65 protein-coding genes, 2 tRNA genes, 1 other RNA gene and 2 other annotated features (2 of these 70 only partly in view) are annotated in these 55982 nt (G+C 52.2%); of the genes, 54 read left to right on the top strand and 14 right to left on the bottom strand.

The annotated features are described in order from the left end of the window. The 11 genes from pdxT to BA6348_RS02700 form a co-directional block, all read left to right on the top strand. Positions 1-180 carry the final stretch of a pyridoxal 5'-phosphate synthase glutaminase subunit PdxT gene (gene pdxT / locus BA6348_RS02750; RefSeq protein WP_005833556.1) on the top strand. Its footprint begins 396 nt before the window's first position, so the window shows 180 of its 576 coding nt (coding positions 397-576); the start codon falls outside the window, past its left edge; its stop codon occupies positions 178-180. A gap of 136 nt (positions 181-316) precedes the next feature. Further along, positions 317-538, top strand: a binding site (T-box leader). Positions 539-590: 52 nt separating this feature from the next. Further along, positions 591-1871, top strand: coding sequence for a serine--tRNA ligase (serS, locus tag BA6348_RS02745; protein ID WP_005833557.1), 1281 nt, complete (start codon positions 591-593; stop codon positions 1869-1871). A 484-nt stretch (positions 1872-2355) separates the two neighbouring features. Continuing rightward, positions 2356-3963 (top strand): malate synthase A, encoded by a 1608-nt coding sequence (gene aceB, locus BA6348_RS02740; protein ID WP_005833558.1) that lies wholly within the window; start codon positions 2356-2358, stop codon positions 3961-3963. Between the two features lie 36 nt (positions 3964-3999). After that, the gene (aceA, locus tag BA6348_RS02735) at positions 4000-5289 is read left to right on the top strand and encodes an isocitrate lyase (RefSeq protein WP_005833559.1); all 1290 of its coding nucleotides are present in this window, start codon (positions 4000-4002) and stop codon (positions 5287-5289) included. A 260-nt stretch (positions 5290-5549) separates the two neighbouring features. Beyond that, on the top strand, positions 5550-6647 hold the full coding sequence (locus BA6348_RS02730; protein ID WP_005833560.1) for an ABC transporter substrate-binding protein: 1098 nt from the start codon (positions 5550-5552) through the stop codon (positions 6645-6647). Then, positions 6637-7470 carry an alkaline phosphatase family protein gene (locus BA6348_RS02725; protein WP_007776211.1) on the top strand — a complete coding sequence of 278 codons (834 nt, stop codon included), beginning with the start codon at positions 6637-6639 and terminating at the stop codon, positions 7468-7470. The genes BA6348_RS02730 and BA6348_RS02725 overlap by 11 nt, the downstream gene beginning before the upstream one ends. A gap of 36 nt (positions 7471-7506) precedes the next feature. Next, the gene (locus BA6348_RS02720; RefSeq protein ID WP_007776217.1) at positions 7507-8352 is read left to right on the top strand and encodes an ABC transporter permease; all 846 of its coding nucleotides are present in this window, start codon (positions 7507-7509) and stop codon (positions 8350-8352) included. Continuing rightward, positions 8349-9137 carry an ABC transporter permease gene (locus BA6348_RS02715; RefSeq protein WP_122952836.1) on the top strand — a complete coding sequence of 263 codons (789 nt, stop codon included), beginning with the start codon at positions 8349-8351 and terminating at the stop codon, positions 9135-9137. The genes BA6348_RS02720 and BA6348_RS02715 overlap by 4 nt, the downstream gene beginning before the upstream one ends. Beyond that, on the top strand, positions 9137-10156 hold the full coding sequence (locus BA6348_RS02710; protein WP_007776224.1) for an ABC transporter ATP-binding protein: 1020 nt from the start codon (positions 9137-9139) through the stop codon (positions 10154-10156). The genes BA6348_RS02715 and BA6348_RS02710 overlap by 1 nt, the downstream gene beginning before the upstream one ends. Then, a complete protein-coding gene (locus BA6348_RS02705; RefSeq protein WP_005833566.1) occupies positions 10140-10940 on the top strand; it encodes a DeoR/GlpR family DNA-binding transcription regulator in 801 nt (266 codons plus the stop codon). The genes BA6348_RS02710 and BA6348_RS02705 overlap by 17 nt, the downstream gene beginning before the upstream one ends. After that, positions 10934-11932 (top strand): histidinol phosphate phosphatase domain-containing protein, encoded by a 999-nt coding sequence (locus BA6348_RS02700; protein ID WP_122952835.1) that lies wholly within the window; start codon positions 10934-10936, stop codon positions 11930-11932. The genes BA6348_RS02705 and BA6348_RS02700 overlap by 7 nt, the downstream gene beginning before the upstream one ends. Here BA6348_RS02700 and BA6348_RS02695 read toward each other — a convergent pair. Beyond that, a complete protein-coding gene (locus BA6348_RS02695; protein ID WP_129552159.1) occupies positions 11913-12359 on the bottom strand; it encodes a hypothetical protein in 447 nt (148 codons plus the stop codon). The two genes, BA6348_RS02700 and BA6348_RS02695, sit on opposite strands and share 20 nt — an antisense overlap. An 11-nt stretch (positions 12360-12370) precedes the next feature. On the opposite strand from BA6348_RS02695, the gene BA6348_RS02690 reads away from it, so the two are divergent. From BA6348_RS02690 to BA6348_RS02675, 4 genes are all read left to right on the top strand, one after another. Next, positions 12371-12447, top strand: a tRNA-Arg gene (locus BA6348_RS02690). Between the two features lie 629 nt (positions 12448-13076). Continuing rightward, positions 13077-13874 (top strand): hypothetical protein, encoded by a 798-nt coding sequence (locus BA6348_RS02685; protein ID WP_005830601.1) that lies wholly within the window; start codon positions 13077-13079, stop codon positions 13872-13874. A gap of 139 nt (positions 13875-14013) precedes the next feature. After that, positions 14014-14547, top strand: a complete 534-nt coding sequence (locus BA6348_RS02680) for a hypothetical protein (RefSeq protein WP_005830599.1) — start codon at positions 14014-14016, stop codon at positions 14545-14547. A 472-nt stretch (positions 14548-15019) separates the two neighbouring features. Further along, the gene (locus BA6348_RS02675; RefSeq protein WP_007776252.1) at positions 15020-15679 is read left to right on the top strand and encodes a hypothetical protein; all 660 of its coding nucleotides are present in this window, start codon (positions 15020-15022) and stop codon (positions 15677-15679) included. 98 nt (positions 15680-15777) lie between these two features. Here BA6348_RS02675 and BA6348_RS02670 read toward each other — a convergent pair whose 3' ends face one another. Beyond that, on the bottom strand, positions 15778-16191 hold the full coding sequence (locus BA6348_RS02670; protein ID WP_005830591.1) for a DoxX family protein: 414 nt from the start codon (positions 16189-16191) through the stop codon (positions 15778-15780). Positions 16192-16391: 200 nt separating this feature from the next. Between BA6348_RS02670 and BA6348_RS02665 the strand changes: the two genes are divergently transcribed. Next, the gene (locus tag BA6348_RS02665; protein ID WP_122952834.1) at positions 16392-16742 is read left to right on the top strand and encodes a winged helix-turn-helix transcriptional regulator; all 351 of its coding nucleotides are present in this window, start codon (positions 16392-16394) and stop codon (positions 16740-16742) included. A 179-nt stretch (positions 16743-16921) separates the two neighbouring features. On the opposite strand, the gene BA6348_RS02660 is transcribed toward BA6348_RS02665, so the two are convergent. Beyond that, a complete protein-coding gene (locus BA6348_RS02660) occupies positions 16922-17284 on the bottom strand; it encodes a helix-turn-helix domain-containing protein (protein ID WP_005830587.1) in 363 nt (120 codons plus the stop codon). A gap of 167 nt (positions 17285-17451) precedes the next feature. Here BA6348_RS02660 and BA6348_RS02655 point away from each other — a divergent pair, with 167 nt between their 5' ends. Continuing rightward, positions 17452-17670 carry a helix-turn-helix domain-containing protein gene (locus BA6348_RS02655; protein ID WP_005830585.1) on the top strand — a complete coding sequence of 73 codons (219 nt, stop codon included), beginning with the start codon at positions 17452-17454 and terminating at the stop codon, positions 17668-17670. 31 nt (positions 17671-17701) lie between these two features. After that, entirely contained in the window at positions 17702-17905 is a 204-nt protein-coding gene (locus tag BA6348_RS02650) for a hypothetical protein (RefSeq protein WP_005830582.1), read from the top strand. Positions 17906-18046: 141 nt separating this feature from the next. Here the strand turns inward: BA6348_RS02650 and nagE are convergent, their stop codons facing one another. The 6 genes from nagE to BA6348_RS02620 all read right to left on the bottom strand — a co-directional run bounded on the left by nagE (position 18047) and on the right by BA6348_RS02620 (position 24028). Then, positions 18047-19486 (bottom strand): N-acetylglucosamine-specific PTS transporter subunit IIBC, encoded by a 1440-nt coding sequence (gene nagE / locus BA6348_RS02645; protein WP_026556980.1) that lies wholly within the window; start codon positions 19484-19486, stop codon positions 18047-18049. Positions 19487-19639: 153 nt separating this feature from the next. Next, positions 19640-21358 (bottom strand): phosphoenolpyruvate--protein phosphotransferase, encoded by a 1719-nt coding sequence (ptsP, locus tag BA6348_RS02640; protein WP_122952833.1) that lies wholly within the window; start codon positions 21356-21358, stop codon positions 19640-19642. 24 nt (positions 21359-21382) lie between these two features. After that, positions 21383-21649: an HPr family phosphocarrier protein gene (locus BA6348_RS02635; RefSeq protein ID WP_122952832.1), complete on the bottom strand. Its 267-nt coding sequence runs from the start codon at positions 21647-21649 to the stop codon at positions 21383-21385. A 28-nt stretch (positions 21650-21677) separates the two neighbouring features. Continuing rightward, the gene (locus tag BA6348_RS02630) at positions 21678-22175 is read right to left on the bottom strand and encodes a PTS sugar transporter subunit IIA (RefSeq protein WP_122952831.1); all 498 of its coding nucleotides are present in this window, start codon (positions 22173-22175) and stop codon (positions 21678-21680) included. A gap of 147 nt (positions 22176-22322) precedes the next feature. Continuing rightward, positions 22323-23183, bottom strand: coding sequence for a glucose PTS transporter transcription antiterminator GlcT (glcT, locus tag BA6348_RS02625; RefSeq protein ID WP_005830572.1), 861 nt, complete (start codon positions 23181-23183; stop codon positions 22323-22325). Between the two features lie 341 nt (positions 23184-23524). Next, positions 23525-24028 (bottom strand): ribonuclease H-like YkuK family protein, encoded by a 504-nt coding sequence (locus tag BA6348_RS02620; RefSeq protein ID WP_206699257.1) that lies wholly within the window; start codon positions 24026-24028, stop codon positions 23525-23527. A gap of 297 nt (positions 24029-24325) precedes the next feature. On the opposite strand from BA6348_RS02620, the gene tadA reads away from it, so the two are divergent. Then, positions 24326-24805: a tRNA adenosine(34) deaminase TadA gene (tadA, locus tag BA6348_RS02615; RefSeq protein ID WP_005830567.1), complete on the top strand. Its 480-nt coding sequence runs from the start codon at positions 24326-24328 to the stop codon at positions 24803-24805. 63 nt (positions 24806-24868) lie between these two features. On the opposite strand, the gene BA6348_RS02610 is transcribed toward tadA, so the two are convergent. Then, complete coding sequence (locus BA6348_RS02610) at positions 24869-25588, bottom strand: pseudouridine synthase (protein ID WP_005830564.1); 720 nt, start codon at positions 25586-25588, stop codon at positions 24869-24871. A 160-nt stretch (positions 25589-25748) separates the two neighbouring features. On the opposite strand from BA6348_RS02610, the gene BA6348_RS02605 reads away from it, so the two are divergent. The 10 genes from BA6348_RS02605 (at position 25749) to BA6348_RS02550 (ending at position 32295) form a co-directional block, all read left to right on the top strand. Then, positions 25749-25837 (top strand) — tRNA-Ser (locus BA6348_RS02605). Next, complete coding sequence (locus BA6348_RS02600; RefSeq protein WP_005830562.1) at positions 25809-26216, top strand: hypothetical protein; 408 nt, start codon at positions 25809-25811, stop codon at positions 26214-26216. Before BA6348_RS02605 ends, BA6348_RS02600 begins: the two co-directional genes overlap by 29 nt. Positions 26217-26884: 668 nt before the next feature. Then, positions 26885-27472 (top strand): sulfurtransferase TusA family protein, encoded by a 588-nt coding sequence (locus tag BA6348_RS02585; RefSeq protein WP_005830558.1) that lies wholly within the window; start codon positions 26885-26887, stop codon positions 27470-27472. 13 nt (positions 27473-27485) lie between these two features. Further along, positions 27486-28646, top strand: a complete 1161-nt coding sequence (locus BA6348_RS02580; protein ID WP_122952830.1) for an MBL fold metallo-hydrolase — start codon at positions 27486-27488, stop codon at positions 28644-28646. Between the two features lie 14 nt (positions 28647-28660). Continuing rightward, a complete protein-coding gene (locus BA6348_RS02575; protein ID WP_005830554.1) occupies positions 28661-28885 on the top strand; it encodes a sulfurtransferase TusA family protein in 225 nt (74 codons plus the stop codon). Positions 28886-29209: 324 nt separating this feature from the next. Further along, the gene (locus BA6348_RS02570) at positions 29210-29998 is read left to right on the top strand and encodes a sulfite exporter TauE/SafE family protein (RefSeq protein ID WP_005830550.1); all 789 of its coding nucleotides are present in this window, start codon (positions 29210-29212) and stop codon (positions 29996-29998) included. An 88-nt stretch (positions 29999-30086) separates the two neighbouring features. After that, entirely contained in the window at positions 30087-30578 is a 492-nt protein-coding gene (locus BA6348_RS02565; RefSeq protein WP_005830548.1) for a DsrE/DsrF/DrsH-like family protein, read from the top strand. Positions 30579-30688: 110 nt separating this feature from the next. After that, positions 30689-30955: a metal-sensitive transcriptional regulator gene (locus tag BA6348_RS02560; protein ID WP_005830547.1), complete on the top strand. Its 267-nt coding sequence runs from the start codon at positions 30689-30691 to the stop codon at positions 30953-30955. Positions 30956-30976: 21 nt separating this feature from the next. Beyond that, complete coding sequence (locus tag BA6348_RS02555; RefSeq protein ID WP_005830545.1) at positions 30977-31366, top strand: rhodanese-like domain-containing protein; 390 nt, start codon at positions 30977-30979, stop codon at positions 31364-31366. Positions 31367-31659: 293 nt separating this feature from the next. Further along, positions 31660-32295, top strand: a complete 636-nt coding sequence (locus BA6348_RS02550; RefSeq protein ID WP_005830543.1) for an NAD(P)-dependent oxidoreductase — start codon at positions 31660-31662, stop codon at positions 32293-32295. A gap of 83 nt (positions 32296-32378) precedes the next feature. Here BA6348_RS02550 and BA6348_RS02545 read toward each other — a convergent pair whose 3' ends face one another. Then, positions 32379-32687 carry a DUF4870 domain-containing protein gene (locus tag BA6348_RS02545; RefSeq protein ID WP_005830541.1) on the bottom strand — a complete coding sequence of 103 codons (309 nt, stop codon included), beginning with the start codon at positions 32685-32687 and terminating at the stop codon, positions 32379-32381. A 239-nt stretch (positions 32688-32926) separates the two neighbouring features. Between BA6348_RS02545 and BA6348_RS02540 the strand changes: the two genes are divergently transcribed. After that, positions 32927-33514, top strand: a complete 588-nt coding sequence (locus BA6348_RS02540; protein ID WP_007776301.1) for a class I SAM-dependent methyltransferase — start codon at positions 32927-32929, stop codon at positions 33512-33514. 22 nt (positions 33515-33536) lie between these two features. Then, entirely contained in the window at positions 33537-34193 is a 657-nt protein-coding gene (locus tag BA6348_RS02535) for a DedA family protein (RefSeq protein WP_122952829.1), read from the top strand. 51 nt (positions 34194-34244) lie between these two features. Here BA6348_RS02535 and BA6348_RS02530 read toward each other — a convergent pair whose 3' ends face one another. Next, complete coding sequence (locus tag BA6348_RS02530) at positions 34245-35141, bottom strand: EamA family transporter (protein WP_007776309.1); 897 nt, start codon at positions 35139-35141, stop codon at positions 34245-34247. 222 nt (positions 35142-35363) lie between these two features. On the opposite strand from BA6348_RS02530, the gene BA6348_RS02525 reads away from it, so the two are divergent. The 10 genes from BA6348_RS02525 to BA6348_RS02480 all read left to right on the top strand — a co-directional run bounded on the left by BA6348_RS02525 (position 35364) and on the right by BA6348_RS02480 (position 44056). Continuing rightward, entirely contained in the window at positions 35364-37136 is a 1773-nt protein-coding gene (locus BA6348_RS02525; protein ID WP_025848821.1) for an HD domain-containing phosphohydrolase, read from the top strand. Between the two features lie 55 nt (positions 37137-37191). Beyond that, an RNA gene (ffs, locus tag BA6348_RS02520) (signal recognition particle sRNA large type) lies at positions 37192-37456 on the top strand. A 230-nt stretch (positions 37457-37686) separates the two neighbouring features. After that, on the top strand, positions 37687-39117 hold the full coding sequence (locus BA6348_RS02515; protein WP_122952828.1) for a PAS domain-containing sensor histidine kinase: 1431 nt from the start codon (positions 37687-37689) through the stop codon (positions 39115-39117). A gap of 129 nt (positions 39118-39246) precedes the next feature. Continuing rightward, positions 39247-40956 (top strand): DNA polymerase III subunit gamma/tau, encoded by a 1710-nt coding sequence (dnaX, locus tag BA6348_RS02510; RefSeq protein ID WP_122952827.1) that lies wholly within the window; start codon positions 39247-39249, stop codon positions 40954-40956. 48 nt (positions 40957-41004) lie between these two features. Next, entirely contained in the window at positions 41005-41316 is a 312-nt protein-coding gene (locus BA6348_RS02505) for a YbaB/EbfC family nucleoid-associated protein (RefSeq protein ID WP_005830527.1), read from the top strand. 28 nt (positions 41317-41344) lie between these two features. Continuing rightward, complete coding sequence (gene recR, locus BA6348_RS02500; protein ID WP_005830525.1) at positions 41345-41941, top strand: recombination mediator RecR; 597 nt, start codon at positions 41345-41347, stop codon at positions 41939-41941. A 64-nt stretch (positions 41942-42005) separates the two neighbouring features. Next, entirely contained in the window at positions 42006-42494 is a 489-nt protein-coding gene (locus BA6348_RS02495; RefSeq protein WP_003843412.1) for an SRPBCC family protein, read from the top strand. 59 nt (positions 42495-42553) lie between these two features. Next, entirely contained in the window at positions 42554-43528 is a 975-nt protein-coding gene (locus BA6348_RS02490) for a CPBP family intramembrane glutamic endopeptidase (RefSeq protein ID WP_005830521.1), read from the top strand. 15 nt (positions 43529-43543) lie between these two features. Beyond that, positions 43544-43774, top strand: coding sequence for a DUF2508 family protein (locus BA6348_RS02485; RefSeq protein WP_005830519.1), 231 nt, complete (start codon positions 43544-43546; stop codon positions 43772-43774). Positions 43775-43786: 12 nt separating this feature from the next. Continuing rightward, a complete protein-coding gene (locus BA6348_RS02480; RefSeq protein ID WP_005830517.1) occupies positions 43787-44056 on the top strand; it encodes a pro-sigmaK processing inhibitor BofA family protein in 270 nt (89 codons plus the stop codon). A 6-nt stretch (positions 44057-44062) separates the two neighbouring features. Here BA6348_RS02480 and BA6348_RS02475 read toward each other — a convergent pair whose 3' ends face one another. Then, the gene (locus tag BA6348_RS02475) at positions 44063-44593 is read right to left on the bottom strand and encodes a hypothetical protein (RefSeq protein WP_005830515.1); all 531 of its coding nucleotides are present in this window, start codon (positions 44591-44593) and stop codon (positions 44063-44065) included. A gap of 394 nt (positions 44594-44987) precedes the next feature. On the opposite strand from BA6348_RS02475, the gene BA6348_RS02470 reads away from it, so the two are divergent. The 12 genes from BA6348_RS02470 (at position 44988) to rsmI (ending at position 53809) form a co-directional block, all read left to right on the top strand. Then, entirely contained in the window at positions 44988-46004 is a 1017-nt protein-coding gene (locus BA6348_RS02470) for a Rossmann-fold NAD(P)-binding domain-containing protein (protein ID WP_242507438.1), read from the top strand. A 59-nt stretch (positions 46005-46063) separates the two neighbouring features. Next, entirely contained in the window at positions 46064-46246 is a 183-nt protein-coding gene (locus BA6348_RS02465; protein WP_005830511.1) for a sigma factor G inhibitor Gin, read from the top strand. Between the two features lie 131 nt (positions 46247-46377). After that, entirely contained in the window at positions 46378-47850 is a 1473-nt protein-coding gene (locus BA6348_RS02460; RefSeq protein ID WP_026556973.1) for an aminotransferase class I/II-fold pyridoxal phosphate-dependent enzyme, read from the top strand. Positions 47851-47898: 48 nt separating this feature from the next. Then, on the top strand, positions 47899-48540 hold the full coding sequence (gene tmk, locus BA6348_RS02455) for a dTMP kinase (RefSeq protein ID WP_005830508.1): 642 nt from the start codon (positions 47899-47901) through the stop codon (positions 48538-48540). A 132-nt stretch (positions 48541-48672) separates the two neighbouring features. Further along, positions 48673-49002 carry a cyclic-di-AMP receptor gene (locus BA6348_RS02450; protein WP_005830506.1) on the top strand — a complete coding sequence of 110 codons (330 nt, stop codon included), beginning with the start codon at positions 48673-48675 and terminating at the stop codon, positions 49000-49002. 144 nt (positions 49003-49146) lie between these two features. Next, positions 49147-49593, top strand: coding sequence for a YaaR family protein (locus BA6348_RS02445; RefSeq protein WP_005830505.1), 447 nt, complete (start codon positions 49147-49149; stop codon positions 49591-49593). A gap of 16 nt (positions 49594-49609) precedes the next feature. Next, positions 49610-50590 carry a DNA polymerase III subunit delta' gene (holB, locus tag BA6348_RS02440; RefSeq protein WP_026556972.1) on the top strand — a complete coding sequence of 327 codons (981 nt, stop codon included), beginning with the start codon at positions 49610-49612 and terminating at the stop codon, positions 50588-50590. Positions 50591-50593: 3 nt separating this feature from the next. Next, complete coding sequence (locus BA6348_RS02435) at positions 50594-51409, top strand: PSP1 domain-containing protein (protein WP_005830502.1); 816 nt, start codon at positions 50594-50596, stop codon at positions 51407-51409. Between the two features lie 28 nt (positions 51410-51437). Next, entirely contained in the window at positions 51438-51809 is a 372-nt protein-coding gene (gene yabA / locus BA6348_RS02430; RefSeq protein WP_005830500.1) for a DNA replication initiation control protein YabA, read from the top strand. 95 nt (positions 51810-51904) lie between these two features. Continuing rightward, a complete protein-coding gene (locus BA6348_RS02425) occupies positions 51905-52672 on the top strand; it encodes a tRNA1(Val) (adenine(37)-N6)-methyltransferase (RefSeq protein ID WP_005830499.1) in 768 nt (255 codons plus the stop codon). After that, on the top strand, positions 52623-52922 hold the full coding sequence (locus tag BA6348_RS02420; RefSeq protein WP_005830497.1) for a GIY-YIG nuclease family protein: 300 nt from the start codon (positions 52623-52625) through the stop codon (positions 52920-52922). The genes BA6348_RS02425 and BA6348_RS02420 overlap by 50 nt, the downstream gene beginning before the upstream one ends. Then, on the top strand, positions 52919-53809 hold the full coding sequence (gene rsmI, locus BA6348_RS02415) for a 16S rRNA (cytidine(1402)-2'-O)-methyltransferase (RefSeq protein ID WP_005830496.1): 891 nt from the start codon (positions 52919-52921) through the stop codon (positions 53807-53809). The genes BA6348_RS02420 and rsmI overlap by 4 nt, the downstream gene beginning before the upstream one ends. Before the next feature lie 153 nt (positions 53810-53962). Here the strand turns inward: rsmI and BA6348_RS02410 are convergent, their stop codons facing one another. Further along, the gene (locus tag BA6348_RS02410; protein ID WP_007776347.1) at positions 53963-54214 is read right to left on the bottom strand and encodes an AbrB/MazE/SpoVT family DNA-binding domain-containing protein; all 252 of its coding nucleotides are present in this window, start codon (positions 54212-54214) and stop codon (positions 53963-53965) included. A 425-nt stretch (positions 54215-54639) separates the two neighbouring features. After that, positions 54640-54895 (top strand) — a binding site (T-box leader). A 53-nt stretch (positions 54896-54948) separates the two neighbouring features. Here BA6348_RS02410 and metG point away from each other — a divergent pair. Continuing rightward, positions 54949-55982, top strand: partial view of a methionine--tRNA ligase gene (gene metG / locus BA6348_RS02405; RefSeq protein WP_122952826.1) — the 5' portion only. Its footprint extends 991 nt past the window's final position; 1034 of the gene's 2025 nt are visible here — the first part of the coding sequence; it begins with the start codon at positions 54949-54951; its stop codon lies off the right edge, out of view.

The following is a 55982-nucleotide window of genomic DNA, read 5'->3' as shown; positions in this document are numbered from 1 at the left end:
ATCCGGGCGCCATATATTATGGAAGTCGGAGAAAACGCAGAAGTGCTGGCCAAGTACGAAGAAAAGATCGTGGTAGCACGAGAAGGCCACTATCTGGCGGCCGCCTTTCACCCGGAATTGACGGAAGATGCAAGACTGCACAAATACTTCCTCGACATGGTGAAAGAATACAGAAGCTAATAAAAGCCAAGCTTGCATGAAAAGATCGGCATTGACAAAATGCCGGTCTTTTCTTTTTGGTACAAGATGATGGCGGAGCGCCCTTTACATACGTATAGAACCTGTAGTACAGTTAACAATAGAAGTATGTATGAATGAGAATGCGATGATGAGAACAAGTACTTCACATCAACCTGGTGTAGAGAGTCGGTGGTAGGTGCGAACCGATCCGGTATGTGAGGGAATCCATCTCGGAGTGGCAAAGGAATGAACTTTGCCCGGAACCGTCCCGTTATGACGGATGGAGTGGATAGATGCGCCAGGGTTGGGCATGTATCAACGAGGGTGGCAACGCGGGTACACAACACTCGTCCCTTATTAGGGGACGGGTGTTTTTTGCATTTTTATTATGGATTCGGAGGGATTCGAACATGTTGGACGTAAAAGTACTGCGGCAAGATTTGGAGGAAGTAAAACGCCGTTTGGCGCATCGCAATGAAGATATTTCCGCTCTGGATCAATTTGCAGAGGTCGATGAAAAACGCCGTCAAGTGATTCAGGAAGCAGAGGCGCTGAAAAATAAACGGAATACCGTGTCTGAGCAAGTAGCAGTCATGAAGCGGAACAAAGAGAATGCCGACCACCTGATCGCGGAAATGAAAGAAGTAAACGAACGCATCAAGAAGCTGGACGAAGAGCTGCGCAAGCTGGATGAGCAGTTGGAATTCATTTTGCTGAGCCTGCCAAACCTGCCGCACGAAAGCACGCCGATTGGGACTTCTGAAGACGACAACGTGGTGGCATGGACGTGGGGCGAGCCGCGCAGCTTTGGCTTCGAGACCAAACCGCATTGGGAGCTGGCCAGCCAGGCAGGGATTCTCGATTTTGAGACGGCTGCAAAAGTAACCGGAAGCCGCTTTGTCTTTTACAAAGGACTGGGAGCTCGCCTGGAGCGCGCATTGATGAACTTCATGATGGACCTGCATGCCACCGAGCACGGATACGAGGAAGTCATCCCGCCATACATCGTAAACCGCGCAAGCATGACCGGAACCGGACAGTTGCCGAAGTTTGAGGAAGATGCTTTCAAGCTGGAGGGACCAGACTACTTCCTGATTCCTACCGCAGAGGTGCCTGTCACCAACATGCACCGGGATGAAATTATGGATGGAGCAGATTTGCCGCGATACTATGCTGCTTTCAGCGCTTGTTTCCGTTCGGAAGCGGGATCGGCTGGTCGCGATACACGCGGGCTGATTCGCCAGCACCAATTCAACAAAGTGGAGTTGGTGAAATTCGTCAAACCGGAAGATTCGTATGATGAGCTGGATAAGCTGGTGAAAAACGCAGAGAAGGTACTGCAACTGCTTGGACTTCCGTACCGTGTCATGAGCATGTGCACGGGCGACCTCGGATTTACGGCAGCGAAGAAATTCGATCTGGAGGTATGGATTCCAAGCTCGAATACGTACCGCGAAATCTCGTCTTGCTCGAACTTCGAAGACTTCCAGGCTCGCCGCGCCAATATTCGTTTCCGCCGCGACACCAAATCGAAGCCGGAATTCGTGCATACACTGAACGGCTCGGGCCTCGCCATCGGCCGTACAGTAGCGGCGATTTTGGAAAACTACCAGGAAGCGGACGGAAGCATCACCATTCCGGAAGTGCTGCGTCCGTACATGGGCGGAGTAGCAAAAATCGAGCCGAAATAAGCGGGGGGAAGAACCCCATAAATAAGCACAGCAGCCTTTGATCTTTGTTTGGATCAGAGGCTGCTTTCTTTTTGGGCGGCGAAAAGGCGAGAGAGCAGGGGGAAAAGGCAGCTTGGAAAATGTGTTCTAATACAGTTATAATTTTTAGAAAATTGTGTTGCACTGTACTAATCCCTGTTATATAATAAAAACAAATCAAAAGAACATTGTTTTAATACAGATATGGAGGGAATGGGAAATGGACTGCTATCGGTGTGAAGGAAACGGCGAACAGAATTGCCCACGATGCGGAGGCGTTGGTCATGATGACAACGGAGCGGCTTGCCATCATTGCTTGGGGGACGGACATGTGAGCTGCAGTCATTGCAGTGGCAGCGGATATCAGGATTAAGCCATTTTTTTGAATCTTCTGTACTATAATAATTGGACAAAATTCGATCTGTACCATAATAATTCAGATGTTATCAAGGGAAGGTGAACAGGTTTGACTACGATTCCAACCAATCCATATCCGCTGGAAATTCAGATTACCGGCGAGATGCGCTCCGGCTTCGAGGATATTCTCACACCGGAAGCGATCCAGTTCGTCATCAAGCTGGAGCAAAAATTCGGCGACAGAAGGCAGCAATTGCTTGCCGCTCGCGAGGAACGCCAATTGAAAATAGATGCGGGGCAACTGCCCGACTTTTTGCCGGAAACAGCCGAGATTCGCAACGGAGATTGGACGGTAGCTCCGCTTCCGCATGATCTGCTGGATCGCCGAGTGGAGATTACCGGGCCGTCCGGCGACCGCAAAATGGTTATCAACGCACTCAATTCGGGCGCACGTCTCTTCATGGCAGACTTTGAGGACGCAAACTCGCCTACTTGGGAAAATACGATTCAAGGCCAGATCAACATGAAGGACGCTGTCCGCCGCAACATCTCATACACCAGCCCGGAAGGAAAGCAATACACCCTCAATGAGAAGACAGCGGTATTGATCGTACGGCCGCGTGGCTGGCACCTCGACGAAAAACACATCCTTCTCGATCAAAAGCCGATTTCCGGCAGCCTGCTCGACTTTGGCCTCTACTTTTACCACAACGTCGATGCCTTGATCGCGAACAAGACAGCCCCGTACTTCTACTTGCCGAAGCTGGAAAGCCACCTGGAAGCGCGCCTCTGGAACGATGTATTTGTGTTCGCTCAGGAGGAGCTGAATATTCCGCGCGGGACGATTCGGGCGACGGTTCTGATCGAAACGATTCTCGCTGCCTTTGAGATGGATGAGATTTTGTATGAGCTGCGGGAGCATAGTGCAGGCCTGAATTGCGGGCGTTGGGATTACATTTTCAGCTACATTAAAAAGCTGCGGAATCAGCCGGATGTCATCACCCCTGACCGGGCGCAAGTGACGATGACGGTTCCGTTTATGAGGGCCTACACCACTTTGGCGGTGAAAACGTGCCATAAACGCCAGGCTCCTTGCATCGGCGGGATGGCGGCCCAGATTCCGGTGAAAAACGACCCGGTCAAAAATGAAGAAGCGCTCGCCAAAGTACGCGCTGACAAGGAGCGGGAAGCTTACGACGGGCACGACGGCACGTGGGTAGCCCATCCCGCACTGGTGCCTGTGGCGATGGAAGTTTTCAACCGTTTGATGAGAGAGCCGAACCAAATCTGGTATAAACGCGAGGATGTGCAGGTGTCGGCAAGCGACCTGCTGGCTGTACCAGAGGGCGTCATCACAGAAGAAGGCGTGCGCACCAACATCAGCGTAGGCTTGCAGTACATCGAAGCGTGGCTGCGCGGGTATGGCGCAGTGCCGATCCACAATCTGATGGAGGATGCGGCGACCGCGGAAATTTCCCGGGCTCAGGTGTGGCACTGGATTCGCCATCGACAAGGGGTGCTCCAGGATGGCCGAAAGATCACCGAGGGTCTGGTCAAGCAATGGCTGAGCGAGGAATTGCAGGCATTGAAACAAGCGATTGGCCAGGAGCGTTATGAAAACAGCAAATTTCAGGTTGCCGGCGAGCTGTTCCTGAAGCTGGTGACAGAAGACGACTTCGAAGATTTTCTGACTGTACCGGGCTATCGCTATCTTTAATAACAATCATAAAAAAACGAGTGGGGGAAAAAGAAAATGAGCAAACAAACAAAGCAGGAAGCGATTCAACAGATTGAACAAAGCTGGCAAACCGAGCGTTTCCAGGGAATTACCCGGACGTATTCGGCTGAGGACGTTTACCGCCTGCGCGGGTCTGTGCAAATCGAGCATACGTTGGCTCGGTTGGGTGCGGAGCGACTGTGGAACCTGCTGCATACCGAGCATCACATCAAAGCGTTGGGGGCTTTGACCGGGAATCAGGCCATCCAGCAAGTAAAAGCGGGACTGAAGGCGATTTACTTGAGCGGCTGGCAAGTGGCGGCAGACGCGAACCTCTCCGGTCAAATGTATCCCGATCAAAGCCTCTACCCGGCAAACAGCGTTCCTCATGTCGTAAAAAGAATCAACCAGGCTCTGCAGCGTGCAGACCAGATCGACCAATCCGAAGGCGGTACAGATACGTACTGGTTTGCTCCGATTGTCGCTGACGCGGAAGCGGGCTTCGGCGGGCCACTGAACGTGTTTGAGCTGATGAAAAGCATGATCGAAGCGGGAGCTGCCGGCGTGCATTTTGAAGACCAGCTCGCTTCCGAGAAAAAATGCGGCCACATGGGCGGGAAAGTGCTGATCCCGACGCAGGCTGCTGTCCGCAACCTGATTTCCGCTCGCTTGGCTGCTGACGTCATGGGCGTTCCGACCATCATCGTAGCGCGTACAGACGCAAACGGCGCTTTCCTGATTACGAGCGACGTCGATCCGCAAGACCAGCCGTTCCTCACCGGCGAGCGCACTCCAGAAGGCTTTTTCCGCCTCCGCGGGGGGCTGGACGCGGCGATTGCCCGCGGACTCGCTTACGCTCCGTATGCAGACCTGATCTGGTGCGAAACTTCCGAGCCAAACCTGGAGGAAGCACGCCGCTTTGCAGAAGCGATCCATGCCCAATATCCAGGCAAGCTGCTTGCCTACAACTGCTCCCCGTCCTTCAACTGGAAGAAAAAGCTCGACGAGGAATCGATCGCTCGCTTCCAGGAGGAGCTGGGAGAGATGGGCTACAAGTTCCAGTTCGTAACGCTCGCAGGCTTCCACGCCCTGAACTACGGCATGTTCGAGCTGGCGCGCGGCTACCGCGATCGCGGAATGGCTGCTTACTCCGAATTGCAGCAGGCCGAATTTGCTAGCGAGGTTCACGGCTATACCGCGACTCGCCATCAGCGTGAAGTTGGCACTGGCTATTTCGATGAAGTAGCGCAAGTGATCGCTGGCGGAACTTCTTCGACCACAGCTTTGACCGGGTCGACAGAAGAAGAGCAGTTCGCTCACAACTAAACAGAAGAAGCACGATAAACGGACTAGGGGTGCGACTACCCCTAGTTCTTCTTCGTTTTTCAACAAGAGTGAAAACGATCATCGCTTTTTTTCGGACGCGACGCGGTTCTCTGGCAGCAGAGGGCCGCTTTTCTTTTTTCACAGAGTCTTAATCGCTTCTTTACAACCCATTTATATCAGTTTCATTTTGGTTGTTTACGATGATAGACGAAAAAACAAAACGATCAAACACAAATAAAAACGAAAAGGGGCCTTAAAAGATGAGAGGGAACCAGTTGGGCTGGAAACGAACCGTTGCTGTCGTAACATCCGTTTTACTGCTTGCCGGATGTGCCACCGAGACGAAATCAGACGCTACTCTGGATACGTCGCAATTGACCCTGGAGCAAATCGTGGAAAAAGCGAAGCAGGAGGGCGAAGTCAACTCTGTAGGGATGCCGGACACGTGGGCAAACTGGGGAGAGACATGGGGCAATCTCCAGAAGGAATACGGCTTGAAGCATACGGACACCGACATGTCGAGCGCAGAGGAATTGGCCAAGTTTGAAGCAGAAAAAGAAGACGCCACAGCAGATATCGGCGACGTGGGCATCGCATTTGGACCGTTAGCCAAACAAAAAGGGCTGACGCTGCCTTACAAAACCTCCTACTGGAACGACATTCCCGACTGGGCAAAGGACGATGAAGGGCACTGGGTGCTCGGCTATACTGGAACGCTCGCTTTTCTCACCGACAAGACCAAAGTGCAAAATCCTCCCAAGTCGTGGGCTGATCTGAAAAGCGGAAGCTACAAGATCGCGATTGGCGACGTCATGAAAGCGAATCAGGCGCAGTTTGCCGTTCTGGCCGCCGCTTATGCCCACGGGGGAGACGAGAAAAATATTCAGCCCGGCGTTGACTTTTTTGCTGACCTAGCGAAAAACAAGCGACTCAGCACGAGCGACCCGAGCCTTGCCAATCTGGAGAAGGGCGAAATCGAAGTTGCCATCGTGTGGGACTTCAACGCGCTCGGCTACCGTGACAAAATCGACAAAAACCGCTTTGACGTCATCATCCCGGAAGAAGCATCGGTCAGCAGCGGGTACGCTACGCTTATCAACAAGTACGCCAAGCATCCGCACGCCGCGATGCTGGCACGTGAATACATCCTCTCCGATGCCGGACAGTCCAATCTGGCTCGCGGCTATGCCAGACCCATTCGCGCGAATGCCAAGCTTGACGAGTCTGCCAAGGCCAAGCTGCTCCCGGAAGAAATGTACAAAAATGCGCGTCCGGTTGGCGATTTGAATGCATGGGAAGAGACAGCGAAAAAATTGCCGCAGCTATGGCAAGAGCAGGTGTTGATCCATGTCCGCTAACAAGCTCGCCATGATTGTGCTCGACGGATTGAGATTCGACACGGCTGTCTCGCACATGGGGTACATGCATCATCTGGTCGAGTACGGCTTCGCTGCCCGCTTCCAGGTGCGCTCGGAATTGCCCAGTCTCTCCCGGCCTTTGTACGAGGTTCTTTTGACGGGAACCCCTGCGTGGAAAAACGGGATTTCCAGCAATCAGGCGGTGCGGCTTTCGCATCAGGAGAGTCTGTTCCACCTGACGCGCAAAAACGGGATGTCCAACGCTGCTGCCGCTTATTGCTGGGTGAGCGAGCTGTACAACAAGGCTCCGTTCAGCCCGTTTCACGACCGCATCCAGTTGAACACGGACAAGCCGATACAACACGGGATGTTTTACTGGGAAGATCACTATCCGGATACTCACCTGTTTGCCGACGCCAACTTTTTGTTGCATGGATTCAATCCGGATTTTCTTTACGTCCACTCCATGAACATTGACGATGACGGCCACAAGCATACGGCGGATTCCGCGCGCTATCGCAACCGCGTTCTGGCGGCAGATTCGATCCTGGCAAACGTGCTTCCCGCGTGGATCGACGCGGGCTATCAAATAATCGTAACAGCCGATCACGGAATGACAGCGGACGGAAATCACGGCGGTACGTCTAGCGCTGACCGGGACGTTCCCCTGTTTGTCATCAGCAACCGGGTATCTCCGGGGATACGCGAGGTGGCGATCCCGCAATTGCAGGTGGCTCCGTTTGCCTGCCAACTGCTCGGCATCTCCCCCTCGGAAGCGATGCAGCCATTGACGGTATCCGGGCAGAGCAAGACGTCTCCCTGAGGGGGCGTCTTTTCCGCTCAGAAAGGAGCTTTTGCGATGAAACGATTTGTCAGCATGCTTTTGGTCACGACGATTCCGTTTTTTGCGATGATCGCGCTGTTTCTGCTCGTCCCGTTGCTTTCCATGATCGGTGGGAGCTTTCAGGCCGAAGGGGACGGCGGTTTTACATTCAGTCACTATCGCGAGATTTTTGCCAATCCGTACTACTTGCAGGCATTTGAAAACAGCGTGCTCATCTCGCTCTTGTCTTCGCTCATCGGAATCGTCGCTGCTGTTTTCGCTACCTATGCGATTACCCGCTTCCCGCAGTCTCTGCAACAGCGAGTGCTCGTCATTACGAACCTGACCTCCAATTTTGCAGGTATCCCGCTCGCTTTTGCCTTCATTGTCCTGTTGGGCAACAGTGGCCTGTTTGTTTTGCTCGCGAAGCAACTGGGGATTGATTTCGGACAATCGTTTACGCTTTATTCGTGGAGCGGGTTGACGCTTGTTTATATTTACTTTCAACTGCCTTTGGCAGTGATGCTGCTGTATCCTCTGTACCACGCCATTCAGAAGCAGTGGATGGAAGCGGCCGAGCTGCTTGGGGCAAGCCCCTGGAATTTTTGGCTGCGGATCGGTTTCCCGGTACTGCTGCCAGGCATCGTCGGCACATTCAGCATTTTGTTTGCCAACGCGATGGGGGCCTATGCTTCGGCTTACGCGCTCACCGGGAGCAACTACAATCTCGTGCCGATTCGGATTGGCGCGCTCGTCTCCGGCGACATTTTTGCCAGACCCGAGCTTGGTAGCGCGCTTGCTGTCCTGCTCGGCCTGACGCTTGCCGCAGCCCTGCTCGTGAACGAGTGGCTGACGCGGAAGATACGGAGGGATTTGTCTTGAAGCGGATTGGTTTGCCGTCCTTGTCGTTTGCGTTGGTCATGCTGTATTTGTTTTTGCCTGTAGCGGCTACCGTGCTGTATTCGCTGGCAACCGAGTGGAACAGCACGGTTTTGCCGGAAGGGCTTACGGGAAAATGGTTCGCGGAGCTGTATGGCGACCCGCGGTTTTTGCAGGCATTCGGACGCTCCTTTTTGCTTAGCTCCCTGACGACTGTCGCTGCCGTCGTCATTATCGTTCCGGCTGTTTTTTCAATCGTCGTCTACGCTCCCCGGCTGGAGAGGCTCGTTCAGCTTTTTGTCATGCTCACCTACGCCGTTCCGGGTGTCATTATGGCGGTCGGCCTGATTCGCACTTATTCAGGCAGCGGGATTCCGATGATTTTCATCACGGCCGGAGCGTATCTGGTCGGTCTGCTGCCGTATCTGTATCAAGGAACGCGGAACAGCCTGCTTGCTCTGCAAGCCCGTTCGTTGATGGAGGCGGCCGAGCTGCTGGGCGCGAGCCGCTGGCAGGCGTTCGTGCGGATTATCGTTCCGAATATCATGTCCGGGATTCTCGTGTCTGCGCTCTTGTCGTTCTCTATTTTGTTCGGGGAATTTGTCCTGATTAACATTTTGGTGGGCGGCAGATTCGAAACCTTGCAGTTGTATTTGTACGCCAAGCTATCGACAAGCGGGCATATCGCCAGCGCGATTACCGTCACTTATTTTGCCCTGATGGCTGTCATCACCGGGCTGATTGTAAAATTCACGCGCCGAAGTTTCGCACGCAAGGAGGTTTCTTGATGAGTTACGTCCAAATCGAACATCTGTCCAAAACCTTTCACGGCCAAAACGTGCTGAAGCAGCTCGAGCTTGCCATTGAAAAAGGCGAGCTGGTTACCTTGCTTGGCCCCAGCGGGTGCGGCAAAAGTACGTTGCTCCGCATCCTCAGCGGTCTGACTGCCCCTGATACGGGCACGATCTACATTGACGGCAAAGACGTGACAGACGTGTCGCCCAAAAACAGGGAGATCGGCATGGTGTTCCAATCGTATGCGCTTTTTCCCAATCTGACGGTCAGTCAAAACATTGCCTTTGGCCTGGAAATGAACAAAATCCCGAAGGCGGACATTCGGCAGCGCGTGCAGGAAATGATCGAACTGGTGGGGCTTACGGGAAAAGAGCAAAACTATCCGCGTGAATTGTCTGGCGGTCAGCAGCAGCGCGTGGCACTCGCCCGTTCTCTGGTCACGCGGCCCAAGGTGCTTCTGCTGGACGAGCCGCTCAGTGCGCTGGATGCGCAGATTCGCAAAAATTTGCAAAAGCAACTGCGCACGATTCAACGCGAGCTGAACATGACGACGGTGCTGGTGACGCACGATCAGGAAGAGGCCATGGCTGTCAGTGACCGCATCTACATCATGAATGGCGGACGAATCGTTCAGCACGGCAGTCCGCATGAGATATACACCCAGCCACGCTCGGAATTTGTCGCCCGTTTTATCGGGAATTACAACGTACTGACCGCCGAGCAGTTGAACCGAATCGCGCCTGATCTGGCCGCTCCGGCAGCCGAACGCTTCGCCATCCGTCCGGAGACGTTTCGCGAACAGCGGATGGCTGCGGAGGACATCCGCTTGACCGGAAATATTGCCCATGTAACCATGCTCGGCAACGTTACCCGTTACGAGCTGAACATTGGCGAAGTTCCCGTGCTGGTGGACTCCCTGCACCTGTCCTATGAGCCGGAGCAGGCAGGCGCAACCAAAACATTGTACTTATGTCCCAAGGATGTGATTCCGCTTTATGACACTATTGCCTGAAGAACGACAGCAAGTGATTTTGGACGAACTGAACCGCCACGGTAAAATTCAGGTGATGAATCTGGCCAAAAGCCTGGCAGTGACGCCGGAGACTATTCGGCGCGATCTGGACCAACTGGAACAGCAGCGCATGCTAAAGCGAGTGTACGGAGGAGCCATCCCTTATCATTTGGCGAATCGGGAGCCGCACTTTGAAAAGAAACAGGCGATTCAACAGGCGGCGAAAACGAAAATCGGGCAAATCGCGGCTGAGCTTTTATCTGACGGAGACACGATCGCGCTCGACGTCGGGACGACGACACTGGAGCTGGCGCGTGCGATCAAGGGTCTAAACCAGTTGACGATTGTCACCAATTCGCTGCCTGCTGCTTCTTTGTTAAACGAGCTGTTGGAAGCGAACCAATTCAACGGGCAGGTAATTATGCTGGGCGGCCTGACCCATCCCGCGCAACAATCCGTCGCCGGGGCGTTTACGTGCGAGCTGCTCTCGCGCTTTCATTTTGACAAAGCGTTTATTTCCTGCGGAGGAATGACGGCTGACGGCTTTACCGACTACGACATGGAAGAAACGTTGTGCTCCACCATGATGGTGCAACGCGCCGAGCAAGTCTACGTATTGGGGGACGCCTCCAAGATCGGCCAAACGCAATTTTTCCGCATTTGCGGCTGGGCGGATGTCAGCGCGGTCGTCTGTGACCAGCCGATGCCGGATGAATGGCTCTCGTCGGGCATGCAAACCACATGGATAAGCGAACATCCGCGAAGGAGAGACTTCCCATGCTGATCGACTACCATCTTCATCTGGAAGAAGGGCCTTATTCGTTGCGTTGGCTCGAGCGTACCAATGCGGCTCTCGACTACTTTTACCCGTTGACTGAACCTCGACATACCCGCGCCTGGCTGCAGGACAGTCTGGCGCGATTAAATAACCGTTTGTCTCTGGGCGCATACGATCCGTCCTGGCTCGATCTGTATTTGCGGGAGGCGCTGCACAAAGGCTTGAAGGAAGTGGGGATTGTCGATCATTTATACCGCTTTCGCGAAGCCCGTCCGTACTTTGAGCAGTTTATGGAGCTTGGCGACACTGATTTGGGCCGTTTGCAGCGCACCTGGCTCAATCAAGTGTGTACCGAGAGCCTCGGCGACTTTTGCGCCGCCATCGAGGCAGCAAAGCCGCGCTGGGCGGCAAGCGGCGTGGAGCTGCGGCTGGGGATCGAAGCGGATTACTTCGTCGGCGGGGAAGCGGAATTGCAGTGCTTGCTGACAGGCGCTTCGTGGGATTATGTAATCGGCTCTGTCCACTTTTTGCACGGATGGGGCTTCGACAATCCCGAGACGCGCCATCTGTTTGAGCAGCATGACCTGAAGCAGCTATACGCGGACTTTTTCCACACGGTCGAATGCATGGTCAAAAGCGGGCTGTTCGACTTTGTCGCCCATCTGGACAATCTGAAAGTGTTCTCCTATCGCCCTGCGGAGTCGGAGCTTGTTTCGTATTACCACAGGATCGCCGCCGCTTTGAAAGAAACGGATACGGCGACGGAGATCAACGCGGGGCTGTATTACCGCTATCCCGTACAGGAGATGTGCCCCAGCCCGGCTTTTCTGGACGTTCTCGTGGCGCATGGCGTTCCGCTGACGCTCTCGTCGGATGCGCATTTTCCCGACGATATCGGGAGGTATGTGGCGGCGAATTTGGAGACGATTCGTGCGCTTGGGGTGGCGGAGGTTGCTACTTTTTCTGGTCGTCAACGGGTTATGAAGGCGATTCGGTAGAGCCGGTTAGCCGGTTGTAGGTGCTGGGTGGAGCGGGGGCCTGGCTGTTGCTGTGATTGTTTGGCCAGATTGGATTGGCGGTTTGTGTGGGCTGGATAGGGGAAGTAGTTTGATTTGGGCAGGTGTATTTTTTGATGCCAAAAGCCTTGGGATTCGGGGATTCCAAGGTTTTTGGCGTTGGCGGTGATTTCGCTTTTGGAACCTTCCCGTGATCTGGCGCCCAACCAAGTACAATTGCTATGCGCATGGCGATAAATCGTAACCGGGAAGGTGTTGGTAGCGCCTTGATGTTTTTGGTTGTGGTGGCGTGTGGTGTAATCGTGTTGCAGTAGGCTGCGAAGATGGCCGCTGGATTTGCCAAAAAGTAGTCGGGTGCATATAATAAGAAGGTGGGTGAAGCGTCAGCCGAATGCTTTTGCCACGCCACTAACGATATATGTCCCCGTAGCTCAGCAGGATAGAGCAACGGTTTCCTAAACTGTAGGTCGGAGGTTCGAATCCTCTCGGGGACGCCATACATGAAAAAGCCTTGAGCTATCAAGGCTTTTTTCTATTTTTATGGGGCGATTGAAAATCAGCAGTTTATGTTTTGAAATGAGGTTTACTGTGGTTTCAATCGGCATGAAACTGTTGGTGTAATTGTCCAACGAGGTGTCGAATTTATCATTTGGAGGAGAAATGATGATTAGAGTAGTTACCTGTACGGGGATTTGAAAACGATAATATTGTTCCGTCAATGCTAAGTCTAGAGGATCGTATAGTTTTTCTGGTGCGCAAAAACATTGGACATGAAGAAATGTACTTCGATAAGCTTGTGAAATACAATGTACTTTCAAATGAGTTTGACGAGTGGTTTTTTACGAAGCCAGTTGGTGTTGCAAGTAATCATTAGTGGAACTCATTTTATGTACTATGCCTCAACAGAATGGGACCATAATGATGTATGCATAGTGATATTAATAAAGTGATATTAATAATTTGTGAATAACATTTGGAAAAATCAATTTTCTGCAAGTATAGTCGTTTATCCAACACTAACGAGATTTTATATAAGTTTATTATTATATAATTTTATTGCTTCACAAAATACAATATGTTATATTTTGCCTTGTAAAAAATTACATTTTTAGAAGGGTTGTACAAAATGAAAAAATTCCTTTCTGCATTCCTTGCTTTTTCTATGCTTGCGCTTGCTGTCACACCAGTTTCAGCAAGCAAAAGTCAAACAGCAATAACAAGCGAAACACAAGTTCAGGCCGAAGCGTACAAGGGTGTCAAGCACTTGAACGAAGAGTCCGACGAGTCTTTAATTAAGTTGAACGAAAGAACAGAAGATATTGGCGTAAATCAATCTGAAAGTAAAAACGAACTAAGAAGAGGAGGAGTCATAAGCACAGTTGCTAGGATTATCCTGTATTCAAAACGTATAAAATTCATATTAAAAAATGGAGATGAACTTTTCTTTGACCAAGAAGATCCAGATAAAGCGGGTGAGGCTCTAAAAGAGTACTATCTGGACAATGGCACTTTTGATAGAGGAGACATTCGTGATCGAGGAGAAGGATTACCAAAATCTTCGGCTATCATTAGGTTTTATGATTTACCGAATAGTTCAGAACAAGTGTACTTAGCCTATGGGGACGTAACTATGGGAATGCTGCACATTGTTACGAGACACTTCCCAGAGTACTGGTCGACATTTAGTACATATCAAAAGGCAAAAAATTCATTTTTTAATCCGGGTACTGAATTCTCTTACGTTGAAGATGTTATTGAAAGCGTGATTGATTATTCGTTTAACGGGAAGGAAATGGCGAAAAACATCAATAACAAAAAAGTAATCCCATATGATGGATATCATAAAGGCAAGGTATACAGAGTCATCATGTCAGGTGAGCGTGTGGTTTCTGTATTCCCTATTAGTTATAATCAAGCGGAATAGATAACAAATCCCAACGAAAAGAAAGCCTTTATCTAGAATGGATAAGGCTTCTTTCTCACATTTCACGAAAAATATCGCGAAAATACCGTACTATAGTGTGGAATATAACGAAAAATAAGATAAGGGAGTTCCTATGAATATGATTGATATGAAGCTATACATTACTCTCCCCTCAGATAACATCGATTTTCGCTGTATCGAAAAAGTTCTTATCCCTATTCAAAACAAAACTGAAATTCAGAGAGCTATTGATCCAAGCGATAGCAATTTTATGGAAGCACTGGTGATTACGAGTCAGGGTAAACAAGTATCTGATTTCCGGTTTTGCGAAGCCAGGCTGCTCACGCAACTGATTGCATTGGTTGAGGATTACTACCTAAGTGCTGAAAAAGCAATTAGCGATAACGTTTACGGGTTAAGTGTAATCACAATTGGTTTGAGGAAAACAGGTGAAAATAAGCTGTTGTTGACAGCAACAAGAGACGGAAACAGGATTGTACAGGTTGAACTACCAGAGAAAGAATTGATAGATAATCTGTTTTCACTAGCTAAGGAATATTTCTCCTATCTTATTGAATATGGGATTTCTACGTCATTTCATGCAAAAGAACTATCCATTGTTTGCGAGTATGAAACCAGGTACAAGGATATTTACAGAAAAAGTCTTGATTAAGATTAACCCGAGTGATTTCAAGGAAGGAATCACTCGGGAGTCAAAAGTAGTCTCGTCTGCTTGACTGACATTTATATACAGATCATCTAGAATTCTAAATGCTAATGGACGAAAATACCTTTGTGGATCACTCCGTTTTTTAGCCAATTGAAAACAAAGTAACGTTCAGAAAAATCGTTTTTTTTTGGAAACAAAACATCATCAAACAACGTACTAACATTAGTGAAAATCATCCCGCCCTCTTGAATCATATCCTTCATCGAGCGAATTGCGATTGTTATTGTCGATGAGCAATGTTTGCTTCTTCCTTTTCGCTCTCCAATCGACTAAGCTCCCAATCAGCAAAAGACCCACGCAAATGATTGTGACCAGTAACCAGACAGGCATAGCTAGCACCTCCGTTCTTATTAGTTCGACTCTAAAAATGTAAAAATGTTGCAGCAATGAAAAGATAAAGCAGGAGGCATGACCCATGAGACGATTAGTATGTATGGCAATGGCCGTAATGACAGCGAGCATACTTGCAATCGGCTGTTCCCCCGAGGCGAGTGTTCCCGTGCCCCCGGAGGCCAAACCGACAGACGGGCAGCAGCCAAAACCAGAGTCCCCTGTCCAAAACGAGAACAACGGAGCGGGGCAAAACGAAGCGAACAACGAGAAGCCATTGCCAGCAGAGCAGCCGGGTTTAACAGCGCAACTGATTTTAGACGACAACTTTTTAAAGCTGCTCGCAAATAACGAAATCAACGGCTTCGATATTGCGATCGGAATGAAAAAGGAAGAAGTCGTCAAGCGGTACGGCGCGGTGGTCAAGAAAGACTTCTTGGATGGCGGGCAGTATGCTGTCCTGGAAAAACTGGACGATGGCATCGTCTTTTTTGACGGGGCGGATCGCGTATATGCGATTGACTTGGAAGGCAGTCGCTTGGGGACGGCCACACTGGAAGCGATTCAGCAGGGATGGGGTACGCCTGTAGATGAAGGCGAAAGCATGGTAGACGGGGAGTATCTGCTTCTGTATGAAGCGGGGGACAACTCGGTGTTTATCAGTGCGGAAAACAAGAACTCGCCGCCAGAAAAGATCAGGATCATCAACAAAAAAATGCTGGATGAGTTCCCGCAAAAATTTTAATGGCTCCCCGGTTCCGGCCCATTGTGAAAAGCCAGTGGAGAAGGCAGACACACCGCCTTTTGCTCACTGGCTTTTTTGCGTGGGATCAAGAGGCTACGCTACACCTTACCCGATCTTTTTCCAAACAAAATTTGATCGAGTCCAAACTTGGAGCTGCCGCTAATGCTGAGCGCGAGCAGGATGGCGAACAGCGCAAGCTCCAGCTCATAGCCAGCGCCGCTTTCTCCACCCATGAAGCCGGCTGCCAGCTTTGCTTTGGCAACGGCACCAATCATGACGACAGCCAGCGCGGCGGAAAAGACGCGAGTGCCAAGTCCGGCGATCAGGGCGATCCCGCCGACAACCTCCAGGAAAGCAACCAGATAGGCGATAAATGCAGGCAGTCCCAGCGTGCCAAAGAATCCGGCCACGTTTTCGAGTCCCATCTGAAATTTGGCGACGCCGTGGATGGCAAACGTAAGGCCAACGACGATGCGCAAAACAAGAGCGCTCCATTCAAAACGATTTTCCATGTATGATTACCTCCGAATCAGTTTATATCAGTAACATAGTTACTTTTCGTTAGTAAGTATATATTAATTATTGTATATGTCAATACGTTATGGAAAATTTACAAACGCTGGAAAGTGCGAATTATTAGGCACAAAGTAATCATTCATTTTGATGGATTGAAGAAAGAGCGGTATACTGAAAGGAGAATGAGGTGATACGAATGAAACAGTCTTCCCTCTGTCCGAAGTTTGAAAAAGGCATGCAACTGCTGGGAAAACGATGGACAGGGTTAATCTTGTACCAGTTGCTTTCTGGACCACAGCGTTTCTGTGCGTTGGAAGGGGCCCTGCCGGTAAGCGGAAGGCTACTTTCTGAACGGCTGAAAGACCTCGAAAAAGAAGGGCTTGTGCATCGGGAAGTGTTTACAGACTCGGCGCCTGTACGGGTAGAATATTCTTTGACAGAGATGGGGAAGGCTCTGGAGCCAGTAATCAAGGGGATCGAATCATGGGCCCAGAGCTGGATTGAGCTGGACCAGACGACAGCGCAGAGTAAAGCAGAACATACATGAAAAAAAAAAGGCTTCGCCGGGCTGTTGACGGAGCCTGTGTTGTACGTATTTCATTCCACGCAAAAACCCCTGTGGCCCAGGGGTTTTCTAATGCCTATACCATTTGAACGCGATGACGAAGCGCTTCAGCGTCCGTTTGCCCCTCCACGATCAGGTTGGAGAGAGGTTTTCACGGTTCTCTAGTTGTCTTCTTGCGACCCGTTCTGTCTCGATTTCCATTTTACAAATTCGATATGCCGCTTGATTTCGGTAAGTTCCTCTTCCGTTAACCCGTCTATGTCCAAGAAGGGAATAGGTGTTTCCCGCACAGATGCTTGCCGCCAAAATGGCGTGGGGTTATCTGTTCTTCCATGAAGGTAATCGGTCGATACGTCAAACAGGTCGGCGACTTTGGAGATCAACTGGGAATCTACGCCTTTCTTTTCGCCCGATTCAATTCGCGACAAAACTGTGTTGTGAATGCCAAGCTTTTCAGCTAATTGGATTTGTGACCACTGCTTTTGCTCGCGCAGCCATTTTATCCTTTGACCGACTATGGACATCGTGAAACCACCTTTTTCGTTTTGGCAATATCATTCTAACAATTTTCCATAACGGAAAAAACAAGATTGCTAAAACGACAAATAATGTGTTGACTTTGCTGAAATTGAAACGATATCATGTAACTATAAATATTTGCCATTTCTGCAAAGGAAGAGGGAAACTGAATATGGAACGTCTAAACCTCCCATTTATCGCAAAACGTAGGAGTGAGTGCAAGCTCACGCTGCAGGAAATGGCGGAGTCACTCGGTTTTCGCAATGCTTCCACATACTTGAAGTACGAGAAGGGAGAGTACGATTTCAAGGCAAACCATCTGCCGATTTTAGCAAAGAAGCTGAAATGTAGCCTGAATGAACTTTTTATGAGTTTGTTTTTGTTGTTTTAGCAAAGGTATATCAGATAAGGGGTGGGTGGAATTGGAAGCATGGGAGGCGAATAGGAGACAGCTTGAATTATGGAAAAAAACATTATCCTACGAAATCGAGATGATGGCGCCATACAGCGAATCGGCATGCGCAGGGTTTTTGGATCGGCTCATGCGGTTTGAAACCGAGTTGGAGCAAAAGGAGCTGTTCCCGTCAGAACGGGCGCTCGTTGGCTCCAATGCCCGGCATTTTTAGAGAAGCTGCGTCATTTTTTCCGGGTTCATGAGGCAGGCAAAACCAAGCATCTCATTCGAACGAGGGGACTCTATGCCAATACGAAAAAGCCCGGTACGGCTGTTGCCAATACCGGGCATATTTATTGGGGAAAAGCAAAGCCTACAGCTTTTTGATTTCGTCCTTCAACAGCTCGGACTGCGTCCCGAAGACGACCTGCACGCTGCCCTGGCCGAGCTTCATGACTCCTGCTGCCCCCAGGTCTTTCAACCCTTTTTCATTGACGATCTTGTCGTTTTTCAGCACGAGGCGCAGGCGGGTAATGCACGCGTCGACGCTGACGATGTTTTCTTTTCCGCCGATGAGGGCGAGCACTTTTAGCGCCTTTTCCTGCGTGGAGTTGCTGCCGGAAGCTGCGCTTTCCACTACTTCATCGTCTTCGCGCCCCGGCGTTTTGATGTTGAACTTGACGATCAGGATACGGAACAGGAAGTAGTAAACGACGGCAAACGCCAGACCGATCGGAATGATCCACCATGCGTTTGTGGAGAGCGGGAAGTTCAGTCCGTAGTCAATCAGACCCGCGGAGAAGCCAAATCCGTGCTTGATGCCCATCGCGGTCACGATATACCCGGAAACCCCGGTCAAAATCGCATGCAGCACATACAGCAGCGGAGCGGCGAACATGAACGCGAACTCCAACGGCTCGGTAATCCCGGTCAGGAAGGAAGCGAGCGCGGTACCGATGAACACAGAAGCGATTGCTTGGCGTTTTTCCGGCTTGGCTGAGTGAATGATGGCCAAGGCGGCCGCTGGCAGCGCGAACATCATGATCGGGAAGAAGCCTGTCATGAACATGCCTGCTGATTTGTCGCCAGCGAAGAAGCGGTGCAGGTCGCCGTGTACGACTTTCCCGGTCGTGTCGGTAAAATCGCCAATCTGGAACCAGGCAATTGCGTTGAGCACGTGGTGCAGACCGAATGGAATGAGCAAACGGTTAAAGAAGCCGAACAGACCTGCTCCAAGAGCGCCAAGGCTGACAATCCAGTTCCCCATATTGTTGAGCGCGTCCTGGATCGGACCCCAGATGATCCCGAACAACAGACCGATGATAACCATGCTAAGCGAAGTGATGATCGGTACGAATCGTTTGCCGCCGAAAAATCCGAGCCACTCCGGTAGCTTGATGTTATGGTAGCGGTTGTAGCAGTAGGAAGCGACTCCGCCCGCCAAAATACCGCCAAGCACTCCCATGTTCAGCTTGACGTCGTCCGCGATAAACGGCATGGCAGCGGGAACTTTGGAAAGCACCGAGGTTAACACCATGTAGGCGATCACGGCAGCCAGTGCGGCGACGGCATCCCCGGCAAGCCCGATCGCGACACCGACGGCGAAAATCAGCGGCAGGTTGTCAAAGATGGCCGATCCGCCTGCGAACAAAAAGGGCGCGATGTACTGATTCAAAAAACCGCCAACAGATTCGCCGAGACGAAATTCAGTCACGTAGTTGATGGCGCCAAAGCGGAGCAAAAGCGCCGCTGCTGGCAAGGTGGCGACGGGAAGCATGAGTGCTTTCCCAATCCGTTGCAAAAAGGCAAGCATAAGTAAAACCTCCTTGGAATGAGATGTCTATCAAAAAAGCTGCTCTCCGGATGAGTACAAGAGATGAGGACATAACAAACAGGCCGGAGAGAAACTGTTTTGATCGGAAAAAGAACGGTGAAATCGCTTACAAACAATGAGGGACAAAACCGTTTATTCGGTTTTGTCTCGCAAAAACTGCACGACCTCTTCCACGGTCGAAAGCGTCAGAGCGTACTCTGCGAGTCGCTTCGCTTTTTCCATGCTTGTGGCACGAATGCGCTCCTTGACCTTTGGCATTACCGAGGCCGCACCGCTGAACTCGTCGAGGCCCAGGCCAAGCAAAAGCTCGGTCGCGAGCGAATCGCCCGCCATCTCTCCGCATAGCCCGGTCCATATTCCCGCGCGGTGAGAGGCTTCGATGACGTGCGAGATGAGGCGCAGCACCGCAGGGTGGTAGTAGCTGTAGAGGCTGGCTACGTTCGCGTTCATTCGGTCTACGGCGAGCGTGTATTGCACGAGATCGTTGGTCCCGATGCTGAAGAAGTCTACCTCTTTGGCAAAGGCGTCCGCTTGCAGGCAAGCGCCCGGAATCTCCATCATCATGCCGACTGCGATCTGTTCGTCAAAAGCGATCCCTTTTTCCCGCAGCTCCGCTTTTGCCTGTTCGAACAATTGCTTGGCTTGCCGCAACTGCTCCAGGTGGGAAATCATCGGGAACATGATGAGCAGGCGTCCAAAGGCACTGGCGCGCAATAGCGCCCGTAACTGAACGAGGAACAGCTCTGGCCGGGCCAGGGAAATGCGCATCGCCCGAAAGCCGAGGAACGGATTATCTTCCTGCGGCAGTTCGAGAGCCGGCAAATGCTTGTCGCCGCCGACGTCGAGCGTGCGAATGATGACAGGTTTTTCGCCAAAGGCTGTAGCGACCTGCTTGTAGGCCGCAAACTGTTCTTCCTCGTCTGGCAGCGTGCTGCGGTCCATGAACAAAAACTCGGAGCGGAACAAACCGATTCCTTCTACGCCGGAAGCGGCGAGCGCTGCTGCCTCTTCGGGAACCGCCATGTTGGCCATTAAATGAACGCGATGGCCGTCGATCGTTTCGGCGGGCAATTCCTTCAATACCGCGTAGGCTGCACGCTCAGCGGCTTCCTTGGCGGCTTTTTCCTCGTAGCGTGCCAATGTTTTCGCGTCTGGCGCTGCGATCAGCTCGCCTGTAGCGCCATCGAGAATCAGCAGGCTGCCAGCAGCTACTTTTTCCAGCAGTTGTTCCCCGGCGCCCATGACAGCCGGAATCCCCAGAGAACGGGCCAAAATCGCTGCGTGCGAGGTCGCGCCGCCTTTTACCGTGACAATGCCCCGCACAAATGCGAGCGGAAGCTGCAGCGTTTCCGAAGGAGTGACATCCCACGCGGCCAAAATAAACGGTTCTTCCGGGAAGACTGCCTCCTGTCCTGTGCCGGAGAGGTTGCGAATCAGGCGGCGGCTCACATCGCGAATATCGTCCGCCCGTTCTTTCATATAGGCGTCGTCCATGCTTTCAAACAGGGCGACAAACTGGTCGGACACTTGCTGTACGGCAGCAGCAGCGGCCACCTGCCTGTTTTCGATCAGAGAGGTCATTTCCCCGACAAAAGCGGGGTCCTCCAGAAAAGCAATATGCGCGGAGAGAATCGCTGCTTTTTCTGCGCCTAATTGCTCCTCTGTTTGCTCTCTCAACTTTTCCAACTGTTCGCGCGACTGCTCCACGCTTCTGGCGAGCAGCTCCAGCTCTTTGCTTGTGTCTGCCGGCGCGCCTTGCGCGGTCACAGCCGGAGCAGCCGGAGCATCGTGTGCCAAAATGACGACAGGGGCGATCGCGATGCCAGAAGAAACCGGGATTCCTTTCAACATGCCTGTTTCACCTTCTTTCACCGCTCATTCGCTCTCAAAAGACTGTTCAAAAAATTGCTGGAGCGAGGAAGCTACTTTTTCCTCATCTTCTCCCTCCACCGAGACGATCAGCTTGTCGCCTTGGGTCACGCCCAAGGTCATGATCCCCAAAATGCTGCGGACGTCCGCTTGCTTGTCACCTTTGCTCAAGGTGATTTTCGCTTGGGATTGCGCCGAGCGATTTACCAAAAGAGCGGCCGGGCGAGCGTGCAGCCCGCCTTCAACCGTGACCGTTACTTCGAATTGAATCATGGTGTACCTCCCCCAACAGGTGCTTCTTCTATTTCAGGACGACAGTCATCAGCGGCTCCTGGCCTGCCGCGACATTGCCTTGTGCTACCACGTTTTTTTCCGCGACGACATCGCCGTTGGTAATGACGATCGGGGTGACGATCGGGCATCCTGCCTCCTGCAAGACGGCGATATCGAACTGAATCAGCTTGTCGCCTGCTTTCACCTTGTCACCTACCGAGACGAACGGGGTAAAGCCTTTGCCCTGCAATTTCACGGTATCAATCCCGATATGCATGAGCAGCTCCACGCCGCTGTCTGTCGACAAGCCAATGGCGTGATGGGTAGGGAACAGATGAGTGACCTTTGCGTCGACAGGAGCGTACAAGACGCCCTCCGCAGGCAGAATCGCAGCGCCGTCGCCTACGACCTTCCCGGCAAAGACGGGATCGGGCACTTCCGACAAAGGGACAACACTCCCGGTCAAAGGAGCGAGGAAAGTGATTTCTTGTTGTTGTTTTTTACGGGAAAACAGACTGCGTAGCATAAGTTCCTCCTTTTGCGTCTGAACGAAAATAGGCATGAGACGGTCTGATCCATACGACGACATACTTACTATGTCCGTATGATCTCACCGCTCATGCCTAGTCGAACTAGTAACACGCAGGATTATCATCAATTTGAATTTGTGGGATTACGGTTGTTGCTGCAACAAGCGATAAACATGCAAGGCCATGTAGCCGACCTCGTCTTCCGGGACAGTGACCTCCAGCCGGTTGGAAATATAGGCAGCCAGCTCGGACGCCAGCTCGTAGGCTTCCGGAATCGTCGTTTTGACCCGGTCGAGAAGCGGGTTGTGAATGGTCTTTTGCTGGCGGATGCGCTCCACAGCAAAACGCAGATGGGTAATGAGCCGGACGTAGTCGACGGTGCTTCGTTCGATGGTTCTGTCTGTCCGCTGCTCGATCATGCTGACCAATTCGCTGATGACGTTCGTAAACTGTACCGCCTTTTTGACAGGCAAGTAACTGATCGCCGAGTGAATGTGCAAGGCGAGAAAACCGATTTCGCTATCTGGAATATCCAGATCGAATGCCTTTTTAATCATGTCCGCTGCCCGTTTTGCCAGCGTGTACTCTTTTGTGTAGAGCGTCTGGATTTCGAACAGGAACGGATTCACGATCTCCATGCCGTTGCGCAAGCGGTAAATCGCGAACTGGATATGGTCGGGCAGAGCGACGTGGACGTGTTCGTTGAGCTGCGGTGTAATTTCACTGGCGATGAGCGCGATAATTTCTTCCGCGATCCCTACCACAGCAGGATCGACCTGACTGAGTATGGTTTGGTACTGTTTTTGGTGGCTTTCATTTTCCAGCCTGAAGCGCTTCTCCACACGAGGGTCATGGGCGGGGATCGTGTTCCCAGGCTTTGCGCCAAAACCGATTCCTTTTCCGAACAGCACAATTTCCAGCTTGGTGCCGGGTTCTTCCACCAGTACGACGTTATGGTTCAACACACGCGTAATCGCATATGTTTTTTCCTGTTCACGGGACACGTAATTCCACCACCTTTAGACAAAAAAGAGCCGAAAAAACCTTTTTCAAGAAAAAGATCTTCTCGGCTCATGCCTGCATTACCAGTAACACGCCTTGTGAAAACGCTTCAATTAATGCTTATAATAGCTTACATGCCCGAGCGTTGTCAATCACCCTGTTTTATACAGGATGTGTACCAAAAAACAGTCTATGTATCCGGTTATGGACCTGGCAGAAGGATTTTCGCCTGCTTGTCCAGAAGTACGTGACCCGATGAGCGAAGAATCCAAACAAAGCGGGCGGATGCGTCCAACAGCAATCCGCCTGCACGCTTTGTTCAAGGAAGAATGGATGCTCTTCATTACTTCGTGAACTTGTCAGCAATCGTAGACGCACAGAAGGAGTTTGGTTTGATTTCCGCCCGGAAGTGGTTGGTTTCTGCTAGGCTCAGAAGCGACTGGATAAACTTACGGGTAGGGCCATTCCTGCCGATGTCAAAGTGCAAGCGGATGGGGGCATCGAGCTGATGATCGCGCAAATATTGCCGAACCTCCGTAGCCAGACCTACCGCGTACATGGCCTCTTGAAAAATCCGCTGCTGCAAGGATGAATAGCGCCGTTCCTGAAACTTGTGATAAAAGAAGGTCCCACCATGTCCGGGGCGAATCACCGTAATGACCAAGGCGAAAAACGTTCCGCGACTTTTCAACTGGGAATCGGCTCCCACAATAATCTCAAACGGTCCATTCATTGAAGAGAGAGTTTGTTCAATGTGGGAAAACACGTCTTCTTTCGCCAGTTGTCCTCTCGTCGGACTGTGAAAACGATCAAACAAAGTGCTTGCAGAGGTTAAGCCCACTCGCATCCCTCCAGATAGAGGCTATCTGTGAATTACAAACATCTTCCGTACATCATTAATGTATGTAATCTCGCAGAGAGTATGTGAGCAGGTATGGACAAAAACTTCGCGATGCCACAATTTGCCCGGATTGCTGCTGATTTATGCGGGGATTGGCTGGTCATGTGAAGCGTTCTTAGCGCTTCAAGTGATCGAATGCCATGCTGCCGGCAAGCGCATACAAGCGCACAATCGACCGGGAAAAGGCAGGCTGTTCTCTGACCGTAATTTGAAAATGTCTATAAAGGAGTTTTAACCATCGTGATGGAAGCAAACAAACACGAAGCATACATGCGAGCCGCCATGGAAGAGGCGCAAAAGGCGGCGGCGCTCGGCGAGGTGCCGATTGGCGCTGTCATCGTCCGCGACGGGGTAATTGTCGGGCGCGGCTACAATTTGCGGGAAACGCAAAAAGACCCTACGCTGCACGCGGAAATGATCGCGATCCGCGAGGCTAGCGAACGGCTGGGCGGCTGGCGGCTGATCGGCTGCACGCTGTACGTCACACTAGAGCCTTGTCCGATGTGCGCCGGGGCGATCGTGCAAAGCCGCATCGAGCAGGTAGTGTACGGAGCGGGCGATCCAAAGGCAGGGTGTGCCGGGACATTGATGAATCTACTGGCCGAGCCGCGCTTCAATCACCAGGTGCCTGTTTTGGCGGGCGTTTTGGCGGAGGAATGTGCCCAGATGCTCAAAGACTTTTTCCGCGGTTTGCGCAAAAAAAGACAGTCGGAAAAGTGCTGATCCGACTGTCGCGGGCGCCGTCCGGCTCGCTTGCAGGCAGCATGCCGGGCATCTGGCGCCTAATTATTTGTTTACGTTTTGCAGCAGGTGCAGCTCTTCCTCGGTCAGCTCGCGGTATTCACCGGGAGCGAGTGCCGGGTCGAGGTGGAGCGGGCCCATGCGGATGCGTTGGAGGTAGGTGACATGCAGACCGAAGGCGGCAAACATCCGTTTTACCTGGTGGAACTTTCCTTCCATAATCGTCACGCGTACCTCGGAAGTTTCTCCCGAAGACAAAATCTCCAGCTTTGCAGGCAGCGTGGTGAAATCCTCCAGTTCCACCCCTTTGGCGAACTCTTGTACATGCCGCTCTGTGACCGGGCCGTCGATGCGGGCAAAATACTCCTTGTCCACTTTCTTTTTCGGGGACAGCAGGCTGTGTGAAAGCTGGCCGTCGTTGGTCAAAAGCAGCAGCCCTTCTGTGTCGATGTCCAGCCTGCCTACCGGGTGCACCTTGACCGCCCATTCATAAGGAAGCAGGTCGACTACGGTTTGATGCACATTGTCTTCGGTCGCGGAAACTACCCCAGGGGGTTTGTTTAACAGGACGTAAACCCAGCGCTTGAAGTTGAGCGGCTCCCCGTCTACGGTGATATCCTGCTCTTCGGCAATGACGTGCATGCCCGGATCGGTCGCGACCACGCCGTCCACGACGACCAGTCCTTGCTTCACCAGCGCCTTCACTTCCTTGCGTGTGCCGAACGCCATATTCGCCAGCACCTTGTCCAAACGTTCTCGTTTCATGTATGTTCCTCGCTTTTCTTCTGGTCAAAAATCCCCATACTAGGTGTTGTTATTAGTTTGGCCTAATGCGGCGAGCAAATCAAGGGGAAGCACAGAAGTTAGCTCTTGCACTTTTTTCTCGGATTTGCTATAGTTAGTGATGTTTCTGACAAACAAATATGGAGAGATACCCAAGTGGTCATAAGGGGACGCACTCGAAATGCGTTAGGCGTCGTGAGGCGTGCGTGGGTTCGAATCCCACTCTCTCCGCTTACAAAGTGGCTCAACGGATAAATCCGTTGGGTCATTTTTTGTTGGAGTAGAGCGCTCCCGGAGAAACAAGCAAGCGCGAATATGTGAAAATACGTTGTGGATCTCACCGACAGAAGAAAGAATCCCGGTTCGTGAAATAGTTGAAATCTATGAACAAAAAGAGAAAATGGGGGAATTGTCTTCTCCTTCTCATGGCGGGAATTTAAGTCGTATCCGCTTCATAGTAGAGACGATAAATTACTTTGAAAAACGCTATGCGAAGCCATATCAAGAGGTCGTAAGCGAAAAAGGAAATCCGGATGACTCCGAGGATTGGATTTGGGCGAGGGAAGGAAAGGAATGGAAATCCCTTCTTAAAGAGATTGGTGATTTATGATCGGCAACCCTGCCACAAATTTGGAGGTTTTGAAAAAGACTTTTGGACATGCGATACAATTTATACATGACACGGACGGCACAGGCATGCGAAGCTCGATATTCGCCCAACGAGCAACCATTGTCTTTTCCGACAACTCCAGATTATATGTAACGGAAAAGCTTAATAAACAGCATCAAACCCGATTCCCTAATTATTATTACAATGACTTGTTCTCCATTGTCGAGGGCATATTTTTGTTTTACTTATTGCCGAACAAATCCAGCATCAAATGAATGTCAAAAGGACAGTGAACGAAAGCTGTCTTTTTTGTTTCCTCACCTCCTGCAAAAATAAGGCCCACACCATCCCGCCTCATGCGTCCGCACATACGTTCACGCAAACTGTTTGTCTACCACGTACACATCCGTTTCCTCCGCAGACAAATCAACAAAATGCCGGAATGGACGGATTCGTGACAGCCGCCAGCAACAGCCCGCCAGCCGTCACCTGTCACCCTTGCACCGGACAACACCCCCTTGCCAAAAACAAAGCGAATCCCTGTTGACAAAGAAAACCTCTGCACATATTATAATACCCATAGGGGTATATGTATAAAACAGACGCTGTAAACCGAAACCTGTCTTTCAACCAAAAACCCCATTCAAAACGCAAGGAGGAAACACAGCATGTCTGCACAAGCACGACCGAATTTTTCTGTCGATAAGGTTTTGGACTGCAAAGGGCTGGCTTGCCCGATGCCTGTCGTCCGCACCAAAAAAGCGATGGAACAAATCGCTCCAGGCCAGGTCATTGAGGTGCAAGCTACTGACAAAGGTTCGCTCGCTGACATGAAGGGCTGGGCAAACAATACCGGGCACCACTATTTAGGTTCGATCCAGGAGGGTGATGTTATGAGGCATTTTCTCAGAAAAGCCAGTCCCCAGGAGACGAAGGCAGAGACGAAATACCCGCACACGATCACGAACGAAGAGCTGCAAGCCAGGCTGCAATCCCCGGAACCGTTTCTGCTGATAGACGTGCGTGAACCTGCCGAATACGCGTTCCAACGGATTCCTGCGGCCAAATCAATACCCCTAGGGGTATTGGAGCAGCATCTCGATGAGCTGCCGACGGACCGCGACATGTTTGTCATCTGCCGTTCTGGCAACCGCAGCGATCTGGCGTGCCAGTTGCTTGCGGGCAAAGGCTTTTCCCGTGTCAAAAACGTCGTTCCGGGCATGGCTGGTTGGGGTGGCCCGGTAGAAAACCAGTGAGGGGGAGATTGGCATGAGCAACCTGCAACACCAACAAACAAAAGTGAAAAAAATGACCGCGCACGAATTGACCCGGCTGCTTTTTGCGCAGGAGGAGCTATTCATTCTCGACGTGCGCAACAGAGAGGATTATGAAAACTGGCGCATCGAAGGCCACCGGGTCGAGAGCGTCAATGCCCCGTATTTCGAGCTGATGGACGGAGTGGAAGAGATCGTCGGCAAGCTCCCGGTGAATCAAAAAATACTCGTGGTCTGCGCCAAGGAAGGCTCGTCCGTTTTCGTGGCGGAGCAACTGGCGGAAGCGGGACTGGACGACGTGTACTACCTGCAAGGCGGGATGAAGGAGTGGAGCGAGCATCTGGAGCCTGTCAAAGTGGGCGACTTGCGCGATGGCGGGGAGATTTATCAATTTGTCCGCATCGGAAAAGGGTGCCTGTCCTACATGATCGTCTCAGGCCAGGAAGCAGCCATTGTCGATTCCGTGCGCATGACAGGCGTCTATGAAGCGTTTGCCAAAGAGCGCAACCTGACCATTACCCATACGATTGACACGCATTTGCACGCCGACCATATATCAGGCGGCAGGAAGCTGGCGGAAAGCGCAGGCGCTACGTACTGGCTCCCGGAAAAAGACGCGGAGGAAGTCACGTTTGCATACGAAAAGCTGGAGGAAGGCAAGGTCATCCAGGTTGGTACGACCAGCATCTCGATTTTGCCGATCTATTCCCCGGGACATACAATCGGCAGCACGTCCTTGCTTGTAGACGACACGTACTTTCTCACAGGCGACATTTTGTTCGTGGCATCAATCGGGCGGCCCGATTTGGCTGGCAAAGCGCAAGATTGGGTAGGAGACCTGCGCGACACCTTGTATAATCGTTATCAAGAGCTGTCCAAAGAGCTGCTGGTTTTGCCCGCTCATTTTGGCAGCTATGTCGAGCTGGGGCCGGATGGAGTCGTATCAGCGCGCTTGGGCGATTTGTACCGAGACAATCCAGGCTTGAACATTGCGAATGAAGCCGAGTTCCGGCGCGTCGTTACCGAGCAGTTGCCGCCGCAGCCTAACGCCTATCAGGAAATCCGTCAAGTCAACATGGGCAGATTGCAGCCGGACGAAGAAGAGCAGCGCGAGATGGAAACGGGGCCGAATCGTTGCGCCGTTCACGATAAATAAGGGGGAAAACAGACATGGCAGATATCGTTGTAGATACAAAAGGTCTCGCTTGCCCAATGCCGATTGTGAGAGCGAAAAAGGCGCTCGATACGCTGAAGCCGGGGCAAACCATGGAAGTGCTTTCGACGGACAAAGGATCGCTCCAGGACTTTACCGCATGGGTGAAGCAGACCAATAACGAGCTGGTGGCTCATGAAGTAGAGAACGGGGTGTACAAGTTTTTGGTGAAAAAGCTGTAAGCGAAAAGACTAAGCGGGCACGCGCAAGAAGTGTTCGCTTAGTCCTTATTTTCATAGACAATGCGAACGCCGAGGTGAGGGTAGACTTCCTCGCGAAAATGGCCGTTGGGGCAAATTTTTTCGCAAAGCAGGTTGTTGCGCTGGGAGCGCAGCGGTTCTTTGCAAGTGGGGCAGCGATGCTGAAAAATGGTTTTTAAATAACGGACCATTTATATCACCTTAATCACAGTTATTTACTTGGTTTTATTTTACCTGACGAGTGAGCATTTGAAAAGTGGCTAGGGCATTCCCGTGTCATTTTTGCGTGGAATGCGGGGAGGACTTATGGACATCTTGCTGTTTTTACTCATGATTACTCTTGGCTTTGTCGGTTCCTTTTTCTCCGGGATGCTGGGGATTGGCGGAGCGATCATCAACTATCCATTGCTTCTGTTCGTTCCGGCAGGGCTTGGACTCGCTCATTTCTCCGCGCAGGAGGTATCGTCCATCTCGATGTTCCAGGTGTTTTTCGCGTCCCTGTCCGGGGTTATTGCTTTTCGCAAGCGCAACGGCAAAGGCTCGCCTCTGGTGCACAAAGGACTTGTCAGAGACATGGGAATCAGCATTTTGGTCGGAAGCCTCCTGGGCGGCCTGACTTCCAAGTACATGTCAGGCGACAGTATCAACCTGGTGTACGGGATTTTGGCTGTCGTCGCCGTCATTTTGATGCTGAAAAAGAACAAGGGGACGCAGGAACAAGCGGATGAGATCGAATACAATCGCGCCGTAGCGATTCCGGCAGCCTTCGTCGTGGGAATTGTCTCCGGAATTGTGGGAGCGGGCGGCGCCTTCATCCTCATTCCGATCATGCTGACGGTTCTCAAGATTCCTACACGCGTCACCATCGCTTCGTCACTGGCTATCGTATTCATTTCTGCCATCGGTGGTGTCGCAGGCAAGCTGTACGCGGGGCACATCCCGTTGCTTCCGGTGTTGTTCACGGTCATTGGCAGCATCCTCGGAGCGCCGCTTGGCAGTATGGTCAGCGCCAATATGGACGTCAAATATTTGCGCTATGGCTTGATCGTGCTGATTGCTGCGACGGCCATCAAGGTTTGGAGCGATATTTTGTAACGCGAAGAAGAGGTCTTTCTTTTTAAGGAAGCTTCTTTTTGTCCGCTTGAATACCTATAGGAGTAATAGTATAAGGGAGGGTTCTGCAATGATGGAAAACCAAAACCAGAAAGAAAAAACGACGATTGTTCTGTTCAGCGGCGATTTGGACAAAGCGATCGCAGCGTTTATCATCGCAAACGGGGCAGCCGCCTACGACCACGACGTGACGATTTTCTTTACCTTCTGGGGCTTGAACACGATGCGCAAGAACGAGATCGTCAAGGTCAAAAAGGGCTTTTTGGAGAAAATGTTTGGCTGGATGATGCCGAGAGGGGCGAAGAAGCTGGGGCTGTCCAAAATGAATATGCTCGGGATGGGCCCGGAAATGATTAAGCATGTCATGAAAAAGCACAACGCCCTGACGCTGCCCCAGCTCATTGAGCTTGCACAGGAGCAAGGAGTCAAGCTGGTCGCCTGCACGATGACGATGGACCTGTTGGGGTTGAAGCAGGAGGAGCTGATCGACGGGATGGAGTACGCGGGCGTGGCAGCCTACCTGGGCGATGCGACACAGGCAAAAGTCAATCTGTTTATTTGAACGGACAATTCGAAGGGACAAAGCATGCGCGCTCGCTTGACAAAGCCTGCTTTTCGCATAAGATACCTGTATATGTATCCGCGATCCTAAAAACAGGAGGAGGACTTCACATGGATTACAACTACGGTGACGATATCAAAAGACGTTTGCGCAAAATTGAAGGACAAATCCGCGGCGTGTTGAAAATGATGGACGAGCAGAAAAGCTGCAAGGAAGTAGTCGCTCAGTTGTCTGCAGTCCGCAACGCGTCTGACAAGGCCATCGCGCAGATCGTAGCAGAGAATTTGCAGCGCTGTCTGCTGGAGGAGCAGGCGAACGGCGGCGACACGAGCAAGATGGTAAAAGAAGCGGTTGAGCTTTTGGTGAAAAGTCGCTAATTCATTAGGAAGGATGTTCACATGGACTTCACGACGATTTTGCTTATTATCGCGTATGCTTTGACAACCTGGTATTTGATCTCCCGCTTCATGCCCGTCAAAGGGCTGGAAAATTTGCGGGCAGAGCAATTCAAGGAACGGGTAAACCAAAAAAGCAGAGTAATGCTGATTGATGTGCGCGAGCCGCATGAATTTAAAAACGGGCATATCCCTACGGCTGTTAATATTCCCCTCTCCCAGTTGAACAACAGAGTGAAGGAGATTTCTCCGAAAAACGACATTCTCCTCTACTGCCGCAGCGGGCTGCGCAGCAAGCAGGCGGCAAAAATTTTGAAGAAACACGGCTTTACGCAAATGGCGCACCTCCAGGGCGGGCTGATTACCTGGCAGGGGCCGACAAAACAAAAGTGACGCTACGAATCAGGGCATCTGCCGCATCCGGGCAAAAAGTGAGGCTGTAAGCAACATTCAGCAGCCGCATTTCCGGGTAAGGCAGATGCTTTTACATACAGGCGTACAGGCGGGAAAAAACAGTATTGACAGATGATTTTGTTGTAACTAAAATGATTACAACAAGACAAGCAAGTCCAGGCCGCAAATTTTTTTGTGCATGCTGTAACTGTTTTAGTTACAACAAAAAGCGGCCAATCGCTTATATTCGCACGCATGACCACTCATTCTATTTCAATGGAGGGAACAAAACGATGAAAATTGCAATTGTAGGCGCAAGCGGTAAAGCTGGTAAGCTGATTATGAAGGAAGCATTGGATCGCGGGCATGAAGTAACGGCGATCGTCCGTGACGCGTCCAAAATCGACGAGCCAAAAGCAGCCGTTGTGGAAAAAGATATTTTCGCGCTGACAGCAGCAGACTTGAAGGACTTTGACGCAGTGGTGAACGCGTTCGGCGCTCCTGCTGGCAAAGAACATCTGCATGTCGAGGCTGGCAATGTTTTGATCGAAGCGATGAAGGGCGCTCCGGCGACTCGCTTGCTCGTAGTTGGCGGCGCAGGCAGCTTGTTCGTCGACGAAGCGAAAACGACGCGCGTGATGGAAGCGCCTGATTTTCCAGAGGCGTACCTGGCGACTGCGCAAAATCAGGGAGAGAACCTTCGCATCCTGCAAGCAACGGAAGGGATTCAATGGACCTTCATCAGTCCTTCCGCCTTCTTCGATCCTGAGGGCGAGCGAACAGGCACGTACCAGCTCGGAAAAGACCACCTGCTGGTCAACAGCAGCGGACAAAGCTATGTGAGCTACGCGGACTACGCGATTGCGGTACTCGATGAAATCGAAAATCCGCAGCATCTGAACCAACGTTTCACAGTCGGTTCCAAATAATAAAAGACAAGCAGGCAGCACAGCAAAAAGACCAGCGACCCTAAGACGGGCGCTGGCATTTTTGCGTTTGACACGGACTAGGCTTACCCCACGATCGAACCGATGACCGGGTAACGGAACGGTCGGCCTTGCAACGAATAGATGATCCCTTTGATCGGGTAGTAAATCGCCATCAAGCCAAACACGATCAAAAACGGAATCCCGATCAGCACGAAGGAGAGAACCCAGGAAATGCTGATGAGAATACTCATGAACAGATGGAACAGCAAGGCTTGGAGAGCCATATTTTTCGCGTCGCGTTCTTGCATGAGCACCCAGACGACGATGGGCACCAGAAACGGTGCGAAAAATGCGCTGGCGTGAGTGATTGCTTTTACCCCTCTATAATCCATGGAATAGTCCTCCTCGTCTTGTGTGACGAATGATCTTGTTGACCTTATTGTAACGCACATGTCGATCCGATCGTAACCATCAAAAGCGTGATCTGTAACTCCGACCCCAGACGGAGGCGTTTTGATTTCCAAACGTTTACTGTTATAGTATTAAGAAAATCTTTCGTTTTTGGAAAGATAATTCTAAATGTTTTCTGGATATGATGAGAGGTAAGGAAACGACGAAGGGAGCGTCTTACATGATGATCGATTGTCATCATCCGGTTAGCATCAAGGACCGGCTGATGTTTTTCTATAATTTTTTACAGTCACCCGGGCAAGTAGGTAGCATTACGCCTAGCTCCCGAGCGTTGGCAAAGCAGATGATGAAGCCGATTGACTGGAGCCAGGCCCATACGATTGCAGAGCTGGGCGCGGGTACAGGGATTTTTACTACCTGGATCGAGCAGATGAAGCGGCCGGAGGCGACACTGGTTTCCTTTGAAAAAGAAAACAAAATGCGCGAAAAGCTAGAGCAGCAATTCCCCAACGTGCTTTTTCATGAAGATGCGGTCGATCTGACCCGCGTGCTGGGTGAAGCCGGTTTGGGCAAGGCTGACTGTATTGTGTCGGGGCTGCCGTTTGCCAACTTCCCGCAGGAGCTGCGCGATCAAATTATGGATGAAGTATATGCTGCGTTGAAGCCGGGCGGGGTATTTGTCACCTTTCAATATTCGCTCCAGATGAAAAAGCAACTGTCCAGCGTGTTTGAAAACATGACTGTGAAGCTCGTTCCGCTCAATCTGCCGCCGGCATTTGTCTACGTCTGCCGCAAAGGGCACGAGTAGCAGCCGGATAGGAGGACAAGCGATGATTGTGGAGATGCTGACCGAATCGGTTGGTCAGTTTGGCTATTTTGCCCTTTTTTTCATGTTATGGCTAGGGATTGTCGGAATGCCGATTCCGGATGAAGTGATTGTGCTGTCGGCGGGCGTATTGACCTCGCTCGGAATCTTGAATGTGTTTCCGGCTTTTGTAGCGACCTATCTGGGGGTTGTCTCCGGTCTGTCGCTCGGATACGTGCTGGGGAGATGGCTCGGCGCTCCGGCGCTGAACTGGATCGGCAAGAAAAAAGGGATGCACAAGTACGTGGACCGGGCGCAGGCGCTGCTGGACCGTTACGGCAGCTACGCCTTGTGCATCAGCTACTTTTTGCCTGTCGTCCGGCATGTGGTGCCGTATTTGGTGGGCATCGGAAAAATGACGTTCCGCCGTTACGCCCTGTTTTCCTACACGACGGGACTTGTCTGGACGCTGGTTTTGTTTTTCGCCGGCAACCTGCTGGGCAACAACGTCGAGCATCTCAACGCATTTGTGGGCATGTTCAATCAAACGATGATCGTGGCAGCGGCAGGTCTGCTTATTTTGGCTGCCATCAGCTATTACGGATATTCGCTATGGAAAAGACAAAGGAGCCAGGCTCCAGGTGCGGCCTCGCTGACGGTAAAACGCGAAGGAACCGAATAAAGAAACCCATCCCGCGCAGATTTTTCTGCACAGGATGGGTTTTTTGCGTATTCAGCGGAGGGAGGAACTGCGCTGTTTTTGCCTTTGGCGCTGGCGCAGCCACTCCGGGAGCACGATTCCGAGCAGGATGACGGCGACGCCTGCCACCTGCAGCGCCGATACGGACTCATGCAGGATGATGTACGAAGAAAATACTGCCATAGGCAGCTCGGCCGCACCGAGGATCGCAGCCATCCCCGGTCCGGTATGCGGAATGCCGAAGTTGAAGCAGACTGTCGGAATGAAGATGCCGAAAAGGGCCAGTAAAAATACGTACGGAAACAATCCGTCCAAAAGCGAGCCGTTCCAGAGAAACACAGGCGTGTAGACGAGCGCCGCCAGCAAAAACGACCCGGTAGACATGCTCGCGCTGCGCACCCACGGATTGACGCTGACCGCAGCTTTGCCGCTGAACAGCAAAAACAGCGTGTAGGAGACGCCAGAAAGCAGTCCGAGCACCACACCCATGATGTGAAATTGGGCGATTCCGCCTGTTTCCCATACTCCGCCGGCAAGCAATGTTCCGAACAGCAGCAGGACAAGCGAAAACAGCGTGGGCTTATCCGGAATCCGCTTGGTCAAAATCGCCTCGGCCAGCACTCCCATCCAGGTGAACTGAAACAGCAGGACTATCGCAATCGAGGCCGGAATGAAGCGCAAGGCATTGTAGTACAAAATGCCCGTGGAGCCGACAGCCAAGCCGACGCCGACCAGAAGCAGCAGTTGTTTTTTTCCCGGTTTTGTCCGCAGGAAAAAGAGAGCGGGTATCCAGGTGAGGACGAAGCCGAAGAACATCTGGCCGCCGATGACTTCTGCCGGGGAATACCCTTGACCGTAGGCAAGCTTGACGATTGTCGACAAAATGCCGTAGCTGCATGCCCCCAGAAAAACAAGAAAAATATATCGCATGGGATGGATCTCCTTACTATTAGACAGTAATTCTTAGCTAGGATAATATGCATGAGACAGCTTTGTCTATTTGTGTGAAGAAAAGAAGCCAAATCTGGTAAATTAAAGGTTTACGTTTCGTGCTAACGCGGTAATAGGGATAAGGACACAAAATAAGCATACCCAACAGCAGAAGGTATAGCTTTGTGAGCGCGATCAACCAGAAGAAAAAGGGGGAGGCTTGTGTTATTGAAGTTGAAAGACCGATTATTTGCAACCTTTTTATTGCTGAGCCTGTTCCCCATCCTGCTCATCTGTTTTCTCTTCTACAAGGAAGCCCAGAAGGCAGTTTTTGAGCAATACGAAACGAGCATCGGGGGGCATCTCGATTCTGTTGACAGGCGGCTGAACACGATTTTTCAGACGATCCAACACGACACGAATCAGTTGGCAAACGATCCGGTCTTGCGAATGTCAATACCCAAGTCTCAGGAGAATCGACTGGAGGACCCTCTCGCCGCAAGCGATCGGGAAGCTCAACGAAGCAAGGTACGGGATGCCTTCGAAAATTTTACATACTTTCGCAATCTGATCCGCAACGTACATTTTGTGCGCGATGATAAGCAAGTCATTTCCTTGCAGCCGGAGGATGGCTGGGAGGAGAAGCGACAGCCGTCGGAGTTGAAAAAAGAGGCGTGGGGGACCGGAGAGAGCCAGATTTGGCTGCTCAGCCGCACAGATGAACAAGGGAACCCGAAATCGCTGTTTGTTTCGCAGCGCGTGGAAGGCCACAGCGAAGAGGTGTCAGGACTCTTGTTCGTTGAGATCAAGCTAGACGAGCTGGCCAGTTGGGTGAACAACAGCCCGATCGCCAAGTACAACAACCTGATGGTGCTGATGCCTTCCGGGAAAATATTGGTTCACCCGGATATGGAGCTGATCGGGAAAAACGTTTCCGTAGCGCCCGAGTACGGAAGCCTGAGCAAGCACTTGCTCGAATCCGAGGAGAAAAAAGTGTTTGCTGTCCACCTTCGCAACGAGAGTGTGTACGCGTACCATCAGACGTCGCCAACGAGCGGGATCACCTATGTGGAATGGCTGCCCGACCAGGATATCGCCAATCGGCTGGAACGGATGAAATTCATTTTGTGGTTCACGATCTGTCTCGTGGTCATCTTCTCCGGTTATGTGGCCCACCGCATTTCCCGCTGGATTAGCAAGCCGATCTACACGCTGGTTGACGCAACCGATGCTTTGTTAAAGGGCGACTTTTCCATACGCGTACCGATTGAAGGCATGCGCGAGATCACGTTTTTGGAAAAGAAGTTCAACATGATGGCGGCCCAGATACAGTCGCTGATCGAACGGGAGCGGGAATACTCCCAAAAAGGGCTCGATCAGATTGTCCGCAGCTTTTACTTGGCGGTGGAGATGAAGGACCCTTATACAGCCGGGCACACAGAGAGGGTGACCCAGTACGCACTCATTATTTACGATCAAATGCTGGACAAGGAGCAGCTTGGATTTACCCGTGATGATTTGCGCTATGCCGGTCTGATGCACGATATTGGCAAAGTGGCGATTCCCGATCACGTGCTGCTGAAAACGGGCAAGCTCACCTACGAGGAATACGAATTTATGAAGCGGCATCCGTCGATTGGGGCCGATATCGTGGAGCAGATAGAGAGCCTGGCTCATGTCAGTCCGGGCATCAGGCACCATCATGAGCGCTGGGACGGAAAAGGCTATCCGTACCAGTTGAAGGGAGAAAATATTCCCCTGATCGGCCGAATACTGGCAGTCGCCGATACGTTTGATGCCATGACCTCCACCCGTTCCTACCGCAATGCCATGTCGGGAAAAGAGGCGTACGAGGAAATCATGCGCTGCAAAGGAACCCAGTTTGATCCGGAGATCGTCGCCATTTTTCAAAGGGCGTATTTGAGCGGCGCCATTCAGGTGCCACAGCCGACCGAAAACAGTGACAGTATTGTCAAGGAAAAAGCCGCTACCTAGTATTGGATGGCTTTTCACCTTGCTATCGGCTCGTATCTTTGGTATTCTAATCGTACCGTGCTAGACGGGGAGGTTGCGGTGCCCTGTAACCTGCAATCCGCAATAGCAGGGTTGAATTCCTATCCTAGGTTTTCTTATGTGAGGCTGCCTTATGGCGGCGGTGTTGAGGAGCGGGTCCTGTGCAACGCGAACCCATGAACCTGGTCAGGTCCGGAAGGAAGCAGCCATAAGTGGATCATCGCGTGTGCCGCAGGGTAGCCTGCTCTGAGCTGCTACCATGAGTAACGCTTGGATAAGAATTATCGAAGATAGGTGCACGGTACCTATACGAACGTTCAATAGCATGTTTCCTGCGGGAAGCATGCTATTTTTATTTGCCGATCCATATATTTTTTGTTGGAATTTGACGATAACTAGCGAAACATTTCTCTGGAGAGGTTTGCCTTGGAGGGCAGGTGTTGAGCTTTTTTTCACGAAGTTTCATAATAGTTGAGAAATGACGTGGGTTTCTTTGCTCATGAAGTACGTCATAGGCCAGGAGGGACAAGCTGTGAGTGCACCTTTTTCGTTACATCTCGTTGGCTCGTCCGGACGATTGCAGCGGTTCATGCATCAACTGCCTACTGCCGTTTTATTGGTGAATCAATCGGGTAGTATCGTGGAAGTAAACGAACAACTGCTTCGTGTTACCGGATATTCACGCGATCAGCTTATCAAGCAACCCGTAGCGACCATCCTCCCTTATCAGGGCTCCATGGAGCAGATGTACGAGGAGCTTTTGCAAAGAGAAGAGGAGAGGGGAGCGAATGTGGAAGTAGAATGGCGTGACAAACAGGGGAAAAGCAGGAAAACGCCTGTGATGATACTGGTTCAGCAAGCAGAGAATCCCTTGTACTTGGTTCATTTTTACCAATTGGCTAAAGAAACCGATCAGGTCTTGTCTCAGCGGCTCATGACCAAGCTGACCTACGATACGAGCATAGGGCTGTTTATTCTCGATGAGCGTTCGCGCATTGTCGAGGCCAGTCAGACAGCCTGCAAGCTTTTGGGCATGGAGCGGCTCAATGTCATCAACAAGCACGTGGATGAAGTATTCAGCGGGATTCCGGAGCCGCATCGGCTGATTAAAAAAGAGCTTCTGGAAGGCGTGAAGCTGCAAAACGTCGCGACGTCCTGGACGAATGACAATCAGCGCTATGAGCTGATCGTCGACGCCAATACGCTGCAGGACGAGTCGGGCAAAACGGTCGGAGCTTTTATCCTGTTTAAAGACATTACCAACCTGCGTTCTTTTGAGCAAAAAATCGAGCGGAACGAGCGGTTGGCGATGATCGGGCAGATTGCCGCTGGCACGGCCCATGAAATTCGCAATCCGCTGACCTCCATCAAAGGGTTTTTGCAGATGTTTCTCAAGTCTTTTACCGACAGCGGCATGGATCGGGAAAAGACTTATACGGAAATTATGCTGACGGAAATCAATCGGATCAATTCGCTGGTCAGCGAGTTTTTGCTCCTGAGCAAGCCGCGTGATATTCAATATGCCATGGTCGACCTCAATACGGTTTTTGATGAAATCATGCCGATTGTCGAATCGCAGGCACTCCTGTACGGAATCGAAGTTCGGTTCACCTCTCGCGGCAAGCTTCCGATGGTAGTGGGCGATACCGAGCTGCTGAAGCAAGTATTCATCAACATATGCAAAAACGGAATCGAAGCGATGGGCGAGCAGGGAACTTTGCAAATTTCCCATCATCTCGACCAGGACGGAGACAAGATGAGCATCGACATCCACGATACAGGGCCGGGTATTCCGCTCTACATTATCGACAAGATTTTCGATCCGTTTTTTACGACAAAAGAAGAAGGGACAGGGCTTGGCTTGTCTGTCTGTCAAAAAATCATCCACGACATCGGCGGCCAGATTCGCGTGTCGTCCAAAGGGTACGGGACGACCTTCCACATCATGCTGCCGTATCTGTAAAGGTCCAGTCTCGACAAAAGCGTCCCGCACACTTGTGAACGGGGCGTTTTCTTTGTATGAACGGTACCAATCGTGTATAATGAATAGGATATGGAAGAGGACTGTGCAGATGGGGAGTGTCACACGAACATGGCTTATACCGCGCTATACCGCGTATACCGGCCGCAGACGTTTCAGGATGTAGTCGGACAAGAACATGTGACGATAACCTTGCGTAATGCTTTACGCGAAAATAGGCTTTCTCATGCTTATTTGTTCAACGGTCCCCGAGGTACGGGAAAGACAAGTGCGGCCAAAATTATGGCCAAGGCAGTGAACTGCGAGCAGCCGATTGATGGCGAGCCGTGCAATCAATGTGAGACATGCAAAGCGATTTCCAATGGTTCGGTAACTGATGTGCTGGAGATCGACGCCGCCTCCAACCGCGGGGTCGAGGAAATCCGGGACATTCGCGATAAGGTGAAGTTTGCTCCGAGCGACGTCAAGTACAAGGTGTACATCATTGACGAGGTGCATATGCTGACGACAGAGGCATTCAACGCCCTGTTGAAAACGCTGGAGGAGCCGCCTTCCCACGTCATCTTTATTTTGGCCACGACAGAGCCGCACAAGCTGCCGGCGACGATTATCTCCCGTTGCCAGCGCTTCGATTTTCACCGGATTCCGTTAAAGGTGATGGTCAATCTGCTGCAGCGGATTTGTCAGTCGCAAGGAGTGCAGGTCGAAGAACAGGCCTTGCAGCTCGTGGCGAAGATGGCGGAGGGCGGGGCGCGTGACGCGCTGAGCTTGCTGGACCAGGCGATCAGCTACAGCAAGGATCAGGTGCGCGCCAGCGATATCATGCAGATCACGGGTACGGTGGCCCAATCGTATTTTTCCGTCCTCGCGAGATATATTGCCCAAAACGATGTCGCGCAGGTGATGGAACAATTCGATCGGGTAATGGTGCAAGGAAAAGACCCGGAGCAGTTCTTGCACGATTTTCTCTACTATTACCGCGACATGCTGTTGCTGAAAACAGCGCCGCAACTGGAGGAGATTGTGGAGCGAACCATGATCGACGACCAGTTCCAGGAGGTTGCCAAGCTGTATTCTTTGCCAGCCCTGTATGCGACGATCGAGACGTGCAACCAGGCGCTGTCCCAGTTGAAATGGTCGACGTATGCGCGGGTGCTGGTGGAGCTGACACTGGTGAAGCTGTGCCAGCCAAACGCCCAGGTAGCGGTGGCGACAAGCGGAACGGCGCCAGCGGTCGGCAACGAGGAACTGACCGCTATGGCGATACGGCTCAGTACTTTGGAGCAGCGGCTGAATCAGGTGCTGCAAGGCCAAGTCAGCTTGCCCGGCCAGCAAAAGTCCGAGGAGCCGCGCAAAAGCGAGCCGAGACGCGTGGTAGCAGCCGCAGGCGGCGGTTCGCGAACACCGCTCAATCGCGTCAGGGAAGTAGCCAAGGCGCTGGATGAGAATTTGACCAGACAGGTTCGGGGGCAGTGGAGCCAGATTTTAACCGAGCTGAAAAAGATCAAAATCCAGTATCAGGCGTGGCTGGTCAACGGTCAGCCTGTAGCCGCCGGGAACGATGCGGTGATCGTCACTTTTTCCAGCGCGATCCATTGTGATAAAACCATGGAGCCTGAACTGAAGGGCGTCGTGGAGCGAGTCATGTCTACTGTGCTGGGAAGGCCGTTGCAACTGTTGTCCGTCATGGAGGAAGAATGGCAAGGCATCGACCAGCAGGCGGCAGCGCAAAAAGACGGCCCGGCCACAGAGCAGGAAGATCCGTTTCTGGCAGAAGCGATCAAGCTTGTAGGGGAAGGACTCATAGAAGTAAAAGACTAGCCAGTCAAAACAATCGACAATCATAGGGAGGATACCTGAATGAAAAACATGCAGCAAATGCAACAGATGATGAAGCAAGTGAAGAAAATGCAGGAAGAAATGCAAAAAACGCAGGAAGCGCTGAAAGACAAAATCGTCGAAGGCTCTGCGGGCGGCGGCGCGGTAATCGTCAAAGCCGATGGACACAAGCAAGTCAGAGACATCGTCATCAAGCCGGAAGTCGTTGATCCGGAAGATGTGGAAATGCTGCAAGACCTGGTGCTGACAGCCGTGAATGACGCGCTGCGCAAAGCGGATGAAATGATGGGCAAAGAAATGGGCAAATTCACCGGAGGCATGAACATCCCGGGCCTGTTCTAAAATCGGGCAGGAAAAGAGGTTATTCGCGATGTTCTATCCAGAGCCGGTCTCCAAGCTGATCGAAGGCTTTATGAAACTGCCCGGCATCGGTCCCAAAACCGCTGGGCGGCTTGCTTTTTTTGTGCTGAACATGAAAGAAGACGACGTGCTTGATCTGGCAAAGGCGTTGGTCAACGCCAAGCGCCAGCTTCACTATTGCTCGGTCTGCAACAACATTACTGATCTTGATCCGTGCCACATTTGCCGGGACAAACGCAGAGATGGCTCGATCATTTGCGTCGTCCAGGAACCGCGCGATGTCGTGGCGATGGAAAAGACGAAAGAGTTCGAGGGCTACTATCACGTGCTGCACGGCGCGATTTCTCCGATGGACGGCATCGGGCCGGAGGACATCCGCATTCCTGATCTGCTGAAGCGACTCGGCGACGAACAGGTGAAGGAAGTGATCCTCGCCACCAATCCGAACATCGAAGGCGAAGCCACGGCGATGTACATATCGCGGCTCATCAAGCCGTTCGGAATCCGCGTGACGCGAATCGCGCACGGATTGCCGGTGGGTGGAGACCTGGAATACGCGGACGAGGTTACCTTGAGCAAAGCGTTGGAAGGCAGGCGCGATCTATAAGAGTGAAAAAGAAGACGGGGGAACTGCCTGTCTTTTTTTCGTTTAGGCGACAAGGAGGGGCACGATGCCTGTTATTCGCATGGAGTTTACGATTCAGGCGCCGCAGCAGATTTGCTTTGATGCGGCGCGCAGCATTGACTTGCACATGGAGTCTACCGCCAGTACGCGGGAAAAGGCGATCGGCGGGGTCACCAGCGGATTAATCAACCTGGGCGAGACGGTTACGTGGGAAGCGGTCCATTTTGGAATCAAGCAGCATTTGACTGCCAAGATTACGGAAATGGAAGCGCCCCGTTATTTTGTCGATGAAATGGTCTCCGGCGCGTTCAAGCGTTTCCACCACACGCATGAGTTCGTGCCGCTGGGCGAGAACGAAACGAAAATGCTGGACACTTTTGACTATTCCTCTCCTTTTGGCATCTTGGGAAAGCTGTTTGACTGGCTGGTGCTTGAGGCGTACATGACCCGTTTTTTGCGCACGCGAAACGAGTACATCAAGCAGGCAGCCGAAGCAAAGGCCCGGGCTTTGCAGCAGGAAAGCAAGAAATCGTGAGAAGACGGCGGACTTTTTTTCGTGGACGAGACATAGAGTTGAAGTAGGAGCGTGAGGAAATGCTGACAGGACCAGGACCGTCGCTTGCGAGTTGGGCTGGGCGACAAAAGTCCACGCCGTGGGCGATCATGCTGTTTATCGGGTATTGGCTGATGTTTGCGGCCGAGTTTTCCATGATTCGCTTTCGTCTCGGAGAGGACGGCAAGTGGATTGCTTCTACGGCAGACCAACCACAGGCATGGGTAGGGCTGCTTGTTTTTGGGGTCGCGGTGCTTAGCGTCATCGCAGCCGTCGGCTTCATTTACGGCCTCGCGCGTGAAAGCAGGCAGACCTTGTGGCTATGGGGAAATCGCGAGCTGACAGGCAACGACGTGGTGCACATCGTGGCGTGGATGCACGTGTTTCAGACGGCGGTGCTGATCTTGTACGGTTTCGTGCTGGAAGACTCGCTATTTGCTGTCGGAACGGTTGCGGGCACATTGGAGTCGGCTGTCTTTCAATTGTTTCTGCTCATCCTGATTCCGCTGTGGTTTCGCGGACGGCTAGGGGAAATCGGGGTGTGCCGACCCGTTCGGATCAAGCAAATGCTCGTCTTGCTGCTGGTGCTGTTCCTGCTGATTGTGCTTTTGCTGGACGTGCTGGTGACCAATCCGATAGCCGACTGGCTTGGGCTGTCGCTGTCTTCGGAGCGAGAGCAGCAGATTGAAAAGGAGATTGTTTCGGCGAAGGATACCGATTTGCTGGCGGCGCTGGCATCGCTTGCGGTCATAGGGATCATGGTGCCGATCGCAGAGGAAATTTTGTTTCGCGGTGTGATTCAGACTTATCTGGTTCGGCGCGTAGGAGCAGTGGCAGGCATTGTGCTCAGTAGCTTCTGGTTTGCTCTTTTGCACATTGACGTGGCATTGTTTGCGCCGCTGTTTGTCATCGGGCTTTTGCTGGGCTTTGTCCGGCACCGCTACCAGTCGATCTGGGGAGCTGTGCTGCTGCACGCGGTGAACAACATGACGGGGGTTTTGTATTACTTTAACTAAAGGAGGGTCTGCAGGTTGAGCAGGTGGGGCAAAAAAGAGCGGGTTGTCATTGACTGGGATGCCGAAAGTCTGGATGTAGCCGTGAATCAGGCCCGTGAGGATTGGCAGCATGCCCGCCATCTCGTCGAGGTCAGCGAGCCGGATGGCGGTTTGGAGGATGTCATCTACTATTTGCACGTAACGGAAAAGCGGTATATGTACTTGCTGGCACAGGCAAAACGCGAGCGGCATCGCAAGCACGCGTAGGAGGGGGCAATCATGGCTACGGGGTGGATCATCGCTCTGATTATTGTCGGGATTTTGCTTTTGACAGCGGCAAGCAAGTCTGTGACTACGCCGATCAGGTGGATCGGCTTTGGAGTCATGCAGGTTGTCATTGGCGCCATTTTGTTGTTTTTCACCAATCTGGTTGGCGAGTTGGCCAGCTTCCACATTCCGATCAACCCGGTCACCGCGCTGGTCGCCGGATTTCTCCGCCTGCCAGGACTCGCCGCCCTGATCGTCATCAAACTGTGGATTATGTCCTGACGATTTTTAACCATCTGTTTTCAAAAAGGCAATGCCGCGGTTCTCGTATTTGACCCGGCTTTCGCTGGGTTGGCGAAAAGAAGCGAGCAGGGCAATCAAGCGAGGCAACGCCACGATCACGACACCGCCGAGCAAAGTAAGCCCGTAGTCGGCCGAAAGCCAGACGTACGCTCCGGCCGCAATGAAGACGCTGCCGAACAGCACCGTGCACTCGCTGGCCCGATAAACGGACAGCGGCACGGGAAGCAGGTACCCGGCCCCCCACCATGGAGAGACGAGCATGTCGGCGGTTGTCCGTGGCTTTTGCGAGCGCAGGCGAGCGTAGAGCCGAAAAATGAACAGGTGGCAGATCGGCACAACGGGCAGGATCGCCAGCGTGACGACGAGCGAGGCGACAGGCACCTGCAACAGCATGGAGCTGCCGATCAGGGACAGGCCGATCAGCACGAGCTGAAGCAAATACCCGATCAGCCCCCAGCGAAAACGGTAGAGCAGCTTGTAGCTGTAAATCGTATGTTGGTGGGCATGTCCCTTCATAAAAAGTCACTTCCTTTGCGGTCTGGTTGTCGAGACTGGCATGTATGTACGACAGCGATCACGCTGTTGCTGTTCTTTTCCCCATTATCGCACAGTCGCAAATCTTGAGAAAGCCAGTACCTGATGCTGACAAGCCGTTGGTCCTTTGCCGGACTGGCGGCTTTTTTGTACAGATAAGTGCAACTATGGCTGCGCCAAGCCATTGGCGCAGCCAAGTTTTCTAACCGTTTGCGGCCTGGAAAACAGTACGCTTCCGGCAGGCAAACGAAGCCGCTGATGTGATGGGCAAGCGGTTTATGGGTACGCTAAAAAGGAATGAATTGGGATCGGCCGTGATTGGGCACGAAAGATGCGGCGAAACATGCCGCCAAGCCAGAGGGGAGGAGGAGGACATTTGCGCCATCAGCGTATGAAGTTATGGGTCGCTGCTGAGCAAACCTTACACAAGTGGGGCGAGTCGCTAAAAGAATGTGGAATTGATCTGCTCGTCGCGCAAAAAGAGGAACCCGCCGAAGAGGTGGACGGGCTTTTGCTGACGAGGCTGGGCGATTACAGCCGCCTGCAGGAGCTCGGCGGAAACAGCTTGCGCCAGGAAAAAAGCCCCGTTTTGCTGCTTGTATTTGGAGACGAAGCGCCGTATGGCTGGGCTGATGAGCTGGCGGCAGCGTGCGAGGCCAGCCAAAAGCCGTATGAAGTGGTGCGGATGAGCCTGTGGTCAGGAAAGGAACGGGTGCTGCTCGGGGGCGGTCCGGTCGGACAACAGATGCGCCGCCTCTGTCGGCTGCTCGCTGACCACGGCAAATTGTCCATGGTATGCGGACGGCGGGAGGTAGATGAAGCGATTCGCCAGCTCCCCCGCTATTTGGCGTGGAAGGAACGATTTTATTGGGAGATGGGCGAGGCGTGTGACGACAACGGCGTATCGCTCAAGCAGGTGTCCCGGGCGTTGGGGCTGGACACGCGAGTCGGGCAAGGCTGGTTAGACCCCGTGCACCAGGATCATTCGCTTGTCTGCGCGTGGCTCGTGCGGGAATGCCAACATGTCCTGCAAAAAACGAAAATCGAGCGAATCGCGCTGATTGGCCCGGCAGACTTGTGGAACAAAATGCCCCAAGGCTGGCTTGCCGATAAGGCGGTCGCTGTGTACACGGGGACGGACGAGCCATTTCCGAACGAGGCACGTCCGGGGTGGGTCCGTTGCGATTCCTGGAAGGCCGCTGTGCAGGAAGCCGATTTGCTTGTGATCGGTGACGGGCTGGAGGTGGTCGCCGAGCTGTCCTTGCAAGAGCTGGCCCACACGATGCGACAATCGCTGGTCGTTGATGCAGCCTCCTGTTTTCCTGCCCAAGAAGCCCAGCTCTTTTGCAAAGGTTACCGAGCTGTCGGCGAAAAGACGAACGTTTGGGAATGATGCCGATTATAATGGGGTATAATGGTTGGTAGATTGAGGAAAAGGGCAGGCGTTTTACTATGGAAAAAGTTGCTCAGCGATGTATCGTCTGTGAACAGGAGCAAAATGACGGAATCGCCATTTGCGAGCAGTTTATTTGCCAGAAATGCGAACAGGAAATGGTAAATACCGACGTCCAGGACGAAAAGTATCCGTTTTTTATCCACCAGATGAGACGTATTTGGCTGCGAAAAGATGCGTGACGGAAAAAGGCATCGGCATTCCCGGTGTCTTTTTTCGTTTGCCAAAAAGCTTGGCAAAATTCCGTTATTCCCTTGTCAAATCATGCTAAAATAATGGGTAATTCATTCATGACAAAGGACGTGAGTCGCGCGTGCTTACGAGAGATGCTGAATTTCGGGAGCGGCAAAAGCGTGCGCCCCTGTATGAACATCTGGAACGGCACGCGAGGCATCGCCCGCATCCGTTTCATGTGCCAGGACACAAGATGGGCCACAGCTTTGACAGCCACGCCAAGCAGCGGTTTCAATCCATACTGGAGCTGGATTTGACAGAAATCACCGGAACCGATGACCTGCACCAGCCCCAGGGCGTGATTGCAGAAGCCCAGGCGTTGGCTGCGGAGGCTTTTTCAGCCGAAGAGACGAGATTTTTGATTGGCGGCAGTACAGTCGGAAACATCGCCCTCATCATGACGGTATGCCGGCCTGGAGATAAAATTTTGGTACAACGCAACTGCCATAAATCTGTTTTTCACGGAATCATCCTGGCGCGGGCGACGCCTGTATTTTTGGTGCCGGCCGTAGATTTGGCAACAGGCGTGGCTGCGGGAGTCAGACGCGAGGATGTGGAGCGTGCCCTGCAAGCACACCCGGATGCCAAGGCTGTTTTTTTGACGAATCCAACCTACTACGGGATGGGGATCGACTTGGCAAAAATGGCGGCAATCGTGCATCGGCACGACATTCCGCTGTTGATCGACGAAGCGCATGGAGCGCACTTTGGCTTCCATCCGGCTTTTCCTCTCTCGGCGATGCAGTCGGGGGCGGATGCGGCCGTGCAGTCCACGCATAAAATGGCTTCGGCCATGACGATGTCCTCCATGCTGCATTTGCAGGGCGAACGAATAGACCGGGAACGGCTGTATCGGCAGCTTGCCATGCTACAGTCTTCCAGCCCGTCGTATGTTTTGATGGCTTCGCTCGACCTGGCCAGACGCCATCTGGCGTTGGAGGCTCACGAGGAATGGGAGCGGCTGCTGCCGCTTTTGGACAAGCTGCAGGAGCGAACAGCCCAGATGGAGTGGCTGGAGTGGCCGCAGCCGTGCGCAAGCCGGGTGTACACGACATTTGATCCGTTGAAGCTGTTTTTGCATTTGCGAACCGGACAGATGAGCGGGTTTGCCCTGCAGGAATTGATGGAAAGGCACGGACTTTTTCCCGAGCTGGCCGACGAGTCGCACGTGCTGTTGGCCGCGTCAGCGGGAACCTCTCTGCGGGATCTGGAGGCGCTCCTTCGCTTGCTGGAATCCATCTCGCCGGAGGTAGAGCTGGAAGAGGAGCGGATTTTGCTGCATGGCGTAGTCTCCTCGCATTACTTGCGCAAGCAGGCTGTGCCGATGCACGAGGCTGTCGACCGTCCGCGGGAGACGATTCCGCTGGAGCGGGCGTTGGGACGGGTAGTTGCGGAGATGGTCATCCCTTATCCGCCAGGCATTCCGGTGTTGGTGCCGGGAGAGCGCATGGACGAGGAAGGCTTGGCGATGCTTGCCGAGCTGCGGAGGGGACATACCCGTTTTCACGGGGTACAGGATGATCGGCTGCAAACGATTCAAGTATTGCGTTAATTTATAGCTGGCAAGCATGCGGCCTGTGACAGCAGGTACGGAAGGAGTATGGAAGTGACAACAGGACAAAAAGGCCGATTTTTTACAATCGAAGGCGGAGAAGGAGCGGGGAAATCGACCGTGATCGCCAAGCTGTACGAGGAGCTGAGCGCGCGCGGAGTGGACGTGCTGTTGACGCGCGAGCCGGGCGGTATTGATATTGCGGAGAAAATCAGGGAAATCATCCTCAATCCGGCGCATACACAGATGGACGAGCGGACGGAAGCGCTGCTGTACGCTGCGGCGAGACGCCAACATTTGGCGGAAAAAGTGCTGCCGGCTCTGGCGGCTGGCAAGCTCGTGCTGTGCGACCGTTTCATCGACAGCAGCCTTGCTTACCAAGGCCATGCGCGGGGACTTGGCATTGATGCGGTGTACGAGATCAACCGCTTTGCCGTCGGGGATTGCATGCCGGAGCTGACGCTGTTTTTTGACGTGAAGCCCGAGACGGGGCTTGCGCGGATCAACAAAGCGCGCGGCCGGGAGGTCAATCGCCTCGATCTGGAAGACATCCGCTTTCACCATCTGGTCAGGGAAGGGTACCGACTGGTGATGGAAAGAGAGCCGGAGCGCTTTGTCGTCATTGATGCCGAGCAACCGATGGAGCAGGTGTACGAGTCGGCACTGCGCGCATTGCTTGCCAGATTGTAAGGTTCGCAGTACCGTATGTACAGGTACATACTGTATAATATGTTTAGGCGAAATATCGTACCAAGCCTACGTGTTTTTCATACAATGAAGCAAACCATGCGGGATTGATTCTTGCGGAAAGGGTGATAGCCGATGAAAATGGTAGTTGCGGTCGTCCAGGACAAAGATAGTGGTCGTCTGTCTCAACAACTGGTGAAGAAAGGGTTTCGCGCGACGAAGCTCGCCAGTACCGGAAGCTTTTTGCGAGCTGGCAACACAACGTTTTTGATCGGTACGTCTGACGAAAGCGTGCCGGAAGTAATCGACATCATTGCGCACCACTGCAAATCCCGCAAGCAAATGGTCACTCCCGTTTCCCCTCTCAGCAATGCGGTAGATTCGTTCATGCCGTACCCGTTGGAAGTGCAAGTGGGCGGAGCCGCTGTGTTTGTGCTCGACGTCGGAGAGTTCCACTCGTTCTGACGCAATGCGACCCGGCGCAACTGCAATCTGCAATGAATCCTTCTTCCAATCTACAGGTTCCTGCTCTCTTTTTTCGCCGCTTTCGTTTATACTTGATCTAACGGGGAAAAAATCCTCTACTGATCGGTTCTGTGGGGTGGCGTGATGAAAATCGGCGACGGGCCAAGACCTAAGCTGGACATGATAAAAACCGCGGATTCGCGGAGAAATCCTCAGCTCGAAAAGCTGAATTTTGGCACGATGATGCAAGGAGAAGACGAGCGCATGTCCCAGGAGCTGCTCAACCGGCTGCTCGGCGACATTGACAGGATGGGGCAAATTCTCGCCAGATCCCGCTCGGTTCGCGACTTCTATTCCTATAAAAACCTCGTCAAACAGTTCATGGAGGAAGCCGTCAAGTACGGCGTCGCCCTGGATGACCGGCGAGGAATGAATCGGCGAGGCCGTAGCAGGCTGTACAAAATCGTCAAACAGGTCGATGCCGAGCTGTTGCGTCTGACAGACGAGTTGCTTAGCGATCAGGCACCGACGATTGATTTGTTGGCCCGGATTGGCGAAATCCGCGGCATGCTGATTAATTTGTATTTTTAGTGGGTGTGAAACCATTATGACATGGACCCGTTTTTCCCAGCAGCCACGCGCTTCGGAGCTGCTGTACCATAGCCTGCTCAACAACAGACTGGCGCACGCTTATTTGCTCGCCGGTCCCAAGGGAGCAGGCAAAAAGCAGATGGCCCTGCATCTGGCGAAGTCCCTTTTTTGTCCGGAAAGGGAAGCGGACGCCTGCGGGGCCTGTGTTACATGCAGGCGGATTGAAGGGGGAAACCACCCCGATGTGCTGTTTATTACACCGGACGGGGCCTCAATAAAAATCGACCAGATTCGCGCGCTGCAAAAAGAAATGGCGATGCGTGCGGTAGAGTCCGGGCACAAGGTGTACATCGTTGAACACGTCGACAAAATGACGACCCAGGCCTCCAACAGCCTGCTGAAGTTTTTGGAGGAGCCGCCCGCTGGCGTGCTTGCCTTGCTGTTGACGGAACACAGCCACTCGATCCTCCCGACGATTTTATCCCGATGCCAAATCGTTCAATTCTCGCCACTTTCTGCCGAAGCGATCGCCGAACAACTCCGGGCAGACGGCATTACAGCCGGGATGGCGCAGGTTGCCTCCCACATTACGACAAATGTGGAAGAGGCCAAGGCACTCAGCCAATCAGAATCGTTTGCACAGCTAAGAAATCTAGTGATACAATTGAGCCATGAGTGCAAACAGCGTAATTCGTCTGCGCTCTTCACCATCCATGATATGTTGCAAAAGAGCGACAAAATCAAAGAGGAACTACCCCTCTTTTTAGATTTGCTCATCCTTTGGCTGCGCGATATCCTGTATGTGCAAGTAGGCAGGCATGCCCATCTCATTAACAGCGACCAACAGGATGTGCTGCAAGGACAAGCACTGGTATGGACAAAAGCTGAGCTCTTGCATGGGATAGATTTGGTCATGGATACGAAAAATCGGATAGAGCGAAACGCCAACGCACAGTTGGCTCTTGAGCGGTTGGTTCTTCAATTCCAGGAGGGATAACCCTTGTATGAGGTTGTTGGGGTCCGTTTTAAAAAAGCGGGCAAAATATATTACTTCGACCCTGACCGACTGCCGATAGAGAAAGATTGCACCGTAATCGTCGAAACGGCGAGAGGGGTCGAATATGGCAAGGTCGTCATCGGCAAAAAAGAAGTCGCTGAGTCCGATGTGGTGTTACCGCTCAAAAAGGTCATTCGTATGGCTGACGAAAAAGACGCAAAGCAGGTTGATGAAAACAAGCAAGCTGCCAAGAATGCCTTTGCCGTGTGCCAGACGAAGATCAAGGAGCACAAGCTCGATATGAAGCTGGTCGATGTGGAGTACACATTTGACCGCAACAAGATCATTTTTTATTTTACCGCGGACGGCAGGGTTGATTTCCGCGAGCTGGTAAAAGACCTCGCTTCCGTGTTCCGCACTCGCATTGAGCTGCGTCAGATTGGCGTGCGTGACGAAGCGAAGATGCTGGGCGGCATTGGCCCCTGTGGCAGGCTGCTTTGCTGTTCGACTTTCCTCGGCGATTTCGAGCCTGTTTCGATTAAAATGGCCAAGGATCAAAACCTTTCGTTGAATCCAGCAAAAATCTCCGGTCTGTGCGGTCGGTTGATGTGCTGTTTAAAATACGAGAATGACAACTACGAAAGCACGCGTGATGAAATGCCGGATGTCGGCAAAATGGTCACTACCCCGATGGGAAATGGACGAGTCGTTTCCGTTAACGTACTGGATCAGTCCGTTCAGGTGGAGCTTTCGATCGACAAACGCATCACAGAGTTTGGCTTAGATGAGATTGCGATAGGGCTCCCCACCTATGAATAAAGTGTGGGGGTAGGGGAGAGGTGAGCTAGTGGACAAACGGGAAATCTTCGTCAAGATGGCGAGCATTGAAGAACGAATTGGGGACCTGTACAAAGAGATCGGTGAGTTGAAAGACGTCATCGTCGTTTTGATGGAGGAAAACGCCCAATTACTCGTTGAAAACCAGCATCTTCGCAACCGACTGGAAAAGAAAAAGACTGGCTCTCCGGCAAAACAAAAGGGAGCAAACCCTGTCGCCAAGGAGAAAGCGAAAAAAGCCGTGGTCGGGGAAGGGTACGACAACCTTGCCCGCCTGTATGCAGAAGGGTTTCACATCTGCAACGTGCATTTCGGCAGTCTGCGCAAAGAAGGGGATTGTCTGTTCTGTCTCTCGTTTTTGAGCGGCGGCCCTCAAAAATAAAAGGTGACGAGCGATCACCACATGGAGAAAGCGACCTGTGCCACGTGTCAGGTCGCTTTTTCCAAGACAAGGAAAAAAGGAGTAGGGAACAAAGGATGGAACCAGTCATTAACGTGCCGCTCTATGATGCGGAGCGCATTGACGATTTATTGACTCACGAAATGAAAATTATCCAGAGCCACGAGGTGTTCTGTTTTTCGATGGACGCCGTGCTGCTGGCGCGGTTTGCGTCCGTTCCCAAGCGCGGGAGAGTGCTCGACATGTGCACGGGCAACGGAGCGATCCCGCTTATCATGACCACGCGCACACCGGAAGCGCGTTTTGATGGCATCGAAATTCAGCAGCGGCTGTTCGACATGGCGAGCCGCAACGTGACGCTCAACGGACTGACGGAGCGGATCGAGATGCACCACGGAGATGTCAAGGACGCGGTATCGCTTTTCGGGCACGGGAAATTCGATCTGATTACGTGCAATCCGCCTTATATGCCTGCGACGAGCGGGGAGAAAAATGTAAGCGAGCATTTTGCAATCGCCCGTCATGAGATTTTGCTCTCGCTGGAAGACGTCATTCGCGTGGGCAGCCAGTTGTTGAAAAACGGCGGCAAGCTCGCTCTCGTTCATCGCTCGACGCGGTTGATCGACATTATTTCCTTGATGCGCCAGTACGGAATCGAGCCGAAGCGGATGCGTCTGGTTTACCCGCGCAAGGAAGCCGAGCCGAATATGGTGCTGATCGAAGGAATCAGGGGTGGCAAGCCGGAGCTGAGGATTCAGCCGCCGCTGATTGTCTATGAGAATGGTGAGGAATACTGTGAAGAACTGCAAGAAATTTACTTCGGCAGACGAGATTCCCTCGCATAAAAGCCATTTTGTCTACATTCTCGCCTGCGCGGACGGCTCCTTGTACACCGGCTATACGACGGAGTTGCTGCGCCGCCTGGCGATGCACAATGAAGGCAAAGGGGCGAAATACACCAGAGGGCGCGGGCCGCTTGCGCTTGTCTTTTGGGAAGAAGGGCCTGACCGTTCGTGGGGCTTGAAGCGCGAGGAAGGAATCAAACGGCTGAATCGCAAGCAAAAAGAACAGTTGATTGGAGGGACGCCGCGATGAATATACAGCGCAGCTTTGCGCAGGAAGAAACAGGTGTCCTGTATCTGGTCGCTACGCCAATCGGCAATCTCGATGATATGACGGTCCGTTGCCTGGAAACGCTGCGGGCGGTTGATGTGATTGCCTGCGAGGATACGCGTCAAACAAGGAAGCTGTTGAACCATTTTCAAATCGAAAAGCGCACCGTGAGCTATCACGAACATAATAAGGAAGCGAGCGGTCAGGGGCTGCTGCAATGGCTGGCCGAAGGAAAACAGATCGCGCTGGTGAGCGACGCCGGACTTCCGGCGATATCCGATCCGGGCGCTGATCTCGTGCGCGATGCGGTCGCTGCCGGATACCCCGTCGTTCCGGTGCCAGGAGCCAACGCAGGGCTGACGGCGTTGATCGCTTCGGGGCTGCCGACAGACCGCTTTGTCTTTTGCGGCTTTATCGGCCGGGAAAACAAGGAGCGGCGCGAAGAGCTGGAACGACTCAAGCGCTACCCGGAGACGCTGATTTTTTATGAAGCGCCGCACCGCATCGAGAAGACGATTGCGGCCATGCGGGAAGCGTGGGGGAATCGGCGGGCCGTGCTGGCGCGCGAGCTGACCAAGCGCTACGAAGAGTTCGTGCGCGGCACTTTTGATGAGCTGCTGGAATGGCTGGGCAATGGCGAAGTGCGCGGCGAGTTTTGCGTGATTGTCGAAGGCTTTACAGGCACAACCGCTGCTGAAGCAGACGAGGAAAACATCTGGTGGCAGCAGTTGAGCATTGTCCAGCATGTCGAGCATTACTGCGAGCAAGGCTTGAGCAAAAAAGAGGCGATCAAACAGGCGGCAGACGATCGCGGTTTGCCCAAGCGCGACGTCTACAACGAATACCACCGCGACCAGGAAGACGAGTAAGATGAGCAGGAAGCTGACCGAACGGGTCGGCTTTTTCTTTTCGTCCGATCAACCAGCGCAGCAGCGACGCAGGCAATACAAATAGCCTCCGCGAAGCTTGTCCCTTTGCGAAGGCATATCGTATGTAAATCAAGTACGTATGGAAATGAGTGTTTAGCGTTTAACAACAGGCATCTCGGTCAGGCAATCCTGGCACACGATTTTACCTTTAAAATGAGATACTTTATCAGCGTTTCCACAGAAGATGCAAGCAGGCTCGTATTTTTTCAGGATGATGCGCTCGCCATCTACGTAAATTTCCAATGCGTCTTTTTCCGCGATGCCCAGTGTGCGGCGCAATTCGATCGGAATAACGACACGACCCAGTTCATCTACTTTACGAACAATCCCTGTTGATTTCATCATAGTAAATTCTCCTCTCAAGTCTTCATATGTCGATGTATTGGTAAACGCTCATCATTAATCGTCAATATTCGACATTATCTGTTGGGATTATCATACCAGCGATTCCCAAAGGTGTCAACATCATTTTGACAAATCTTTGAAAAGCAAAGTTTTTTTTGAAAACAGGAAAGCTGATATATCAGCGTTTCGTAGAAAAGTGGAAACGGTATGGAAAATTTTATGGATAAAATTAACTGGGAGAAATGCGTGTCCAATCGGTCACTTTATGTCGAATAAAGCCGCGCCCATTCGACAAAAAAGCCTTGTCTTCTCTTTTTTGCCTTTTCCTGTCATGTATAAAATAAATCGTAGCCGTTCGGCCCTCCTGGATGTTTACAAAACAAGTCGGTCGTGTACAATAGAGGGTAAATGAGGGAATTGATAGCAAAACGACTATGATGGGAAGAGTAAGCCGATCCTCCTTATCCCAGAGAGCCGGGGTAGCTGAAAACCGGCATAAGCGAGCAGGCTGAACATGGCCCCAGAGTCTTGCAGATGAACAGCCACGGAAATGACCGTGCCCAGTAGTTTGTGACGTCGGCCCACGTTACGGGCAGAGTCTGTTTCAGACTCACCAAGTCCGTTGGCCGCGAGGGGAACGGAGCATTTGGGTGGTACCGCGAGTTAGAGCTCGCCCCAATTTTTGGGGTGGGCTTTTCTATTTTTCTAAACGTTATCAGGAGGGGCTAGGTTGCATGAAACCAACATATTACATCACCACACCGATTTACTATCCAAGCAACAAGCTGCACATCGGCAATGCCTACACGACAATTGCTTGTGATGCTCTGGCGCGCTACAAACGTTTGCGCGGCTATGACGTCTACTACCTGACAGGTACGGACGAGCATGGACAAAAGCTTCAGGAGCGCGCAGCCGAAGACGGCAAACAGCCGCTGGAGTTCATCGATCCGGTTGTTGACTGGATTCGCGACCTGTGGCAAAAACTGGACATCTCCTACGACGATTTCATCCGCACCACGCAGCCGCGTCATAAGGAAGTCGTGCAAAAAGTGTTCCAGCGTCTGCTCGATCAGGGCGACATTTACTTGGGCGAGTATGAGGGATACTACTGTGTGCCGGACGAGGCTTTCTGGACCGAGACACAATGTAAGACCGACAAAGGCTACATTTGCCCGGATTGCGGCCGCGAAGTGAAAAAAGTGAAGGAGAAAAACTACTTCTTCCGCTTGTCCAAATACCAGGACAGATTGCTCGCGCACATCGAGGCGAACCCTGACTTCATCCAACCGGAGAGCCGCCGCAACGAGATGATTAACAACTTCCTCAAGCCGGGCCTCCAGGATTTGTCCGTATCCCGCAGCACGTTTGACTGGGGGATCAAAGTGCCGAGCGATCCTGAGCACGTCATTTACGTCTGGATCGACGCGTTGACCAACTACATTTCCGCGCTCGGCTACTTGTCTGACGACGACAGCAAATACCGCCGTTTCTGGCCTGCGAATGTGCATATGGTGGGAAAAGACATTTTGCGCTTCCATACGATCTACTGGCCGATTTTGCTGATGGCGCTCGATGTGCCGCTGCCAAAACAAGTTTTCGGTCATGGCTGGCTGCTGATGCCGGACGGAAAAATGTCCAAATCCAAAGGCAACGTCATTGATCCGAAGCTGCTGATTGATCGCTATGGCTCCGATGGCGTGCGCTACTTTCTGCTGCGCGAGATCAACTTCGGCCAGGATGGCATTTTCACACCGGAATCGTTTAT

The organism is Brevibacillus agri (assembly GCF_004117055.1).
Lineage (GTDB): Bacteria > Bacillota > Bacilli > Brevibacillales > Brevibacillaceae > Brevibacillus > Brevibacillus agri.
The sequence above is the reverse complement of the archived record's forward strand: the minus strand, read 5'-3'. Positions and strand labels throughout refer to the sequence as shown.

Coding starts and splice junctions, on each gene's coding strand:
- serS (WP_005833557.1), top strand. CDS start 591: ATGTTGGACGTAAAAGTACTGCGGCAAGATTTGGAGGAAGTAAAACGC.
- aceA (WP_005833559.1), top strand. CDS start 4,000: ATGAGCAAACAAACAAAGCAGGAAGCGATTCAACAGATTGAACAAAGC.
- BA6348_RS02730 (WP_005833560.1), top strand. CDS start 5,550: ATGAGAGGGAACCAGTTGGGCTGGAAACGAACCGTTGCTGTCGTAACA.
- BA6348_RS02725 (WP_007776211.1), top strand. CDS start 6,637: ATGTCCGCTAACAAGCTCGCCATGATTGTGCTCGACGGATTGAGATTC.
- BA6348_RS02720 (WP_007776217.1), top strand. CDS start 7,507: ATGAAACGATTTGTCAGCATGCTTTTGGTCACGACGATTCCGTTTTTT.
- BA6348_RS02710 (WP_007776224.1), top strand. CDS start 9,137: ATGAGTTACGTCCAAATCGAACATCTGTCCAAAACCTTTCACGGCCAA.
- BA6348_RS02705 (WP_005833566.1), top strand. CDS start 10,140: ATGACACTATTGCCTGAAGAACGACAGCAAGTGATTTTGGACGAACTG.
- BA6348_RS02700 (WP_122952835.1), top strand. CDS start 10,934: ATGCTGATCGACTACCATCTTCATCTGGAAGAAGGGCCTTATTCGTTG.
- BA6348_RS02685 (WP_005830601.1), top strand. CDS start 13,077: ATGAAAAAATTCCTTTCTGCATTCCTTGCTTTTTCTATGCTTGCGCTT.
- BA6348_RS02680 (WP_005830599.1), top strand. CDS start 14,014: ATGATTGATATGAAGCTATACATTACTCTCCCCTCAGATAACATCGAT.
- BA6348_RS02675 (WP_007776252.1), top strand. CDS start 15,020: ATGAGACGATTAGTATGTATGGCAATGGCCGTAATGACAGCGAGCATA.
- BA6348_RS02670 (WP_005830591.1), bottom strand. CDS start 16,191: ATGGAAAATCGTTTTGAATGGAGCGCTCTTGTTTTGCGCATCGTCGTT.
- BA6348_RS02665 (WP_122952834.1), top strand. CDS start 16,392: ATGAAACAGTCTTCCCTCTGTCCGAAGTTTGAAAAAGGCATGCAACTG.
- BA6348_RS02660 (WP_005830587.1), bottom strand. CDS start 17,284: ATGTCCATAGTCGGTCAAAGGATAAAATGGCTGCGCGAGCAAAAGCAG.
- BA6348_RS02655 (WP_005830585.1), top strand. CDS start 17,452: ATGGAACGTCTAAACCTCCCATTTATCGCAAAACGTAGGAGTGAGTGC.
- nagE (WP_026556980.1), bottom strand. CDS start 19,486: ATGCTTGCCTTTTTGCAACGGATTGGGAAAGCACTCATGCTTCCCGTC.
- ptsP (WP_122952833.1), bottom strand. CDS start 21,358: ATGTTGAAAGGAATCCCGGTTTCTTCTGGCATCGCGATCGCCCCTGTC.
- BA6348_RS02635 (WP_122952832.1), bottom strand. CDS start 21,649: ATGATTCAATTCGAAGTAACGGTCACGGTTGAAGGCGGGCTGCACGCT.
- BA6348_RS02630 (WP_122952831.1), bottom strand. CDS start 22,175: ATGCTACGCAGTCTGTTTTCCCGTAAAAAACAACAACAAGAAATCACT.
- BA6348_RS02620 (WP_206699257.1), bottom strand. CDS start 24,028: ATGCGAGTGGGCTTAACCTCTGCAAGCACTTTGTTTGATCGTTTTCAC.
- tadA (WP_005830567.1), top strand. CDS start 24,326: ATGGAAGCAAACAAACACGAAGCATACATGCGAGCCGCCATGGAAGAG.
- BA6348_RS02610 (WP_005830564.1), bottom strand. CDS start 25,588: ATGAAACGAGAACGTTTGGACAAGGTGCTGGCGAATATGGCGTTCGGC.
- BA6348_RS02585 (WP_005830558.1), top strand. CDS start 26,885: ATGTCTGCACAAGCACGACCGAATTTTTCTGTCGATAAGGTTTTGGAC.
- BA6348_RS02580 (WP_122952830.1), top strand. CDS start 27,486: ATGAGCAACCTGCAACACCAACAAACAAAAGTGAAAAAAATGACCGCG.
- BA6348_RS02575 (WP_005830554.1), top strand. CDS start 28,661: ATGGCAGATATCGTTGTAGATACAAAAGGTCTCGCTTGCCCAATGCCG.
- BA6348_RS02570 (WP_005830550.1), top strand. CDS start 29,210: ATGGACATCTTGCTGTTTTTACTCATGATTACTCTTGGCTTTGTCGGT.
- BA6348_RS02565 (WP_005830548.1), top strand. CDS start 30,087: ATGATGGAAAACCAAAACCAGAAAGAAAAAACGACGATTGTTCTGTTC.
- BA6348_RS02560 (WP_005830547.1), top strand. CDS start 30,689: ATGGATTACAACTACGGTGACGATATCAAAAGACGTTTGCGCAAAATT.
- BA6348_RS02555 (WP_005830545.1), top strand. CDS start 30,977: ATGGACTTCACGACGATTTTGCTTATTATCGCGTATGCTTTGACAACC.
- BA6348_RS02550 (WP_005830543.1), top strand. CDS start 31,660: ATGAAAATTGCAATTGTAGGCGCAAGCGGTAAAGCTGGTAAGCTGATT.
- BA6348_RS02545 (WP_005830541.1), bottom strand. CDS start 32,687: ATGGATTATAGAGGGGTAAAAGCAATCACTCACGCCAGCGCATTTTTC.
- BA6348_RS02540 (WP_007776301.1), top strand. CDS start 32,927: ATGATGATCGATTGTCATCATCCGGTTAGCATCAAGGACCGGCTGATG.
- BA6348_RS02535 (WP_122952829.1), top strand. CDS start 33,537: ATGATTGTGGAGATGCTGACCGAATCGGTTGGTCAGTTTGGCTATTTT.
- BA6348_RS02530 (WP_007776309.1), bottom strand. CDS start 35,141: ATGCGATATATTTTTCTTGTTTTTCTGGGGGCATGCAGCTACGGCATT.
- dnaX (WP_122952827.1), top strand. CDS start 39,247: ATGGCTTATACCGCGCTATACCGCGTATACCGGCCGCAGACGTTTCAG.
- BA6348_RS02505 (WP_005830527.1), top strand. CDS start 41,005: ATGCAGCAAATGCAACAGATGATGAAGCAAGTGAAGAAAATGCAGGAA.
- recR (WP_005830525.1), top strand. CDS start 41,345: ATGTTCTATCCAGAGCCGGTCTCCAAGCTGATCGAAGGCTTTATGAAA.
- BA6348_RS02495 (WP_003843412.1), top strand. CDS start 42,006: ATGCCTGTTATTCGCATGGAGTTTACGATTCAGGCGCCGCAGCAGATT.
- BA6348_RS02490 (WP_005830521.1), top strand. CDS start 42,554: ATGCTGACAGGACCAGGACCGTCGCTTGCGAGTTGGGCTGGGCGACAA.
- BA6348_RS02480 (WP_005830517.1), top strand. CDS start 43,787: ATGGCTACGGGGTGGATCATCGCTCTGATTATTGTCGGGATTTTGCTT.
- BA6348_RS02475 (WP_005830515.1), bottom strand. CDS start 44,593: ATGAAGGGACATGCCCACCAACATACGATTTACAGCTACAAGCTGCTC.
- BA6348_RS02465 (WP_005830511.1), top strand. CDS start 46,064: ATGGAAAAAGTTGCTCAGCGATGTATCGTCTGTGAACAGGAGCAAAAT.
- tmk (WP_005830508.1), top strand. CDS start 47,899: ATGGAAGTGACAACAGGACAAAAAGGCCGATTTTTTACAATCGAAGGC.
- BA6348_RS02450 (WP_005830506.1), top strand. CDS start 48,673: ATGAAAATGGTAGTTGCGGTCGTCCAGGACAAAGATAGTGGTCGTCTG.
- BA6348_RS02445 (WP_005830505.1), top strand. CDS start 49,147: ATGAAAATCGGCGACGGGCCAAGACCTAAGCTGGACATGATAAAAACC.
- holB (WP_026556972.1), top strand. CDS start 49,610: ATGACATGGACCCGTTTTTCCCAGCAGCCACGCGCTTCGGAGCTGCTG.
- BA6348_RS02425 (WP_005830499.1), top strand. CDS start 51,905: ATGGAACCAGTCATTAACGTGCCGCTCTATGATGCGGAGCGCATTGAC.
- rsmI (WP_005830496.1), top strand. CDS start 52,919: ATGAATATACAGCGCAGCTTTGCGCAGGAAGAAACAGGTGTCCTGTAT.
- BA6348_RS02410 (WP_007776347.1), bottom strand. CDS start 54,214: ATGATGAAATCAACAGGGATTGTTCGTAAAGTAGATGAACTGGGTCGT.